The 57,671-nt window shown below is 73.6% G+C and carries 46 protein-coding genes and 1 riboswitch (1 of these 47 only partly in view); of the genes, 22 read left to right on the forward strand and 24 right to left on the reverse strand.

What is annotated here, in order from left to right:
* The 5 genes from AB0F58_RS09895 to AB0F58_RS09915 all read right to left on the reverse strand — a co-directional run.
* Window positions 1–204, reverse strand: partial view of an HAD-IIA family hydrolase gene (locus AB0F58_RS09895; RefSeq protein ID WP_357140621.1) — the 5' portion only. 846 nt of this gene lie to the left of the window's left edge; the window shows 204 of its 1,050 coding nt (coding positions 1–204); its start codon is at window positions 202–204; the stop codon falls past the left edge of the window.
* The gene (locus AB0F58_RS09900; protein ID WP_357140623.1) at window positions 201–1,154 is read right to left on the reverse strand and encodes an isocyanide synthase family protein; all 954 of its coding nucleotides are present in this window, start codon (window positions 1,152–1,154) and stop codon (window positions 201–203) included. The genes AB0F58_RS09895 and AB0F58_RS09900 overlap by 4 nt, the downstream gene beginning before the upstream one ends.
* A gap of 150 nt (window positions 1,155–1,304) precedes the next feature.
* Window positions 1,305–2,531 (reverse strand): cytochrome P450, encoded by a 1,227-nt coding sequence (locus AB0F58_RS09905; protein ID WP_357140625.1) that lies wholly within the window; start codon window positions 2,529–2,531, stop codon window positions 1,305–1,307.
* A gap of 1,620 nt (window positions 2,532–4,151) precedes the next feature.
* Window positions 4,152–4,802, reverse strand: coding sequence for a sulfotransferase family protein (locus AB0F58_RS09910; protein ID WP_357140628.1), 651 nt, complete (start codon window positions 4,800–4,802; stop codon window positions 4,152–4,154).
* Between the two features lie 40 nt (window positions 4,803–4,842).
* On the reverse strand, window positions 4,843–6,291 hold the full coding sequence (locus tag AB0F58_RS09915) for an MFS transporter (protein ID WP_357140632.1): 1,449 nt from the start codon (window positions 6,289–6,291) through the stop codon (window positions 4,843–4,845).
* Window positions 6,292–6,625: 334 nt separating this feature from the next.
* Between AB0F58_RS09915 and AB0F58_RS09920 the strand changes: the two genes are divergently transcribed.
* The 12 genes from AB0F58_RS09920 to AB0F58_RS09975 all read left to right on the forward strand — a co-directional run bounded on the left by AB0F58_RS09920 (window position 6,626) and on the right by AB0F58_RS09975 (window position 18,826).
* On the forward strand, window positions 6,626–7,594 hold the full coding sequence (locus tag AB0F58_RS09920) for an ABC transporter substrate-binding protein (protein ID WP_357140634.1): 969 nt from the start codon (window positions 6,626–6,628) through the stop codon (window positions 7,592–7,594).
* The gene (locus AB0F58_RS09925; protein ID WP_357140637.1) at window positions 7,591–8,682 is read left to right on the forward strand and encodes an iron ABC transporter permease; all 1,092 of its coding nucleotides are present in this window, start codon (window positions 7,591–7,593) and stop codon (window positions 8,680–8,682) included. The genes AB0F58_RS09920 and AB0F58_RS09925 overlap by 4 nt, the downstream gene beginning before the upstream one ends.
* On the forward strand, window positions 8,682–9,515 hold the full coding sequence (locus AB0F58_RS09930) for an ABC transporter ATP-binding protein (protein WP_357140640.1): 834 nt from the start codon (window positions 8,682–8,684) through the stop codon (window positions 9,513–9,515). Before AB0F58_RS09925 ends, AB0F58_RS09930 begins: the two co-directional genes overlap by 1 nt.
* Before the next feature lie 391 nt (window positions 9,516–9,906).
* Window positions 9,907–11,088, forward strand: coding sequence for a cytochrome P450 (locus tag AB0F58_RS09935; RefSeq protein ID WP_357140643.1), 1,182 nt, complete (start codon window positions 9,907–9,909; stop codon window positions 11,086–11,088).
* 11 nt (window positions 11,089–11,099) lie between these two features.
* Window positions 11,100–11,330, forward strand: coding sequence for a ferredoxin (locus AB0F58_RS09940; RefSeq protein WP_357140646.1), 231 nt, complete (start codon window positions 11,100–11,102; stop codon window positions 11,328–11,330).
* Between the two features lie 268 nt (window positions 11,331–11,598).
* Window positions 11,599–11,805, forward strand: coding sequence for a hypothetical protein (locus AB0F58_RS09945; protein ID WP_357140649.1), 207 nt, complete (start codon window positions 11,599–11,601; stop codon window positions 11,803–11,805).
* Entirely contained in the window at window positions 11,802–14,087 is a 2,286-nt protein-coding gene (locus AB0F58_RS09950) for a heavy metal translocating P-type ATPase (protein ID WP_357140652.1), read from the forward strand. Before AB0F58_RS09945 ends, AB0F58_RS09950 begins: the two co-directional genes overlap by 4 nt.
* Before the next feature lie 89 nt (window positions 14,088–14,176).
* Complete coding sequence (locus tag AB0F58_RS09955) at window positions 14,177–15,106, forward strand: LLM class F420-dependent oxidoreductase (protein WP_357140655.1); 930 nt, start codon at window positions 14,177–14,179, stop codon at window positions 15,104–15,106.
* Between the two features lie 184 nt (window positions 15,107–15,290).
* Window positions 15,291–16,559, forward strand: coding sequence for an FAD-binding protein (locus AB0F58_RS09960; RefSeq protein WP_357140658.1), 1,269 nt, complete (start codon window positions 15,291–15,293; stop codon window positions 16,557–16,559).
* A 51-nt stretch (window positions 16,560–16,610) separates the two neighbouring features.
* Window positions 16,611–17,141 carry a BTAD domain-containing putative transcriptional regulator gene (locus AB0F58_RS09965; RefSeq protein ID WP_357140661.1) on the forward strand — a complete coding sequence of 177 codons (531 nt, stop codon included), beginning with the start codon at window positions 16,611–16,613 and terminating at the stop codon, window positions 17,139–17,141.
* 32 nt (window positions 17,142–17,173) lie between these two features.
* Window positions 17,174–17,908 carry a tetratricopeptide repeat protein gene (locus tag AB0F58_RS09970; protein WP_357140664.1) on the forward strand — a complete coding sequence of 245 codons (735 nt, stop codon included), beginning with the start codon at window positions 17,174–17,176 and terminating at the stop codon, window positions 17,906–17,908.
* A 276-nt stretch (window positions 17,909–18,184) separates the two neighbouring features.
* On the forward strand, window positions 18,185–18,826 hold the full coding sequence (locus AB0F58_RS09975) for a DUF2306 domain-containing protein (protein WP_357140667.1): 642 nt from the start codon (window positions 18,185–18,187) through the stop codon (window positions 18,824–18,826).
* An 82-nt stretch (window positions 18,827–18,908) separates the two neighbouring features.
* Here AB0F58_RS09975 and AB0F58_RS09980 read toward each other — a convergent pair whose 3' ends face one another.
* From AB0F58_RS09980 to AB0F58_RS09990, 3 genes are all read right to left on the reverse strand, one after another.
* Window positions 18,909–20,048, reverse strand: a complete 1,140-nt coding sequence (locus AB0F58_RS09980) for a site-2 protease family protein (RefSeq protein WP_357140670.1) — start codon at window positions 20,046–20,048, stop codon at window positions 18,909–18,911.
* A 70-nt stretch (window positions 20,049–20,118) separates the two neighbouring features.
* Window positions 20,119–20,814 carry a proteasome protein gene (locus tag AB0F58_RS09985; RefSeq protein ID WP_357140672.1) on the reverse strand — a complete coding sequence of 232 codons (696 nt, stop codon included), beginning with the start codon at window positions 20,812–20,814 and terminating at the stop codon, window positions 20,119–20,121.
* A gap of 177 nt (window positions 20,815–20,991) precedes the next feature.
* Complete coding sequence (locus tag AB0F58_RS09990; protein WP_357140675.1) at window positions 20,992–22,440, reverse strand: alpha-amylase family glycosyl hydrolase; 1,449 nt, start codon at window positions 22,438–22,440, stop codon at window positions 20,992–20,994.
* 440 nt (window positions 22,441–22,880) lie between these two features.
* On the opposite strand from AB0F58_RS09990, the gene AB0F58_RS09995 reads away from it, so the two are divergent.
* Window positions 22,881–25,970, forward strand: coding sequence for a hypothetical protein (locus AB0F58_RS09995; RefSeq protein WP_357140677.1), 3,090 nt, complete (start codon window positions 22,881–22,883; stop codon window positions 25,968–25,970).
* A 190-nt stretch (window positions 25,971–26,160) separates the two neighbouring features.
* Here the strand turns inward: AB0F58_RS09995 and serS are convergent, their stop codons facing one another.
* The 5 genes from serS to AB0F58_RS10020 form a co-directional block, all read right to left on the reverse strand.
* Window positions 26,161–27,450, reverse strand: a complete 1,290-nt coding sequence (serS, locus tag AB0F58_RS10000) for a serine--tRNA ligase (protein ID WP_357140679.1) — start codon at window positions 27,448–27,450, stop codon at window positions 26,161–26,163.
* A 201-nt stretch (window positions 27,451–27,651) separates the two neighbouring features.
* Entirely contained in the window at window positions 27,652–28,716 is a 1,065-nt protein-coding gene (locus tag AB0F58_RS10005; protein WP_357141794.1) for a MerR family transcriptional regulator, read from the reverse strand.
* Window positions 28,717–28,763: 47 nt separating this feature from the next.
* Entirely contained in the window at window positions 28,764–30,008 is a 1,245-nt protein-coding gene (locus AB0F58_RS10010; protein ID WP_357140681.1) for a saccharopine dehydrogenase NADP-binding domain-containing protein, read from the reverse strand.
* A 100-nt stretch (window positions 30,009–30,108) separates the two neighbouring features.
* The gene (locus AB0F58_RS10015; protein WP_357140683.1) at window positions 30,109–31,251 is read right to left on the reverse strand and encodes an alcohol dehydrogenase catalytic domain-containing protein; all 1,143 of its coding nucleotides are present in this window, start codon (window positions 31,249–31,251) and stop codon (window positions 30,109–30,111) included.
* Complete coding sequence (locus tag AB0F58_RS10020; protein WP_357140686.1) at window positions 31,248–31,535, reverse strand: hypothetical protein; 288 nt, start codon at window positions 31,533–31,535, stop codon at window positions 31,248–31,250. Before AB0F58_RS10020 ends, AB0F58_RS10015 begins: the two co-directional genes overlap by 4 nt.
* 218 nt (window positions 31,536–31,753) lie before the next feature.
* Between AB0F58_RS10020 and AB0F58_RS10025 the strand changes: the two genes are divergently transcribed.
* Window positions 31,754–34,387: a LuxR C-terminal-related transcriptional regulator gene (locus tag AB0F58_RS10025; protein WP_357140688.1), complete on the forward strand. Its 2,634-nt coding sequence runs from the start codon at window positions 31,754–31,756 to the stop codon at window positions 34,385–34,387.
* A gap of 42 nt (window positions 34,388–34,429) precedes the next feature.
* Here AB0F58_RS10025 and AB0F58_RS10030 read toward each other — a convergent pair whose 3' ends face one another.
* Window positions 34,430–34,981, reverse strand: coding sequence for a DsbA family protein (locus AB0F58_RS10030; RefSeq protein ID WP_357140690.1), 552 nt, complete (start codon window positions 34,979–34,981; stop codon window positions 34,430–34,432).
* 109 nt (window positions 34,982–35,090) lie between these two features.
* A complete protein-coding gene (locus AB0F58_RS10035) occupies window positions 35,091–35,780 on the reverse strand; it encodes a BON domain-containing protein (RefSeq protein ID WP_357140693.1) in 690 nt (229 codons plus the stop codon).
* Between the two features lie 278 nt (window positions 35,781–36,058).
* Here AB0F58_RS10035 and AB0F58_RS10040 point away from each other — a divergent pair, with 278 nt between their 5' ends.
* The 3 genes from AB0F58_RS10040 to AB0F58_RS10050 all read left to right on the forward strand — a co-directional run bounded on the left by AB0F58_RS10040 (window position 36,059) and on the right by AB0F58_RS10050 (window position 41,613).
* Window positions 36,059–37,873 (forward strand): hypothetical protein, encoded by a 1,815-nt coding sequence (locus AB0F58_RS10040; protein WP_357140696.1) that lies wholly within the window; start codon window positions 36,059–36,061, stop codon window positions 37,871–37,873.
* A gap of 220 nt (window positions 37,874–38,093) precedes the next feature.
* The gene (locus AB0F58_RS10045) at window positions 38,094–40,841 is read left to right on the forward strand and encodes a cellulose binding domain-containing protein (protein ID WP_357140699.1); all 2,748 of its coding nucleotides are present in this window, start codon (window positions 38,094–38,096) and stop codon (window positions 40,839–40,841) included.
* A gap of 133 nt (window positions 40,842–40,974) precedes the next feature.
* A complete protein-coding gene (locus AB0F58_RS10050) occupies window positions 40,975–41,613 on the forward strand; it encodes a maleylpyruvate isomerase N-terminal domain-containing protein (protein WP_357140702.1) in 639 nt (212 codons plus the stop codon).
* A gap of 69 nt (window positions 41,614–41,682) precedes the next feature.
* Here the strand turns inward: AB0F58_RS10050 and AB0F58_RS10055 are convergent, their stop codons facing one another.
* Together AB0F58_RS10055 and AB0F58_RS10060 are read right to left on the reverse strand one after the other, a co-directional pair.
* Entirely contained in the window at window positions 41,683–42,090 is a 408-nt protein-coding gene (locus AB0F58_RS10055; RefSeq protein ID WP_357140705.1) for a hypothetical protein, read from the reverse strand.
* Between the two features lie 221 nt (window positions 42,091–42,311).
* Entirely contained in the window at window positions 42,312–42,455 is a 144-nt protein-coding gene (locus AB0F58_RS10060; RefSeq protein WP_157748954.1) for a hypothetical protein, read from the reverse strand.
* Between the two features lie 333 nt (window positions 42,456–42,788).
* Here AB0F58_RS10060 and AB0F58_RS10065 point away from each other — a divergent pair, with 333 nt between their 5' ends.
* Window positions 42,789–43,160: an STAS domain-containing protein gene (locus AB0F58_RS10065; RefSeq protein WP_357140710.1), complete on the forward strand. Its 372-nt coding sequence runs from the start codon at window positions 42,789–42,791 to the stop codon at window positions 43,158–43,160.
* Between the two features lie 18 nt (window positions 43,161–43,178).
* On the opposite strand, the gene AB0F58_RS10070 is transcribed toward AB0F58_RS10065, so the two are convergent.
* The 7 genes from AB0F58_RS10070 to AB0F58_RS10100 form a co-directional block, all read right to left on the reverse strand.
* Window positions 43,179–44,018 carry a 5'/3'-nucleotidase SurE gene (locus AB0F58_RS10070; protein WP_357140713.1) on the reverse strand — a complete coding sequence of 280 codons (840 nt, stop codon included), beginning with the start codon at window positions 44,016–44,018 and terminating at the stop codon, window positions 43,179–43,181.
* Complete coding sequence (locus AB0F58_RS10075; RefSeq protein WP_357140716.1) at window positions 44,015–45,001, reverse strand: PfkB family carbohydrate kinase; 987 nt, start codon at window positions 44,999–45,001, stop codon at window positions 44,015–44,017. Before AB0F58_RS10075 ends, AB0F58_RS10070 begins: the two co-directional genes overlap by 4 nt.
* Before the next feature lie 151 nt (window positions 45,002–45,152).
* Window positions 45,153–46,226 carry a hypothetical protein gene (locus AB0F58_RS10080; protein ID WP_357140719.1) on the reverse strand — a complete coding sequence of 358 codons (1,074 nt, stop codon included), beginning with the start codon at window positions 46,224–46,226 and terminating at the stop codon, window positions 45,153–45,155.
* 4 nt (window positions 46,227–46,230) lie between these two features.
* Window positions 46,231–46,361: riboswitch (cyclic di-AMP (ydaO/yuaA leader) on the reverse strand.
* 153 nt (window positions 46,362–46,514) lie between these two features.
* The gene (locus AB0F58_RS10085; RefSeq protein WP_357140721.1) at window positions 46,515–47,429 is read right to left on the reverse strand and encodes a cation diffusion facilitator family transporter; all 915 of its coding nucleotides are present in this window, start codon (window positions 47,427–47,429) and stop codon (window positions 46,515–46,517) included.
* Between the two features lie 141 nt (window positions 47,430–47,570).
* A complete protein-coding gene (locus tag AB0F58_RS10090) occupies window positions 47,571–49,688 on the reverse strand; it encodes an AAA family ATPase (RefSeq protein ID WP_357140724.1) in 2,118 nt (705 codons plus the stop codon).
* Between the two features lie 218 nt (window positions 49,689–49,906).
* Window positions 49,907–50,830 (reverse strand): alpha/beta hydrolase, encoded by a 924-nt coding sequence (locus AB0F58_RS10095; protein ID WP_357140727.1) that lies wholly within the window; start codon window positions 50,828–50,830, stop codon window positions 49,907–49,909.
* Between the two features lie 213 nt (window positions 50,831–51,043).
* Window positions 51,044–51,373: a hypothetical protein gene (locus AB0F58_RS10100; protein WP_357140730.1), complete on the reverse strand. Its 330-nt coding sequence runs from the start codon at window positions 51,371–51,373 to the stop codon at window positions 51,044–51,046.
* Window positions 51,374–51,825: 452 nt separating this feature from the next.
* Here AB0F58_RS10100 and AB0F58_RS10105 point away from each other — a divergent pair, with 452 nt between their 5' ends.
* The 4 genes from AB0F58_RS10105 (at window position 51,826) to AB0F58_RS10120 (ending at window position 57,586) form a co-directional block, all read left to right on the forward strand.
* A complete protein-coding gene (locus tag AB0F58_RS10105; RefSeq protein WP_357140732.1) occupies window positions 51,826–52,317 on the forward strand; it encodes a DUF3145 domain-containing protein in 492 nt (163 codons plus the stop codon).
* 165 nt (window positions 52,318–52,482) lie between these two features.
* Entirely contained in the window at window positions 52,483–54,210 is a 1,728-nt protein-coding gene (locus tag AB0F58_RS10110; protein ID WP_357140735.1) for a glycoside hydrolase family 3 N-terminal domain-containing protein, read from the forward strand.
* Between the two features lie 5 nt (window positions 54,211–54,215).
* The gene (locus AB0F58_RS10115; RefSeq protein ID WP_357140737.1) at window positions 54,216–55,322 is read left to right on the forward strand and encodes a glycosyltransferase family 2 protein; all 1,107 of its coding nucleotides are present in this window, start codon (window positions 54,216–54,218) and stop codon (window positions 55,320–55,322) included.
* Complete coding sequence (locus tag AB0F58_RS10120; protein WP_357140741.1) at window positions 55,319–57,586, forward strand: hypothetical protein; 2,268 nt, start codon at window positions 55,319–55,321, stop codon at window positions 57,584–57,586. The genes AB0F58_RS10115 and AB0F58_RS10120 overlap by 4 nt, the downstream gene beginning before the upstream one ends.
* Window positions 57,587–57,671 lie beyond the last annotated feature (85 nt).

Below are 57,671 nucleotides of genomic sequence, written 5' to 3' on the forward strand. Positions count from 1 at the left end.
CACCTCGGCGGGCGTCCGGGACGGGTTGTTGGTGACGAAGATCCGTTCCCGTCCGTGCCGAGCCAGGTCGGCGAGCGCCGGTGGGGCGTGGTCCACCGCGGCGGCACCGCGGTAGACCACGCCGTCCAGGTCGAACAGCATCGTCCGGTAGCGTTCGACCAGCGGGCGGTCGTCGCCCCACGGGCCCGGTTCCACAGTGGTCACTCGGAGGAGTCAACCACGTAGTGGCTCGGCCGTCCCTCCCGGTACACCAGTTTGCCGATCTTCTCGGCCTCGGCCCGGGGCATCAGCGCGAACCGGCCGTCGGTCTGCAGCATCGCCACCGAGTGCCAGGGGGTCAGCCACATGTCCCGGATCTCCAGCAGCCGGATGCCGAACTTCGCCGCCCCGCAGGGCTGCGGGTGGATGGAGAGCCGGACCGACACCGGGTAGTGGTCGGCGATCAGGTCGCCCCAGGCGCGACTGCGCTGGATCACGCCGTACGCCCGCTGCCGGCAGTCCCGCTGGAGCGCGGCCTTGCTGTCGTGCCACTCGCTCACGTCCTCGACCAGGAACCGGGTGATCCCCCGGTAGAGGCTCAGCGTCTTGTCGTCGGAGCGGACCTCGTCCCGCAGGCTCTCCAGCGACTGGGCGTACTGCTCGGTCAGCAACTTGCGCTTGCCGTCGTAGTCGTGGCCCGCGTAGACGTCCTGGAGGCTGAAGGCCTCGATGTGGGACAGTCCGTGCCGCTCGACCATCGCCTGGATCTCGTCGCCGTACTCGGTGATGTGGTCGTCCGGCACCCGGATCAGGTCGCCGAAGACGTGCCCGTCGGAGCAGAGCAGCATCCGCGCCCCGGGGGTGTGCACCTTGGCGACCTGGTCGCAGAGCTGGTTGAGGAACTGTAGGGAGAGCAGCTCGCCCATGTCCGGCAGGTGACCGAGGACCTTGCGCCGGTTCGGGGACTTGCAGGGGAAGGCCGGCAGGGTGAACAGGATGGGCTCCTGCCGGTCGACGAAGTGCCGGATGGCGCTGAGTTGCTCGGCGAAGCAGTCGGTGTGCTCGTGCTCGCCCGCCTCGGACCGGCGGTGCGGCAGGAGGAACCGCAGGATGACGTTCGAGATCAACTCGGCGCTGGTGTGGTCCTGCGGTACGGAACGGGTGGAGCTTGGCATGGTCTTCTCCCAGCTGACATCACGCTATGGAAGGGGAGGGTCCGAGCCCGCGGTCGTCGGTGACCGGGCGTGGATGGCCCGGTGGCTCGGAGGAGCGCGCGCTCGCGCACGGCCGACGGCGTCGGCCGCGTGGGATGGTTGGTGGACGGGTCAGGGAGTCGCGGTGAAGGTGACCGGTAGGCGCTCGACGCCCCGGCCGAGGACGGCCGGGATCCACCCCAACTCGTCGGGGTCCGCGGCGAGCTTCAGGTGCGGCAGGCGTCGGAGGATCGTCTCCAGCGCGATCTGGAGTTCGGTACGCGCCAGACCGGCGCCGGGGCAGAAGTGGATGCCGTGCCCGAAGGCGATGTGCGGGTTCGGCGAGCGGTCGAGGTCGAGTTCGTCCGCCCGGTCGAAGCGGGCCGGATCCCGGTTGGCGGCGGCGAGGGACACGATGACCGAGTCACCGGCGGGGATCCGGGTGCCGGACAGCTCGCTGTCCTCCGCGAAGAACCGCCAGGTGGTCAGCTCGAAGGCACTGTCGTATCGCATCAGCTCCTCGGCGGCGCGGGGCAGCAGTGCCGGGTCGGCGGCGAGTCGTTCCAGCGCCTCCGGGTGCGTCAGCAGGGCCACCATCGCGGTGTTGATCTGGTTGGTCATCGGCTCCTGCCCGGCGACCAGGAGTTGGAAGATCATTGACGAGAGTTCCTCGTCGCTCAGCCGGCCGTCGCCGTTCGCCTCGACCAGCTTGGAGAGCAGGTCGTCGCCGGGGTCGGCCCGCCGGTCCGCCTCCACCTCGGCGATGTAGGCCTGGAGGCCGTGCAGGAGGCCGATGTAGTGGGCGCGGTGCGGCGACCGGGGACCCACCGGCTGGACCACCCGGCACCACTCGCGCCGGAACCGGCGTGCCAGGTGCGGCGGCAGACCGATCACCGTGCTCAGCACCAGGAACGGGAACTTGGCGCTGAAGCTCTCGGCCAGGTCGCCGTGCCCCACCGGTGCCAGGTCGTCGAGGAGTTCCTCGGCCATGGCCTGGAACTGCGGCCGGAGCGCTTCGAGCCGTCGGGGTACGAGCGCCTCGGCGACGAGCCGCCGCATGAACGTGTGCTTCGGGGGATCCTGGTGCAGCAGGTGGACCTGGAGTTGCGAGTGCTGCGGCTCCGGCATGATCGCAGCCAACTCGCGCCAGGCGTCGTTGCCCAGGTCGTGGTTCTTGCCGAGCCGTGGGTCGGTCAGAGTACGCACCGCCGCGTCGTAGCCGGTGACGAGCCAGCCGGTCACCCCGCTCGGAAACTCGACGGGGTGGACCTCGCCTTTGTCGCGTAGCTCCTGGTAAGTGGTGTACGGGCAGCGCTTGAACTCCGGCCCGTAGAGCGGATAGGGCTTTTCTGAGGTCATCAGTGTCTCCAGGAAGGAACTGTCGGCGCGGACGACCGTCGTTCGGTGCGCCCGCGCAGCCGATGTCGCGGGCGGCGCCGACTGCGATCGGTCCGAATCGGCGAAATCGTTTCTCCGTGATGTCGACATGACGGAGCCTTGCGTGTCCCATGCCTGTCTTCTCGGTTCAGGACCGGGAAACGCCTGCTGGGCAGGCTGGTGCTACGGAGGTCGCGTCGACTGGCAGGACGGCGTTCGACCCCCGGCCGCCCTCGGCCGTCAAGCGCCCTGAACTGCGGCTCTGGCCTCGATCCGGGCGCCGCTGTGACGGGGCCGGAAGAGGTGTCGTCGCGTCGAACCGGTCGGACAGGCGATCCCGGCCGGGGCCGATAAATGGCCCACCCCTGCCGTCGCTCCGACCGCGTACCGTCCGTTCGGAGTGCTGCCCCCGTGCGGTGGACGTCGCCCTGACCGGAGGTCGTGGCTGTGCGAAGTCCGCCGCTTGACTTTGTGCATCCGCTCTCCTTTGGTATCGGCGCAAGTCGATAGCTGGGGTGGCTTGCACCGAACCGTTGATCCATCTGTCAGGCGAAGTCATCCCCCAAGGGAATGTAACGCTCCATCACCAGTAAATCACTCACTTAATGACCTTGAATGGGGTGACAGAATTTTCACATCAACGCCTAAATCGAATGTTCGTTCGGTAACGTTGCACGGAGGATGTCGCCCTTGATGGGATTTGCTGGCGTTTTCCGCCCGGTGTTGCCGCAGTTTTGGCCCGGGTCGCTCGCGGTCCCGCGTGGGGCGTCGGGGGGCGGCGTCTGTAGTGTCCGATGTTCCCATGGTTGAAGATGAGCCAGGGAACCTTTTGTAGGTCATCAACGACTGCCCGACATAAAATGAATTATGTCGATATAAGAAATATGTAGGCAGTGTCGGAAAGTCTCGCCATTATTCAGTCGGACATCGCGTGGGTGTCGCCGGGCGACGGCGGGTGACCGCTGTCGGGCCTTCGGCGTGGCGCGGGTCGGGGCGGACGTGCCGGTGCGGGCGGCCGGCGATCCGGTTCACCGTCGGTGTGGGGCTGGGCCGGTCATCGAGGGCCGGCGCAGCCGATCCGGTCCGGGGTGCGGTGTGCGGGCTACCGGGGCGCGTGGAGCGCGGGTCGAGCGATTCCGGCGCCGGTGGCGTCAGCCGCGCCGGCGGCCGGGGCCGGAGTCGGGGTTGCGGCCCGCGTGGTCACGCTGCTGGTGGTGCGGTCGCCGTTGGGGTCGGTCGGCACGGTCCGGCCGGGACGCTCGACGCGGACGGCCGCCGGAGAGACCTGCGAACCCGGTGGTGACGAACGGAAGGGGCGAGGCCCGTACGTCCGGCGTTGCCCGCCGAGACTCCGCGACGCCCGTCGGGCGAAGTCCGTGCTGTCGGGCGATCCGGACCGACGTGGACGGCCGGGGAGGACCTTCGACCCTCCACGTCGGTCCCGGTCACCGCCGGGGCAGTCGACCTGCGCCGGTGACCGGCGTCGACCTGGCGTGCCGCCGGTCGACGGAGCCGGTGCGACGGCCCCGCCGCCGGCCGCTGTTCGCCGGTGGTGCCGGGCGCGGGCGGATCCCGCCGGTTCCCGATCCTGCGGTCCGGCCGTCAGCGGACGGGGCCGCCCCGGTCGGCGGGTCGTTCGTTGAGGTGCGGGTACGGGCTGTCCGGCACCTCGACGCCGAGGAACCGGCAGATCGGATCCCAGCCCTCACCCACCCGGTACTCGAGAAGACGGTCGGCCGGCACCTCGCGGCGGACCGCCTCGTTGTGCCGCTCGTAGCAGGCGATGACGTGGTCGCGGTCGTCGACCCGGCCGTCGAAGCAGCGGGGCACGACGACCCGGTGCCCCACCAGGGTGGCGGTCTGGACGAGCTGCTCGGGTGGCTGGCCCGGGAACTGGGCCGCGACCGCCGCGCTCTGCTCTCCCCGCAGCAGCAGGCGCAGGATGGTCTTCTCCATCGAGTCGTACCAGGCGGCGGAGTCACGGGTGCTCAGGATGACCTTGGCGTTCGGGTACTCCCGGACCAGCTCACGCCAGAATGCGGTCCCCGGCCAGTCCACCGTCGCCCGGTACCCGTCCAGCGCGGTCCGCAGGGCGTTGACGTCGTTCTCCGCTGCGGCCAGCCAGTACTTGGCCTGGTCCGGCTGCTCGAAGAGCGTGGCGAAGTGGTAGCACGGGTCGAAGCCGAGCTGTACGAGAGCTGCCCGCAGGGAGAGAGTGCCAGTCCGGCCGAAGCCGACCCCGATCACGTCCATTGAGTTGCGTCCTTCCACGGTGGAGACAGATGCCGGTGGGTCAGTCCAGAGCCTTCTGGGGCATCACCTCGATCGGTTCGGCGCCGACGGGTGCCGCGGCGGGCCGGGGTCGGCGGACGGTCAGCAGCCCCGTGCCCAGGACGACGGCGGCGAGCGTGGCGATGGTCAGCGAGGTCGTCAGGGCGTTCCGCATGCCGGAGACCGAGAGGTCGGAAGCGGCCCACACGGCCGTCGCGACGGCCGGCCCGAGGGTGAAGCCGAGCATCCGCCCGGACTGGAGGGTGCCCGCGGCGGTCGCCGCGAGTGGACGCGGGGCGGCCCGCATCGCCATGGCCTGGACCGGCCCGCCGAACAGGGCGGTGCCGGCCCCGCCCACCGCCAGCCGCCAGGCGAGGTCCATCGGGGTCCAGTCACTGGAGAGCGGCTGGACCAGCAGCACCGAGGTCGCCACCAGCAGGGCCCCGACGAGCGCCACCGGACCGGGCGCCCAGCGGTCCGCCAGGGTGCCGCCGAGCGGCGCGAAGACCGCCATGGCCAGCGGGTAGGCCAGCACCGTCAGCCCGGCGACGGCCGCGCTGGTGCCGAGCACCTGGAGCAGGAAGTACGGCACGACGAAGGCCAGCATCGCGTAGCCCAGCGAACCGGTCACGATCGCCAGCGCCGCCAGCGAGATGTCCCGCGTGCGCAGCAGGTCCAGCACCGGCCGGTTGGTGCCGAGCCGGTGCCAGGCCAGCAGCGCCGGCACGGCGAGCAGCGCCAGCAGCAGCCAGGCCGGGCCCCGGTCGGGGGCCAGCGAGATGCCGCCCAGGAGGGCGCCGACGGCCACGGCGATCAGTCCGGCGGCCAGCAGCCACTCCCGGTCCGGCAGGCGGAACGCCTTGCCGGTGGCGGGGATCGTCCGCAGGCCGATCGGTAGTACCACGGCGCACACGGGCACGACCACCAGGAAGGCCGCCCGCCAGCCGATCGAGTCGAGCAGGAACCCGCCGAGCGACGGGCCGGTGATCGCGCCGAGCGGTCCCATGGTGGCGATGACGCTCATCGCCCGGCCCTGGGTGTCGGCGCGGACCGCGAGGGCCGCCAGGGCGGGCGCCATGGCGAAGATCAACGAGGCGAAGACGCCCTGGAGGACCCGGGCGGTGATCAGGGCCTCGATCCCCGGGGCCAGACCGGCGGCCAGGCTGGTGAGCCCGAAGCCGCCGACCGCGAAGGCGTACGCCGTCCTGCGGTCGATCTGGTCGAGCCAGCGTCCACAGGGCAGCACCAGGATCACCGCCGGCAGCAGGTAGCCGACCGCGACCCACTGGGTCACCCCCTGGGTGGTCCCCAACTCCCGCTGGATGACCGGCAGCGCCACGTGCACGACGTTGATCTCCAACATCACGAGGAAGGAGATCAGCCCTGCGGTGAGCACCACCGCCCAGCTGTTCCGCTGGCGCGGTCCGGCCGGCCCGTTCGGCGGAGGTGTGATCTCCCGGCTCTGCGTCACGTTCCAGCTCCATCCACACGGTCATCGGGGGGTGTGTGTCAGAAGGTAGTCGCTCCACTACCGGATTTGGTTCACCGGGACGGAGAGATTCTTGAATATCCCCACCACCAGCGGGTAAGCCGGTATGTCCGATCCTGATCGCCCGACTGTCGGGAACTTCCCGGGTACGGAGCGCGACTAACGGAACATGACTGAGATGTTGGCAGGGCGGCGGGCCGGCGGAGCTGCGCGGACAGCCCGTCCTTTCCATCACGCGGGACAGGCGCGTCGGTCCCGGCCATCCAGTGCCGACCGGCGGCCCAGGCTCCCGAGGACCGCCCCCTGGCTGGCCGTCATGATGAGCGGCGCGGTGGTGCTGGCCGGTTGCGGCGGCGCCAGCCCGGACGCCGACACCAAGGCGACCGCCACGGTGACCATCAAGGACTGTCAGGGCAGGGACCTGGCCGTGCCGGCGTCGCCCCGGCGGGTGGTCACGGTGGACGGCTACGCCGCGCAGGCGATGGCGAGGCTCGGACTGACCGACCGGATCGTGGGAACGGGTTACCCCGCCCCCTTCGGCGCCGACCAGCAGCCCTACCGCGGCGAGTTGGAGAAGCTGCCGGTGCTCGGGCGGACCGTGGCGACCACCGAGGTGGTGGCCGCCGCGACCCCGGAACTCGTGCTGACCGGTTTCTCGAGCTTCGGCCAGGCGCCCGGCAGCCCCAGCGACGCCGACCTGGAGACGATGAAGGCCAAGGGCCTCTCCGCCTGCCTGGGCGACGAGAAGAACGGCGGGCCGGCGAGCCTCTCCTCGACGTACGACTTCCTCACCCGGCTCGGCCGGGTGTTCCAGGTGGAGGAGCGGGCCGAGCAGGTGATCGGCGAACTGCGCGCCCGGGAGCAGGCCGTGGCCGCGAAACGGGGCTCGGACAAGCCGCGGGTGCTGATCCTCCAGGACAACCCGGTGGCCGGGCAGCCGCTGAAGACCTCGGGCACGGTGACGATCGCCCACGCCCTCATCGAGGCGGCGGGGGGTCAGAACGCCTTCACCGACGTGACGTCGATGCACGCGGACGTCTCACCGGAGGAGGTGCTCAAGCGGGATCCGCAGGTCATCTGGGTGATCAGTGACTATCCGTTCGCCAAGGTGAAGGGCGAGGAACTGCTGCGGCAGGTGAAGGCGAACCCGCTGCTGGCCAACACGAGCGCGGTCCGACAGGGGAGGGTCGTCGGCACGTCGCAGTTCCTGGTCTCCTTCCCCACACCACTGAACCTGGAGGGCCTGGAGCAGCTCGCGGCCGGGCTCTGGACGGAGCGGCCGTGACCGTCGCGGAGACCCGCGCCGTCCCCGGCACCGCGTCCGGGCGGCGGGTCAGCCGTCGCCCGGAACGCGTGCCGTACGCCGTGGTGCTCGGCGGACTGGTCGTGCTGCTGCTGGTGTCGCTGGTCGCGGCGACCGGGATCGGGCCGGTCCGGGTGCCCCCCGACGAGGTGGGCCGGATCCTCCTGCACCACCTCACCGGCGGTGGCGACAGCGCGTCGACGTCGGATCTGATCGTCTGGCGGATCCGGTTCCCCCGGGTGCTGCTCGGCGCGGTGGTCGGCGCGGGCCTCGCGCTCTCCGGTGCGGTGGTGCAGAGCGTGGTCCGCAACCCGATCGCCGACCCGTACCTCCTCGGGTTGTCCTCGGGCGCGTCGGTCGGCGCGGTGGTCGTGCTGACCACGGGGCTGGCCGTACTGGGTGCCCTGACGCTGCCCACGGCGGCCTTCCTCGGCGCGGCGGCCGCCATGGCCGTGGTGCTGTCCCTGGCGCGGCAGCACGGCCGGCTGCTGCCCCTGCGGCTGGTACTCGTGGGGGTGGCCTGCGCGCACCTGCTCGGCGGGGTGACCTCCTTCCTGCTGACCCGGTCGGAGAGCGCGGCGGTCCAGCAGCAGATCATCTTCTGGTTGCTCGGCGGCCTCTCCGGCGCGCGGTGGGAGTCGCTGGTCGTTCCCGCGGTGGTGGTGCTGGTGGGCACGGCGCTGCTGATACTGGTCAGCCGCCGGCTGAACGTCCTCGTGCTGGGCGAGGAGGCCTGCGCGGCGCTCGGGGTCTCCGCCACCGTCCTGCGGCGTCAGCTGCTGATCCTGGTCACGCTCCTGACCGGCACCGTGGTCGCCGTATCCGGCGGGATCGGGTTCGTCGGTCTGATCGTGCCGCACCTGGCCCGCATGCTGGTCGGGGCCGACCACCAGCGGATGCTGCCGGTGACCGTCACGCTGGGGGCGCTCTTCCTCATCTGGTCGGACGTCGCCGCCCGGATGCTGATCTCGCCGACGGAACTGCCGATCGGCATCCTCACCGCCTTCCTGGGCGTGCCGTTCTTCCTGCTGGTGATGCGGGCCCGGGGCCTGGCCGGAGAGGAGATGTGATGGACCTGTCCGTCGACGGGGTGTCGGTGACGCGGGGCGGCCGGCGGATCCTCAGCGAGGTGAGCCTCTCCACCCGGACGGGTGACTTCACCGCGCTCGTGGGGCCGAACGGCAGTGGCAAGAGTTCCCTGCTGCGCACGGTCTACCGGGCGTACCGGCCCGACGCCGGGACGGTGCTGGTCGGTGGCCGCGACGTCTGGAAGATGACCGCGGCGGAGGCGGCCCGGTGCACCGGCGTGCTGGCCCAGGAGCAGCACTCCGGATTCGAGTTCACCGTCTTCGAGACGGTCTGCCTGGGGCGCTCGCCGCACCTGGGCACGTTCGACCGCTTCCGCAGCGTCGACCGGCAGGTGGTGGAGCAGGCTCTCGAACAGACCGGGTTGGTGGACCTGGCGCACCGCCGGGTCGGGCAGTTGTCCGGCGGCGAACGGCAGCGGGTCCTGCTCGCCCGCGCCCTCGCGCAGGAGCCGCAACTGCTCGTGCTCGACGAGCCGACCAACCACCTCGACATCCGTCACCAACTGGAGTTGATGGAGCTGGTCCGGGGTCTCGGGGTGACCACCGTGGCGGCGCTGCACAGCCTCGATCTCGCGGCGACCTACGCGGACTCGGTCGTCGTGCTCCAGGAGGGGCGGGTGGTGGCGACCGGCGCGGCCGAGAACACCCTCACCCCCGAGGTCCTCCGTACCGTCTTCGGGGTCGAGGGCCGGATCGACACGGACGCGGACACCGGCCGGGCGCTGTTGAACACCCGCCCGCTGTGCGTCTGCCCCAGCCGGTCCTGTCACTGGAGCTGCAAGCCGGCCGACGCGGCCCGGGTGAGTCAGATGTAACGCCGCGATTAACCGGGTCGACGTCCGCGTTGTCGCGGACGTGTCGAGCATGCCCGCGAATCGTCGACAGAGGCAACCGAAACATCGGCACAATGGGTCAAAGTCGCTGCTAACGGCATTGCGACATATAGTTCACGATGATTGGACAGGTGTGTCGGCAATCTCGCTCTCAGGGCCGTTAACCTGGGATGGTCGTCGATGTTACTGGTATGTTGCTGCCGTACCTGGGGACGTGCGGATGCAGGTCGGACGGAGGCTCCGGCCCGCGACCTGGTCGACGCTGACCGGCCACCGGCAATCGCGTTCGTCCTCGTTCCCGCCGGGGTCGACGCGAGTCGATCACGCTGATTGCTGCTAGAGGGGTACGATGACGGCCGAAAACACCACGGAAGTGCCCACCTACCCTTTCGGGCCGGTTAACAAGCTCGATCTCCACCCCCGTTACGCGGAACTGCGCCGCACCGAACCGATCGCCCGGGTCCGCATGCCCTACGGGGGCGACGCGTGGTTGATCACGGGCTACACCGAGTTGAAGCAGTTCCTCGCCGACCGTCGATTCAGCTCGTTGCAGGCGACCGAGCCGGAAACCGCCCGGGTGACCCCGCTGCCCCTGCGCAAGGGGAACCTGCTCTCGATGGATCCGCCCGAGCACACCCGGATCAGGCGGGTCGTCGCGGGCGCGTTCACCAAGCGACGGATCGACGCTCTCGCACCGCGGATCAAGGAGGTGGTGCACGAACAGCTCGACGCGATGGCGAAGCACGGCGCCCCGGTCGACGCGGTCGAGTACCTCGCCGTTCCGGTGCCGGTGACCATGATCTGCGAACTGTTCGGCATCTCCTACGAGGACCGGGACCGGTTCCGGCAGTTCTCCGACATCTTCGTGGCCACCAGCGGCGCGCCGCCGGAGGAGATCGAGCGGTCGCGCAACGAGCTGGAGGCGTACCTGGGTGAACTCGCCGACCAGCGTCGGCGCGAGCCCAGGGAGGACCTGGTCACCACGCTGCTCGAGGCGTTCGAGCGGAAGGACCGGCTGAGCGAGACGGAGATGCTGCGCACCGGCATCGGCATCCTGATGGCGGGCCACGAGACGTCACTCAGCATGATCGCGAATGTGCTCTACCTGCTGTTGGCCCAACCGGAACTCTGGGCCCAACTGCGGGACGACCCGCGCCTGGTGCCCAGTGCCATCGAGGAGATGTTGCGGATCATTCCGCTCCGCTCCGTGGGCAGCTTCCCCCGGGTGGCGGTCGAGGACGTGGAGATCGCCGGGGTCACCATTCGGGCCGGCGAGACCGTGGTCTTCCAGCGGGCGTCGGCGGACCGGGACGAGCGGATCTTCGAGAACCCGGAGGAGATCGACCTGGCTCGCTCGAACAACCCGCACCTGGGATTCGGTCACGGTGCGCACCACTGTCTCGGCGCGTCGATCGCGAGACTGGAGATCCAACTCGTCCTGGAGGGACTCCTCGGGCGTTTCCCGGGGCTCCGGTTGGCGGTTCCCGCCGACGAGGTGCCGTGGAAGCCCGGCCTGATCGCGCGGTGCCCGTCGGCACTGCCCGTCGAGTGGTAGAGGGAGCGGCGATGACCGGTCGACGGTGGAAGGTGGAGGTCGATTCCTCGTGCATCGGCTCGGGGATGTGTCTGGCCACCGCGCCCAGCCACTTCCGGTTGGTGGACGGGTGGTCGGAGCCGGTGGAGGAGGTGGTTCCGGAGGGCGACGCGTTGGTCGTCGCGGCAGCGGAACTCTGCCCGGTCAGCGCGATCGGCGTACGCGACGCCGAAACCGGGGCCGAGCTGCGGATAATCGGTTAGGGACTAAACGGTAAATGGTCGGGGGAGCGGTGTCGTCGGGATCGGCTGGGATGTGGCAGGGCCGGTACGGCCCGGCCACCGGAGCCCGCTGGGCTGGAGTGAGGAACATGAATTTCTGTCCGGACCGGAGGGCGGCCGTCGCCGCGCCGCCCGGCGGCGGGCGGACCCCGCCCACGGACGCGGGCGCCGTCGGTGACGGGGGCGGCCCGCCGCACCCCGGCCGCCGGCCGGCGGCCGGTCCCGGCGGCTCTCCCGGAGAGGACCTGTCATGAACGCGATCTGGCGACTCGGCACCTACCTGTTCGTCCTGCTCGTGGTCTTCGCGGTGATGCTGATCATCGGCCGGCTCATCGGTCCGATCGGCTCACCGGCGGAGAGCGGCGAGGGGCACGACATGATGATGTCGGCCGGGCAGGTCGACCGGGTGTCCGCCGCGCCGGCCGTGGCCGGACCGCCGGTGGGGGTGGCGCGATGAGCGTCGCCACGCCCCCCGAGGTGTCCCCGGCGACCAACCGGATCGACCTGGTGATCGGCGGTATGACCTGCGCGGCGTGCGCGAGTCGGATCGAGAAGAAGCTCAACCGGATGCCCGGGGTCCACGCCACGGTGAACTACGCGACCGAGAAGGCCAGCGTGGCGTTCCCCGACGAACTCACCCCGGCGGACCTCATCGCCACCGTGGTGAAGACCGGTTACACCGCCGAGGTCCCGCCTCCGCCGGAGGAGGTGGAACGCGGCGTCGCGCCGGCCGACCCGCTGGACGAACTGCGGAAGCGGCTGCTGGTGTCGATCGCGCTCTCCGTTCCGGTGATCGCGCTGGCCATGGTGCCCGCCTGGCAGTTCACCTACTGGCAGTGGCTGTCGCTGACCCTGGCCGCCCCCGTCGTGGTGTACGGCGGCTGGCCGATGCACCGCGCGGCCTTCGTCAACCTGCGCCACGGCGCGGCGAGCATGGACACCCTCGTCTCGCTGGGGACGCTGGCCGCGTTCGGCTGGTCGGTCTGGGCGCTCTTCCTGGGCGTCGCCGGCACCCCGGGTATGCGGCACGAGTTCTCGCTCAGCGTGTCGCAGACCGACGGGGCGGCCAGCATCTACCTGGAGGTCGCCGCCGGGGTCACCATGTTCATCCTCAGCGGCCGGTACTTCGAGGCGCGGGCGAAGCGCCGCGCCGGGGACGCGCTGCGCGCCCTGCTCCAGATGGGCGCGAAGGAGGCCTCCGTCCTCCAGAACGGGGTGGAGGTCCGGCTGCCCATCGACCGGGTGGTGGTGGGAAACCGGTTCGTGGTCCGTCCCGGTGAGAAGATCGCCACCGACGGGGTGGTCGAGGAGGGCAACGGCACCGTCGACGTGTCGATGCTCACCGGGGAGTCCGTGCCGGTCGAGGTCGCGCCGGGCGACGAGGTCGCCGGGGCGACGGTCAACCGCAGCGGGCGGCTGGTGGTACGCGCCACCCGGGTCGGTGCCGAGACGCAGCTCGCCCAGATGGCCAAGCTCGTCGAGGAGGCGCAGTCGGGCAAGGCGCCGGTGCAGCGACTGGCCGACCAGGTGGCCGGCGTGTTCGTACCGGTGGTGATCGGGCTCGCCGTCGGGACGCTGGGCTTCTGGCTCGGTACCGGGATGGGCTCGCCGTCCTTCGCCTTCGCGGTGGCCGTCCTGATCATCGCCTGCCCGTGCGCGCTGGGTCTGGCCACCCCGACCGCCCTGCTGGTCGGGACGAACCGGGGCGCCCAGCTGGGGGTGCTGATCAAGGGACCGCACATCCTGGAGAACAGCCGGCAGGTGGACACCGTCGTGCTGGACAAGACCGGCACCGTCACCACCGGCCGGATGAGCCTGTTGGAGGTGGTCGTCGGCGACGCCGACCGGGACGAGGTGCTGCGGGTCGCCGCATCGCTGGAGTCGGCGTCGGATCACCCGGTGGCCCGCGCGATCGTGGCCGGAGCCGGAGCCGGAGCCGGAGCCGGAGCCGGAGCCGGAGCCGGCGAGCGGTTGCTGCCGGTCACCGACTTCGCCGACCTGCCGGGGCTCGGGGTCCGGGGCACCGTCGCCGACCGGCCGACCCTCGTCGGGCGGTCCCGGCTGCTCACCGAGGCCGGACTGGAGATCCCGGCGGCGCTCGACCAGGCACGACAGGCGGCCGAGGCGGCCGGTCGCACCGCCGTACTGGTCGGCTGGGCGGGTGTGGTCCGGGGCGTCTTCGTGGTGGCCGACACGGTCCGGGAGACCAGCGCCCGGGCGGTCGCCGAGTTGAAGGCCCTCCGTCTGGTGCCGGTGCTGCTCACCGGGGACAACGAGAAGGTGGCTCGGGCGGTGGCCGCGGAGGTCGGCATCGACGACGTCATCGCCGACGTGCTGCCCGCCGAGAAGGTCCAGATCATCAAGGAGTTGCAGGCCGAGGGGCGGACGGTCGCCATGGTCGGTGACGGGGTCAACGACGCGGCGGCGCTGGCCCAGGCGGACCTGGGGATCGCGATGGGCAGCGGCACCGACGTGGCCATCGAGGCCTCGGACCTGACCCTGGTCCGGGAGGACCTGCTCGCGGTGGTGGACGCCCTGCACCTCTCCCGGGGCACCCTCCGGGTGATCAAGGGCAACCTCTTCTGGGCGTTCGCCTACAACCTCTGCGCCCTGCCACTGGCCATGGTGGGCATGCTCAATCCGATGATCGCCGGTGCGGCCATGGCGCTCTCCTCGGTTTTCGTGGTCTCCAACAGCCTGCGACTGCGGACGTTCCAACCGGCGAGGACGTCGTCGTGACACCGGTGGGCGGGCGCGGTCCCGGCGCCCGCCCACCGGGCCTCGTCCGTGCGCGCGCCGTACCGCGGCCGGTTCCCTATGCTCGGCTCATGGAACTGCGCGTCTTCACCGAACCCCAGCAGGGGGCCAGCTACGACCAGTTGCTCGCCGTGGCGCGCGCTGCGGAGGACGCCGGCTACGGCGCGTTCTTCCGCTCCGACCACTACCTGATGATGGGCGAGGCGAGCGGGGAGCCGGGGCCCACGGACGCCTGGACGACCCTCGCGGGACTGGCCCGGGAGACCAGCCGGATCCGGCTCGGCACGCTGATGACCGCCGCCACCTTCCGGCTGCCCGGTCCGCTCGCCATCACCGTGGCCCAGGTGGACGCGATGAGCGGTGGTCGGATCGAGTTCGGTGTCGGCACCGGCTGGTTCGAGGCGGAGCACCGGGCGTACGGCATCCCGTTCCCGCCGCTCGCCGAGCGCTTCGACCGGCTCGAGGAGCAGCTCGCCATCATCACCGGCCTGTGGCAGACCCCGGCGGGAAAGACCTTCGACTTCTCCGGCCGGCACTACACCCTCACCGACTCCCCGGCCCTGCCGAAGCCGGTGCAGTCGCCCCGGCCGCCCGTCCTGGTGGGCGGGATGGGCGCGAAGCGGACGCCCCGGCTCGCCGCCCGCTTCGCCGACGAGTTCAACCTGCCCTTCGTCGCGGTCGACGACACGGCCGCGCAGTTCGGCCGGGTCCGCGACGCCTGCGCGGCAATCGGCCGGGACCCGGCGGAGCTGTGCTGGTCCAACGCGCTGGTGCTGTGCTGCGGCCGGAACGACGCGGAGGTCCGGCGGCGGGCGGAGGCGATCGGCCGTGACCCGGACGAGCTGCGGGAGAACGGCCTCGCCGGCTCGCCCGCCGAGATCGTCGACAAGATCGGCCGGTACGCGGGCGTCGGCAGCCAGCGGATCTACCTCCAGCTGCTGGACCTGGCCGACCTCGACCACCTGGACCTGGTCGCCGCCGAGGTCATGCCGCAGGTCTGATTCGTCCCGGCAGACGGCGGCACCGCAGGCGACGGTTCCGCAGGTGACGGTCCCGACGTGGCACCCGGGCCGGCCGGGAGACGCCGCCGGCACCCGCGCCGGCACGCGCCGCCGGGGCCGCTGACGTGGGCGTGCCGCCGAGGGCCCGGTGACGCGGGCCCGCCGACGACCGAGGGGAGAGGTCATGGCAGACGACGGGCAGGCCGTACCGGAGGCCGGGGTGCCGACCCGGAACTGGGCCGGCAACGTCACCTGGTCGGCGGTCCGCCGGCACCGGCCCACCTCCGTCGACGAGCTGCGGGACCTGGTGGCGGCGAGCCGGCGGATCCGGGCGGTCGGCAGCCGGCACTCCTTCAACCGGCTCGCCGACACCACCGGCGACCTGGTCGCGGTGGACGGCCTGCCGTCCACCGTCGCGATCGACCGGGCCGCCGGCACCGCCACCGTGTCGGCCGGGCTCCGCTACGGCGAGGTCGCGGCACGTCTGCACGAGCAGGGGTACGCCCTGCCGAACCTCGCCTCCCTGCCACACATCTCCGTCGCCGGGGCGGTCGCCACCGCCACCCACGGCTCCGGTGAACGCAACGGCAACCTGGCCACCTCGGTCGTCGCCGTGGAGCTGGTCACCGCCGAGGGCGATCTGGTCCGGGTGGACGCCACCGACGGGCGCTTCCCCGGCATCGTGGTCGGCCTGGGGGCGTACGGGGTGGTCACCCGCCTCACCCTGGCCCTGGTGCCGACCTTCGAGGTCCGCCAGTACGTCCACCTGGGCCTGCCCCGCGAGGCGATGGACGAGGCGCTCGCCTCGGCGTACAGCGTGAGCCTCTTCACCACCTGGCGGGGCACCGGGTTCGACCAGGTGTGGCGCAAGCAGGTGGTCGACCAGCAGCCGCCACCGGTCCGGTGGCTCGGCGCGACGGCGGCCGACACGCCCCGGCACCCGGTGCCGGGCCTGCCCGGCGACACCTGCACCGGGCAGCTCGGGGTGCCCGGCCCCTGGCACGAGCGGCTACCGCACTTCCGGCCGGGCTTCACCCCGAGCAGCGGCGAGGAGTTGCAGTCGGAGTACCACCTGCCGAGGGAGACGGCGGCCGAGGCGCTGGCCGCGCTGGACGGCGTCCGCGACCGGATCGCCCCGGTGGTGCAGATCTGCGAGCTGCGGACGGTGGCCGCCGACCGGCTCTGGCTGAGCCCCCAGTACGAGCGGGACACCCTGTCGATCCACTTCACCTGGGTGGCCGATGCCGGGGCGGTCGCCCCGGTGGTGGCCGCCGTCGAGGAGCGGCTGGCCCCGTTCACGCCCCGTCCGCACTGGGGGAAGGTCTTCGGGATCGCCCCGGCGGCGGTGGCCGCCGCGTATCCCCGCCTCGCCGACGCGGTCGCCGCGACCGTCGCCGCCGACCCGACCGGGAAGTTCCGCAACGAGCTGCTGGACCGCTATCTCCCGCGCTGAGGCCGGGTGACGCCGCCGGAGCCCGGGACCGGGTACGTCAGAATCGGGGCCGTGTTCTTCGGCATCCTGGGTCCGGTCGAGGCGCGTACCGTGGACGGGATGCCCGTGCCCCTGGGCGGACGGCAGGTGCGGGCGCTGCTCGCCCTGCTCCTGCTCGACGCCGATCGGGTGGTCGGTACGGACCGGCTGATCGACGGCCTGTACGGCGACCGCCCGCCGGCCGGCGCGACGAACGCGTTGCAGTCCCAGGTCTCCCGGCTCCGCCGGGTGTTGCGCGTCGCCGGTGCCGCCCCGACCGTCGAGGCGCACCCGGCCGGGTACCGGCTCGGCGTCGACCCGGAGGACGTCGACGTGCACCGGGCCACCCGGCTCGCCCGGACGGGTCGGCAGCTGCGCGACGGCGGTGCTCCGGGCCGGGCGGTCGCCCTGCTCGGCGAGGCGCTCACGCTCTGGCGGGGCGAGCCGCTCGCCGACGTGGCCGCCGCGCCGTTCGCCGCCGCCCAGGTCGTACGCCTGACCGAGCTGCGGCTCGGCATCGGGGGATCGTCGACACGGCCGAGTCGGAGCTGCGGCAGGCGCTGACGGGGTTCCGGTCGGTCGGGGACCGGTGGGGCGTGTCGCAGGCGCTGGACGGGCTGGCGACCATCGCCGCCTGGCGCGGCGCGGACGACGAGTGCCTGGCCCTGCGCGACGAGGCCCTGGGCCTGGTCCGGCAACTCGACGCGTACGAGGAGGTGGCGGACCTGCACTGCCGGCGGGCCGAGCGGCTGCTGCGCACCGGTGACGCCGACGCCGCCCGCGTCGAGTACGCACACGCCGCCGACCTCGCCCGCCGTGGCGGCATGTCGGCGACGGCGGCCCAGGTCGCCTGGGGCCTCGGCGAGGTGGCCCGGTTGACCGGCGACCTGGCGGAGGCCCGCCGCCGGCAGGCGGATGCGCTCACCCGGATCTCGGAGGACTGGACGGGCGCCGAGGTCCGGGTCGCCGCGTTGACCGCGCTGGGCCGGGTGGCGCAGGCCGCCGGCGATCCCGACGAGGCCCGCCGCCGGCACCGGGAGGCGCTCGACGCGGCCCTGCGTCAGCACAACGGGCCGGACATCGCCGACGCGGCCGAGGGCCTGGCCGGGGCGGTGCTCGACGACGGTGCCCCCGAGCGGGCCGCCTGGCTGCTCGGTGTGGCCACCGCGGTACGTGGCCTGCCGGTCACCGCCAGCCGGGACGTGGCGTGGGCGGTGGACGGGGCGCGGGCGGCACTCGGCGAGGACGGCTACGCCGTCGCCTTCGCCCGGGGTGCCGCGCTCGGCCACAGCCGGGGCCGCTCCGCCCTGCGGGACCTGCTCCGCGGCTGATCCGGGCGGTCCGCCCGCCGACCATGGCGACCGATGCGGCTGACCGTCGGCGGCGGTGCCGGTCAGCGTCCGGTGCGGAGCCGGTCAGGAAGGCCGGTCACCCTCGGCGGCAGCGCACTGTCCCCTGTCGACGAGGAGCCCGCCGTGGCCGACACCGGTACGACCCAGACCGCCCCGCCCGCCGTCCCGACGCCGTCCGGACCGGACCCGGGCAGCCGTCGGCCGACCGCCGGGAGGGGTGGGGAGCCAACCCGCCGGTGGTGGCGTCGCCCCTGGATGGCACCGCTGGGGGTGGTGCTGGTGGTGTTCGTGGCGTTCTCCCTGCCGCCGTACCTGAGCCTCGACCCGGAGCAGTCGCGGATCACGCCGCCGGAGGGGGTGCCGCTCTACCACCCGCTGCTGGTCGCGCACGTCCTCTTCGCCTCGGTGGCCACGCTGGCCTGCTGGTTCCAGGTGTGGCCGTGGTTCCGGCGGCGCTTCCCGGCCGCCCACCGCCGGATCGGCCGGGTCTACGTCTTCGCCGGGGTGCTGCCGGCCGGGGTGATCGGCTTCTATCTCGGCGCGGTGACCCCGTTCGGGCCGGTGGCCCGGGTCAGCGGTGTGCTGCTGGCACCCCTCTGGCTGATCTGCACGATCGTCGGTTGGCGGCGGGCCCGGCAGCACCGGTTCGTCGACCACCGCCGGTGGATGATCCGCAGCTTCGCGCTGACCGTCTCGATCATCACGAACCGGATCTGGGGCGTGGTCTTCTTCCTGTTGCTGAGCCCGCAGCTGGAGACCACCTTCCACGGCGACGAGAAGCTGGTGAGCTGGGTCGTCGCCGGGGCGACCGCCTGGCTCGGGTGGACGCTGCCGCTGCTGGCCGCGCAGTGGTGGCTGGACCGCCACCCCGGCCGGCACGCCACCCGCGCCGGCTGAAGTCCCGCCGGCCCGGCCCGCCCGGCCGGTTCCACCCCACCCCGCCCGACCAGCCCAGACCCGCCCGGCCCGCCCCCACCCGTCACCGTTGGGCGGCGAGCTGCTGGCGCATGCTGCTGCGCTGCACCGCCCGGCTGATGTCGCTGGGGGAGACGATGCCGACCAGGTGGCCGTCGATCACCACGAGCGCCCGGCCGTCCGCGCACTCGCTGAGCCGGGGGAGCAGGTCGGTCAACTGTTCCTCCGGCCGGGCCAACACCAGCTCGTCGGCCCGGCAGGCCACCTCGGCGAGGGTGGTCGAGCCCCGCCGGTCGGCCGGGACGTGCCGGACCCGGTCCACGGTGACCAGGCCGATCGGCCGCCCGTCCTCGGTCAGGGGCAGGGCCGAGTGCCGGTACGCGAAGAGGTAGTGGTCGACGAAGTCGCCGACGGTCATCCCCGCCGAGGCGGTCTGCGGTTGCGGGGTCATCACGTCGGCGACCCGTACGCCGTGCAGCGCCGAGCCGAGCCGGGCCTGCCGTTCCTCCATGGTCGCGGCCCCGATCAGGAACCAGCCGATCAGCACCAGCCAGAGCCCGCCGATGCCGGCCCCGACCAGGAACTGCCAGAGGCCCAGTCCGATCAGCAGCACGCCCAGCACCCAGCCGGCGCGGGCAGCCACCACCGAGGCGCGGGTCCGGTCGCCGGTGGCCTTCCAGACGGCCGCGCGCAGCAGCCGCCCGCCGTCGAGCGGGGCGGCCGGCAGCACGTTGAAGATGGCGAGCAGGAGGTTGATCCCGGCCAGCCAGGAGAGCGCGCCCACCAGGAGCCCGCGCTGCCCGGCGAGGGCGAGCGTGACCGCGCCGCCGCCGAAGAGGACGCCGATGATCAGGCTGACCAGGGGTCCGACACCGGCGATACGCAGCTCCGCGCCCGGGGTCGGCGCTTCGCCCTTCAGCTCGGAGACGCCGCCGAAGAGCCAGAGGGTGATGCCCTCGACCTCCAGTCCGTTACGTTTGGCCACTACCGCGTGGGCGACCTCGTGGGCGAGCAGGCCGACGAAGAAGACCACCGCCGCGGCCAGGCCGGCGAGCACGTACGCCCAGACCGGCTCCCCGGGGTAGGCGCGGGGGAACTGCCGTGCGGCCAGCGCCCAGGCGATCAGCGCGAAGATGACCAGCACGCTCCAGTTGACGCCGACGGGCACGCCGGCCACCCGGCCGAGCCGGAAACTCGCCCTCATGGCACGCTTGATACCCCGTCGGGTGGCGACCATGCCGGTCGTCGTCGAACACCCACTCGGGGTCGGTCGCTCAGTCGAACAGCCGGTCGAGCGCTTCCTGCTCGAGGTCGCGCCAGCGCTGGGCGTCCTTCAGGGCCTTCGCGATCTCCTTGTCGTCGAGATGGTGGGCGCCCTCCTCGCGGATGCACGCGACGCTGAACGGCCGGCCGACCGACGGCGAGGTCCGCTCCAGCGCCTCCAGCACCCGCACGACACCCACCACGCCGTACTCGACGGGCCGCGTGATCATGCGGAAGTGGGACAGCAGCGCGCCGGCCTGCTGGGCCATGGGCGCGCCGGAGCCGATGGCGTGGAAGCCCACGTCCTCGTAGCGGCCGATGAGGCCGTTGGGGTTGATCTCGACGATCCACGGCCCGTCCTGGCGGTAACCCGCTGCGAGCAGGTACGCCGACACCCCGCCGCCGCTGCCCTCGCCGGGCACGTCCGGGATGTAGTTCTCGTAGTGCTTCTTCAGGATCGGCAGGACGCGTTCCTGTAGCTCGTCGCCGATGTCGGGCGCTTCGAGGATGGCGGTGGCCGAGTCCTGGAGGATGGGGCGCAGGTCGTTGAGCACCCCTCGTGCGCCGCTACCGCCCCAGGCGGCGCGCGAGCCCAGCGGGTGCAGCTTCTGGGCGGGAAAGCTCAGACCCCGGTCGCTCTCCGTGATCTGGGAGTCCGCGCCGATCACCACCCCGTCACGGCAGACGATGGCGAGTACGACGGTCATGGGGTCCTCCTCGGCACGGGGTACGGGGTAGGGCGCGAGGTACCCTGCACCCCGCCTGCCTACACCCGGGGGGTACGGGGTGTGGCATACGCCCTCCCCACCCCGTACCCCGCCGCGCGGTTGCCCGCTCACCTCCCGGTGCGGCCTCACCGTGCCGTTCGGGCGTGCCGGACGGTGCTACGCCAACCGGGCGCCGACGTGGAGGGCGATCGCGTCGTGGGCCGGGACGTTCCCGACGAACCAGCCGCCGGCGTCGACGGTGACCACCGGGCCGCTGCACGAGCCGTTGCTGAAGGTGCCGTGGACGACGTCGCAGTACCGGCCGGCCGGCAGACCGGTCTGGTAGGACCGGCCGTTGACCGCGAAGTCCTCGTCGTTGATGGTGACGAAGCCCTTGCCGGTCCGGCTGAACGCGATGTGCTGGTAGCCGTTGTCCCACCAGTTGGAGACTCCGGCGCCCTCGGTGGCGTTGCGGAAGCCGACCATGTTGGCGATGACCGGCCAGCGGTGCTCGCACTCCCAGCCGGAGTAGCAGGTGGTGTTCAGGGTCTTGTTGCTGCCGTCCGAGGGCGGACCGGCGTCGCGGTTGGTGAAGGTGTAGCTCGACATCACCGTCGGCGACCCGTACGGCCAGGCCAGCATGAAGGCGTTGGCCAGCGCGTAGCTGCCCCGGTCCTTGTACGTCAGCACGCCGCCGACGTCCCGCTGGGTGTCGTGGTTGTCGACGAAGACCGACGAGACGCCGCTGGGCAGGTGGCCCCAGCCCTCGCCGAAGTTCTTCAGGTACGCCAGCCGCTCGGAGCGGAACACCCGGGCCAGGTCCTTGCCGTAGCGGAACTCGTGCACGTCGCCGTTGCCGGTGTACTCGCCGGGTTGGATCGGCTCACCCGCCCCGTAGATGACCTCCTGCACGATGTACGCCGAGCGGGAGAGCTTGCCCCTGATCGCGGCGATGTCGGCGGCCGGCATGTGCTTGCTGGCGTCCATCCGGAAGCCGTCCACGCCGAGGGAGAGCAGGTCGTTGAGGTACCCGGCGATCCGCGTCCGGACGTAGTCCGACTCGGTCTTCAGGTCGGCCAGGTTGACCAGTTCGCAGTTCTGTACCTCGTACCGGTCGCCGTAGTTGGCGATGTCGTTGTTGCCGTTGCGCCCGCAGTAGTGGAAGTCCTGCGACTGGTAGATGCCCGGGTAGGTGTAGTGCTGGTACGACGAGCCGGCCCAGCCGGTGCCGCCGGCGTCCTGGCCGGACATGTGGTTGACGACCGCGTCCACGATCACCTTGACCCCGGCGGCGTGGCAGGTGTTCACCATGGACTGGAACTGCGCGCGGGTGCCCTTGCGCGACTCGATGCGGTAGCTGACCGGCTGGTACGCCAGCCACCACTGGTTGCCCCGCACGTGCTCCTGCGGGGGCGAGACCTGGACGTAGCCGTAGCCCTTGGGGCCGAGGGTGCTGGTGCACTCGCTGGCCACCGAGGGCCAGTTCCACTCGAAGAGATTGGCGATGACCTTCTTGGTGCCGGTGGGGGCGGCGGCGGCCGGGGGAGCCGCCACGGTGACCGGTGCGAGCAGGCCGGCGAGCAGGCCCACGGCCAGCAGCGCCGAGCGGCGTCGACGTCGAAGCATCCTGTACTCCTGACGGGGGTGCGGGGGACGGGGGACGCGCCAGGGAAACCTTGGTGCCGCCTTCTTGCAGCAGCACCTGAAACTTGCTGAAAGGTTACGAGCGTGTTGCAGCGCCTGTCAACGCATGCACATACATCACTGCTGGCCGAGATGGATGCAGGCGACCTGCAAGGACTGTCGGTCCCGCCGGGACGCACCGCACGGTGGGTCCGCACCCTCCACATGTCGTCGGGACCGCACGTCGGGACGTCCACCCCGTACGCCAGGGCTATGCTTTTTGGCGCGGCGGGCGGACAGGTATCCGGCTTCCGCGAGGCGGGCCGGGAGGCGGATTGCGTCAGCACGGGCGGCGGACACGCCGGACCACAGCGGATCCGGGCCGGATCTCCCCGTGGCGCGATCAGACGGCGGGACGCCGTCGGTGGCACCTCGTCCGAGTCATGTCCGTGGTGGTCCTCCTCGCCCTGACCGGGCTGTTGCTGTGGCAGGTGACTCCCGGTGTCGCGGCGTTCTTCCGCCGGCCGCTCGGCGAGCAGGACCAACAGGCGAGCGTGCTGAGCATGCTGATGACGTCCGTCGGGCTGCTGGTGAGCGTCGCGGGACTGGTCGTGTCGATCCGACAGACGCGCAGGGCCGGCGCGCCGCAGGGCTCCACGGCCCCCGAGGTGGCGGCCTCCGGGGCCGGCGGCCGGGAACAGCGGGACCGGGTAGCCCGGGACCGGCTCGAGGCACACCTGGGCCCCCAGGGCGGTCTCCGCCGTTTCGGGGAGGGGACGAGCCTGGCCCTGGCGCTCCGGGTCCACCAGGCGATCGAGTTGCCGCCGCACCCTGCGCCACCGGTCCGCGAGGCCGACGGTGGTCGCTCGTTCCGGAGGCCCCGGCGCGATCGTGCAGCCGACGCCGACGCCGACGCCGCCACCGGAACCGGCCGGGAGGCTCTGGACCCGGTCCTACCGACCTGGGTCGCGCGAGATCAGGAACCCCGGGTACGGAGCTTCCTCACGCAGGCGCGGCGATCGGGTGGCTTCCTGGTGGTGGTGGGCGACTCCTCGACGGGCAAGACCCGGTTGCTCTACGAGACCGCGCGGACGGTCCTGGACGGCTGGGCGGTCCTCGCGCCGGCCCTCGGCGACGGAGACCTGCTCAACCTGACCGCCACCGCAGGTTTCGAGCTTCCACCGCTGGTCGTCTGGCTCGACGAACTACACCGTTTCCTCGACGGCCCCCACCTCGCCCCCGGCTCCACCCCGATCACGGCCGAGACCGTCCGGTTGCTCCTCGACCGGCCCACACCGGTGGTGATCCTCGGGACCATGTGGCCGGAGCACGCCCAGGCCCTGCGCGCGATCGACACGGATCCGGTGACGCACCAGCAACACCCCCGGCATCCCCGGGCGCTGGACGTGCTGGACCACCGACTCTGTCGTACGGTGACCCTCGGTGGCTTCAGCCCCGGGGAACGTGCTGCCGCAGCCGCACTGGCCGCCGCCGACCCCCGGCTCGCCGTAGCGGTGGCCGACCGCCACTTCACCGTGACCGAGGTGCTCGCCGGTGCTCCCGAGATCATGCGCCGCTACGAACAGGGCACCCCGGGCCAGCAGGCCATCCTGTACGCCGCAGTCGATGCCCGCCGCCTCGGGGTCCAGGCGCCACTGACCATCGAGCTTCTCGCCGCCGCCGCCCGGGGCCATCCCGGTACCGTCTCGCCGGACGACGACTGGGCTACCGACGCGATCCGCGAACTGAGCCGCCGTACCGGTCCCACCGACCGGTCCACCGCCCCGCTCCTGACGATTCCCGACCCGGCCCGTCGCAGCGTGGTCGGCTACGACGTCGCCGACTACCTGCTCCAGCGCCTCACCGAGAGCCGACGCGACCAGCGGATCCCCGCAGTGACCTGGGACGCGCTCCTCGAACACGTCACCGACCCGGACGACGCCGCACGTCTCGCCCGGAGCGCCCGCAGCCGCCTGCTCCACCGCTACGCGATCCCGCTACTCCAGCGCGCGGCAGCCGCCGGCAGAGACTCCTCGGCGGACCACCTCGCCGACCTGCTCGCCACCCCGGAGCACCTGGAGTTCCTGCGGGACCAGGCCGACTCCGGCGACGACGGGGCCCGGTGGCGGTTGGTCGAGGTGTTGGCCGCCCGGGGCGACCTCGAGGGATTGCGCGCGTTGGCGGAGGCCGGTGACCGGGTGGCCCGATGGCGGTTGGCCGAGATGCTGGCGGCACGGGGTGACCTGGAGGGCCTACGGTTCCGGGCGGACGCCGGGGACTCCCGGGCCGCCGCCGAACTGTCCAGGGCACTGGTCGGACGGGGCGACCTGGAGGGTTTACGGTCCCGGGCGGACGCCGGTGACGACCGGGCGGTCGCGGAGTTGGTCACGGTGTTGGTCGCGCGGGGTGACCTGGAGGACCTGCGTGTTCGCGCCGGGTCGGGTGACCGCGAGGTGCGGTGGCGGGTGGCCGAACTGCTGGTCAGGCGGGGCGACGTGGAGAGCCTGCGGGTGTCCGCGGAGGCCGGTGACCGCGAGGCCCAGACGCGGTTGGCCGAGGTGCTGGTGGCGCGGGGTGACCTGGACGGGCTACGCACCCGTGCCGACGCCGGTGACGGGGCGGCCCGGGGGCGGTTGGCCGAGGTGCTGGTCAGGCGGGGTGACCTGGAGGGTCTGCGGTCCCGGGCGGACGCCGGTGACGATCGGGCCGCGACGGAGTTGGTCAGGGTGCTGGTGGCGCGAGGCGATCGGGACGGTTTGCGGACCCGGGCCGAGTCGGGTGACTACAACGCCCGGTGGTGGCTGGCCCAGGTGCTGACGGCCCGGGACGACCCCGACGGCCCCGCGCGTGCCGACGGGACCGCTGGGGAGGCGGTCAGGGCGTTGGTCGCGCGGGGTGACCTGGCCGAGTTGCGGTCCCGGGCGGACGCCGGTGACGACCGGGCCGGTAGGGAGTTGGTCAGGGCGTTGGTCGCGCGGGGTGACCTGGACGGCTTGCGGGCCCGCGCCGAGTCGGGTGACGACGATGCCCGGTGGGAGTTGGTCGAGGTGCTGGCGGCGCGCGACGACCTTGACGGCCTGGGTGCCCTCGCCGACGCCGGTGACCGGACGGCCCGGACACAGCTGGTCGAGCTGCTGGTCGCGCGGGGCGATCGGGAGGGTCTGCGGTCCCGGGCGGACGCCGGTGACGATCGGGCCGCCGTCGAGCTGACCAGGGTGCTGGTCGCCCGGGGCGACCTGGGCGAGTTGCGCGCCCGTGCCGACTCGGGTGACGACCGGGCCGCTACCGAGCTGGCCAGGGCGCTGGGCGCGCGGGGCGACCTCGACGAGCTGCGGACCCGTGCCGACGCCGGCGACGACGTGGCCCGATGGGTGTTGGTCAACATGTTGATCGCCCGTGGTGACGCCGACGAGCTGCGCTCCTGGGTCGACCGGGGCGACCACGGGGCGGCCCGGCACCTCGCGGACGTCCTCGAGCAGCGCGGCGACGTGCACGGGGCCCAGCAGGTGAGACAGTTCGGACTGACCCCCTGACCCGGCACGCGGGACGACGATCCGCGCTGGGTGGCGCCCATCCGCTGCCCCACCGGGAGGCGTGCTCCCGCACGTCGGCTGTGCCACGGACCGCGATGGCACGCCAGGACCCGAGTCGCGGGCACCGCCTGGGCCGCCACGAGCGGTCACCCTGCACCCGACCGGGTGCAGGGTGACCGCTCGGCAAGGATCAGCGGCCGGGCGGGACCAGGCGGTCGGTGCCGAGCCGGTCGCGGAGCACCTCGGGCACCAGCACCGAGCCGTCGGGCTGCTGGAACTGCTCCAGGATCGCCGGGAAGAGCCGGCTGGTGGCCAGCGCCGACCCGTTCAGCGTGTGCACGAAGCGGGTCTGCTTGCCGCCCGGCTCCTTGTACCGGATGGCCGCCCGGCGAGCCTGGTAGTCGCCGGCCCAGGAGACCGACGAGACCTCCTTGTACTTGCCGGTGCTCGGCATCCACACCTCAATGTCGAGGGTCTTCTTCATGGACGCGCTGGCGTCCCCGGCGGAGAGCAGGGTGCGCTGGTAGTGCAGGCCCAACCCCTCCACCAGGCTCTCCGCGTGGGCGAGCATCTCCTCCAGCGCCGCGTCCGCCTGCTCGGGCAGGGTGAACTGGAAGATCTCCACCTTGTTGAACTGGTGGCCCCGGACGGTGCCGCGCTCGTCCGAGTGCGAGCCGGCCGACTCCCGCCGGTAGCAGGGGGTGTAGGCGAACGCCTTCAGCGGCAGCTTCGCCGGGTCGAGGATCTCGTCCTGGTACGCGCCGAGGATCGCCGTCTCCGACGTCGGCAGCAGGAACTGCCCGCGCGCGGTGGACTCCCGGTCGAGGTGGTAGACGTCGTCGTGGAACTTGGGGAACTGCCCGGCGGCGTACCCGGCGCTGTGCAGCAGCAGGTGCGGCGGTAGGAGGAACTCGTACCCGGCGGCGATGTGCCGGTCGACGAACCAGTTGAGCAGCGCCCACTCCAGTCGCGCCCCCCACCCGGTGTACATCCAGAAGCCGGAGCCACCGAGCTTGACGCCGCGCTCGTGGTCGACCAGGCCGAGGGCGCGGGACAGCTCCACGTGGTCGCGGACCTTCTCGATCGCCGGCGGCTCGCCGAAGACCTTGACCACCCGGTTGGCCTCCTTGCCACCGGGGAGCACGTCGTCGGCGGGCAGGTTCGGCAGCTCGCTCATGCTGGCGCGCAGCCGGGACTGCACCTCGTCCAGCTCGGCCTCCAGCTCGGCGAGCTGCTTGCGGCCCGCCTCGGGGGCGGAGACCTCGGGCTCGGTGCCGGCGCGCTTGGCCGCCGCGTACGCCCGCGCCTCCGCCTTGCGGCGCTGCCGCTCGGCGTCGATGGCACTGATCAGGGCGCGTCGGTCCTGGTCGAGCTGCCCGATCTCGTCAAGGGCCCGCGTGACCTCGGCGGGATCGAGCCGCTTGGCGAGCGCGGACGCGACCGCCTCCCGATCCTTCCGGATCAACTCCATGTCGAGCATGCTGCTCCGTACGCTCCGTCCGGGGCCGTCGGGTGGGACCACCAGATGGTACCGTCGCGCCCCCGCCGGCCGGGCGCCCCCCGCGCGCCCGGCCGCCTGGCGGTCCGCCCTCCCTGGATCGGCGATATCGGGGCATCACTCGGACAGGAAGCCCCGACATCGCCGGAACCGCGCCCGGGAGGGGGACGGCGCCGGGAGGCGTCAGAGCTTGATCGGCATCAGCAGCGAGTAGGTCGAGTCGTCGTCGGGGCGGCGCACGGCCAGCGGGGTGATCGGCCCGTCCAGCTCCAGCACGAGCTGCCCCCCGCCCGCCGCCTCCAGGGCGTCGAGCAGGAACTCCCGGTTCACCCCGACCCGCAGGTCGTCCCCGGTCGGGGCCTGGTCACCGTCGACCACGTCCAGGCCGCCCCGGTCGTCCACGCTGAGCACCGTGACCTCGTACCGCGTCCCGTCGTGCTCGCGCACGACGGTGGGCGCACCGCCCAGGGTGGCCCGCAGCGCCGGCACGTCCACCGTCGCCCGGCGGGCCGGCGCGGCGGCGACCGGGTTGCGCAGCAGCCGCCGGTGGTCGGGGTAGTCCACGTCGACGGCGGAACCGGTGACCTGTTCGCCGCCGACCGCGACGGTGATCCCTTCGGCGTCCACGGTCAGGGACGCGTCCCCGGCCGGGTCGGCGGCGAGCAGCGCGCGCACCCGGTCGGCGACGTCCACCGGGACCGGCACCCGCAGCGGCGGGCCGGTGACGGCGGCGGGCGCACCGGCCACCGCCAGCCGGAACCGGTCGGTGGCGACCAGGGTCAGGGTGTCCGGGCCCACGTCCACCAGGACGGTGGCGAGCTGCGGCAGCTCCGGGTCGCTGCCCACGGCGAAACGGACCGCGTCGAACGCGGCGGCCAGGGCGGTGGCGGGCAGGGTGAGTCGGGTGGTCATGACGATCTCCTCGTGATCGAGCAGGGCACGGATCCGGGAGAGTTCACGGCGGGCGTCGACGAGCCCGTCCTCGAGCCGGTGCAGGTGCGCGTCGAGCAGCCCGTGCACCACCGCCGGTTCGGCGGCGGCGACGGCGGCGGTGATGCCGGCCAGCGGCATCCCCACCCGGCGCAGCCCGGCGACCAGTCGCGCCGCGCGCACCTGGTCGCCGGTGTACCAGCGGTACCCGGTGTGCGCATCCACCCAGGCCGGGGTCAGTACCCGGGCCCGGTCGTAGAAGCGCAGCGCGCTCACCGTCAGGCCACTGGCCCGGGCCAGCTCGCCGATGCTGAGCAGTTCCCTCTCCACGAGCACCGATGCTGGTCCCTCGACCTGGTCGAGGGTCAACCCGTCCCGCCGGTCGGCCCGTTGCCGGCCGGTGCGCCGCCGGTCGGCCCGTTGCCGGTCGGCGTGCCGGCGTCGATCACCCTGACGGTGATGCCGGCCCGGACCAGGCGCTCCAGCAGCGCGTCCCCCATCGCGGTCACCGGGGTCACCTGGCCGGCGGTGGCCGGCAGGTCGTCCAGCGCCAGGCAGAGTGCCGACTCGGCGAGCATCTTGGCGGTCTCGTCGTACCCGGGGTCCCCGCCGGCCACCTCGGTGACCACCCGCCGCCCGCCGCCGGTGCCCACGAACCGCACCCGGAACCACGACGTCGCCCGCTGTTCGGGCGTCGGCCCCTGTCCGGAGGCGAGCCGGCCGTGCAGCCAGCGCCGGGTCGGCGGCACCTTCACCAGTCCGGCCACCGCCCCGAGACCGACCGCGCCGGCCAGCACCGTCGGCAGCCGCTTCACCGCCGCGAAGTGCCGGTAGGTGAAGTCCGGGCCGTACTCCGGCCGGGCCGCCGCCGAGCGGCGGACCACCTGCGGGTCGATGGTGGGCAGCGGTACCGCCCAGAAGCCCAGGTCCGCCCGGCGACCGATGCGCCCCGGTACGGCCCGCACCCGGCGTCCCGCCGGCCGGGGCTCGGCGGCCCGGCGCTGGCGCGCCGTGCGGCTCATCTGCGTCGACCGCTCGAACGCGGTCAACGCCGAGTGGTACGTCCCGGCGGAGAACCGCCCACCGGCCCGGACGAACCCGTCGACGGCGACCGGCCCGTCCGTGGGCAGGTGCTTGAGGGTGAACCAGACCCCCAGGTCGTACGGGATCGAGTCGAAGCCGCAGGTGTGCACCAGCCGGGCCCCGGTCCGTTCGGCCTCGGCGTGGTACCGCAGGTACATCAGGTCGACGAACTCCGGCTCACCGGTGATGTCCAGGTAGTCGGTGCCGGACCGGGCACAGGCGGCGACCAGCGGCTCCCCGTACCGCAGGTAGGGGCCGACGGTGCTGACCACCACCCGGCTGCTCTCCGCCACCGCGCGCAGCGACTCCGGATCGGTCACGTCGGCGGTCAGCAGCGGCAGCCCGGCCAGCTCCGGGTCGACGGCGGCGAGGCGGTCGCGCACCCCGGCGAGCTTGTCCGGGTTGCGCCCGGCCAGCGCCCAACGGAGCCCGGCCGGGGCGGTGCGGGCCAGGTAGGCGGCGGTCAGCGCCCCGGTGAAGCCGGTCGCGCCGAACAGGACGAGGTCGTACGGGCGGGATGCGGACACGATGCCGAGTCTCCCACCCGTGGGGGGTGTCTGCGGTGCTGGCGGCCGGCAACCGGCTCAGCCGGCGACGGGAACGGCTCAGCCGGCGGCGGTAACCGGCTCAGCCGGGGGAGAAGAGGACGCGGACGCAGCCGTCCGTCCGGTTTCGGAACAGGGCGTACCCCTCCGGTCCCCGGTCCAGCGGGAGCCGGTGGGTGGCCAGGTGCTCGGTGCGCAGTTCGCCGCGGGCCATCTGCTCCAGCAGGGTCGGGATGTGCCGGGGGCCGTGCGGACGCGCCCCGCGTACGGTCAGCTCCTTGCGTACCACCGCACCGGCCGGGAAGGTGTCCACGAAGTCGGTGACGTCACCCAGCACGACCACGGTCCCGCCCTTGCGGCAGGCGTGCACCGCCTCCCGCAGTGCCAACGGGGTGCGGGGGGCACGGCGCAGCCGATCGGCCAGCGACCGGGAGCCGCCCACCGCGCCGGCCGCCTCGACGCACACGTCCGGGCCCCGGCCACCACTGCGTTCGCGCAACTCGGCGGTGACGTCGGCGTGCCGGTAGTGCACCGTCTCCGCGCCGGTGTGCCGTTCGACCATGCGCAGCCGCTCGTCGTGCCGGTCGACCACGACGACCCGTGCCGCGCCCCGCAGCACCGCCGCCCGGGCGACCAGCTGCCCGACCGCGCCCGCGCCCCAGACCGCGACGACGTCCCCCGGACGCACCCCGCCGACGTCCACCGCCGTCCAGCCGGTCGGTGCGGCGTCCGAGGCGAACACGGCCCGCTCGTCGGGTACGCCGTCCGGCACGGTGAACGCGCCGACGTCGGCGTACGGCACCCGCACGTACTCGGCGTGACTGCCGGCGAAGCCGCCACCGGCCGACGGGTGGCCGTAGCAGCCGGCGGGCGCCTGCCCCCAGGCCAGTTCCGCGGCGACCGGGTCGACGCTGCCGTTGTCGCAGCAGGAGTGCTGGCCCTGCCGGCAGTACCGGCAGCGGCCGCAGGCCACCACGGAGGCGACCACCACCCGGTCGCCGACCCGGTGCCGCCGTACCCGGGGACCCACCGCCACCACCTCGCCGAGGAACTCGTGCCCGAGTACGTCCCCGGGGCCCAGGACGCCGCCGTCGATCAGGTGCAGGTCGGTTCCGCACGTGGCGCTGCACCGGACCCGCACGATGGCGTCGTGCCCGTTGCGCAGCTCCGGATCGGGCACCTCGGCGACGGCCAGCCGGTCACCCTGCCAGCACAGCGCCCTCATCCGGGCGCCGCCCGTTCGGTGCGGGGCCGGTCCGGCCGTAGCGGTTCCCCAATCTCGGCGCGCTGCCGTACCTCCCGCAGCGCGGCCCGGAGCACCTGGTCCGGGTCGTCGCCGACCAGGTGTGCGGCCAGCCCCGCGAAACGGCCGTCGGGGGCGCGGACGGCCAGTTCGGTCCCCCGGTCACCCGGGGCCGTGCGCAACCGCACCTGCACCCCGTCGCCGAGCCGGGCCAGCGGCTCCGGCAGCCGTCCGCCGGGCAGCACCTCCTCGACCGGACGGTCCACCGTGACCACCTGCCACCGCCCGACCGGCACCGGCCGCCTCGCGCGTACCACGGATCGTCACCCGCCTTCCGTCGTCGCCGTCTCCCGGCCGGCGACGTACCGCCGGACTCCCCGCAGTCTGCCGACCGGGCGGGTGAAGCCGGTTCCCCCCGAAGGGGTGAACGGCGTGAGGCCGGGTAACCGCCGGCCGCGACCGGGGAGCACGGGGAGGCCGACAGATGCCGGAGCAGTCGAGCGGGGCGGGTCCGACCGTGCCGCTGCTGGCGTCCCGGTTGACCGCGCCCCCGCTGCCGGAGCCGGTGGTGCACCGCCCCCGGCTGCTGCGCCGGCTGGACGCGGGTACCGACGGGCCGGTCACCCTGGTCCGGGCACCTGCGGGCTGGGGCAAGAGCACCCTGCTCGCCGCCTGGGCCCGGACGGCCGGGTCGACGCCGACCTGGCTCTGCGTCGAGCCGGGCGACACCGCGGCGCGGCTCTGGTCGTACCTGGCCGCCGCGCTGGGTGTCACGGACCTGCCGGCCGACCGGTCCGACCACCTGGAACTGCTCGCCGCCGCCCTCGCCGGACGGGACCGCCCGGTCGTGCTCGTCCTGGACGACCTGCACCGGGTGACCGAACCGGCGGCCCTGGCCGGGCTGGAGTTCCTGCTCCGCCACGCCGGGCAGCTGCGCCTGCTGGTCGCGGCGCGAACCGATCCGGCGCTGCCGCTGCACCGGTGGCGGCTGCGCGGCGAGCTGACCGAGATCGACGCCGACGAGCTGGCGTTCACCACCGACGAGGTCACCGAGCTGCTGACCACGCACGGGGTGGTGGTGCCCCCCGCCTCGGTGCCGACGCTCCGCGAGCGCACCGGAGGCTGGCCGGCGGGACTGTGTTTCGCCGCGTTGGCCGCCCGGACCGCCGCCGACCCGGCCGCCGCGGTCACCGGGTTCGGTGGGGAACAGCCGGACGTCGCCGGGTACCTGCGGGACGAGGTCCTCGCCGGGTTGCCCGGCGCCGACGTCGACCTGCTGCGACGGCTCGCGGTGACCGGCACGGTCTGCGACGACCTGGCCGCCGCGCTGACCGGGCCGGCCGGCGGGGACGGGCGGCTCGCCGACCTCGTCCGGTCCACCGGGTTCCTGCACCCCGACGGCCTACGCTCCGGCTGGTACCGCTGCCAACCGCTGCTGGCCGACCTGCTCCGCGCCGACCTGGCCAAGCGGCCCGACGGAGAGCTGCGCGAGCTGCACTCCCGGGCCGCGGACTGGTACGCCGGGCAGGGCCGGTCGGCCGACGCGCTGCGGCACGCGCTCGCCGCCGGCGACTGGGAGCGCGCCGCCGACCTGGTGGTCGTCGGCTGGCCGGAGCTGGTCCCGTACGACCCGGAGCCGGCCGGAGCACCACCGCCCGCCCCACCGGTCGGCCGGGTCGACCGGGACCCGGAACTGGCCCTGGCCCTCGCTCTCGACCACGCCCGGTCCGCCGACCCCTCCGCCGCCGCCCACCACCTGCGCGTCGCGGTCGCCGCCGCCCGCGACCTGCCCGCGCCGCGCCGGGACCGACTCCGGTGGCTGGTCGCCGCGTTGGAGATCGCGCTGGCCCGGCTGGCCGGGGACCCGGCCGGGGTACGCGCCGCCGCCAGCCGGCTGCGCGGGCTGGTCGGCTCGTCGACCGGCCCCGGCGACGACCCCCGCTCGGGCGTCGGTGACCGGGCCGACGGACACCTGGTCGCCGGCACCGCCGACGCGCTCGCCGACCTGGCCGAGGGCGACCTGCCCGGCGCCGGGACCGCCTTCGACCGGCTGTCCGCCGAGGCCCGGCAGGCGGGCCGGACCCGCACCGAGCTGCTCTGCCGCAGCCGGTCCGCCCTGGCCGCGGCGTGGCACGGCCGGCTCCGCGAGGCCGAGCAGGACGCCCGGGAGACGCTCGGGGGCCCGGTGACCCCGGCTGACCGTGGTCACGCGTACCTGGCCCTGGCGGTCGTGGCGCTGGGCCGGGACCGGCCCGGCGAGGCCGAGGCGGACCTGGCGCGCGCCGACGGCCCCGGCCACGACCCCACGGTGGCCGCCGTCGCCGCGTTCTGCCGGGCGCAGCTCGGGCGCGACCCGGTCGCCGCCCAGCATGCGCTGGCCGGAGCCCGCCACCGGCTGACCGACCGCCCCCGTGCCCAGGCGCTGGCCGACCGGCTGCTCGCCGCCGAGGCCGACCACTGCGCGGTACGCGGCGACCCGGCCACCGCCCGGGAACTGCTGGACGCCGCCGCCGGTCCGGCACCGGCCAACCCGGAGTTGGCCGTGGCGCGCGCCCGGGTCGAGCTGTACGCCGGTGATCCGGCGGCGGCCGGCCGCGTGCTGCCTCCGTGGGACACCCCGGCCGCCGACCGGTGGCCGGTGTCGGTACGCCTCGACGCCGGCCTGCTCGACGCCCTGCTCGCCCGACGGGCCGGCGACACCCGCCGCGCCGGCCGGGTGCTGGAACGGGTGCTGGAGCTGGCCGCGGTGGACGGGCATCGGCGGGTGTTCACGGACGCCGTGCCCGGGGTGCGGGACCTGCTCGCCGCGCACCTGGACTCCGGCACCGCGCACTGGGCCTTCGTCACGGACCTGCTCCGGCTCGGCGATCCGACCGGCGCCGACGAGGCGGCGCGGTGCGGTGGCGAGCCCGGCCGGGGACTGGACGAGCCGCTGACCGAACGGGAGCTGACCATCCTGCGGTACCTACAGAGCATCCTGTCCAACGTGGAGATCGCCAGCGAGCTGTCCCTGTCGGTGAACACCGTCAAGACGCACGTCCGCAACATCTACCGGAAGCTGGACGCCACCCGACGCCGCGAGGCGGTCCGCCGCGCCCGCGAACTGCACCTGATCTGAGCACCGGGTGTGGCCGGCACGCACCCGGCACCCGGGCGGGCGTCAGTCGTCGGTGGCCTGGTCGACGGCGGTGAGCAGGTCCGCCACGGCGTACCCGTCCTCGTGGCAGACGCCGTTGACGAAGAGGGTCGGCACGCCGCTCACCCCGCTGTGGATGCCCCCGACGAAGTCCCGCCGCACCCGGTCGGCGTGCGTCCGCTGGTCCACCTCGACGCTCACCTCGTCGGGGGAGATCCCCAGCTGCTCGACGCCGACCGTCAGGTGCACCGGGTCGAGCTGGTCCTGGTGTTCGTACAACCAGTCGTGCATCTCCCAGAACCGGCCGCGCCGCCCGGCCGCCTCGGCGACCTGGGCCGCGCTGTCCGCGTACGGGTGGACGTTGGTGATCGGGAAGTGCCGGTAGACCAGTCGGACCAGGTCGCCCCGCTGGCGCAGCACGTCCCGCAGGTTCCGGTAGGCCGCGCCGCAGTGTCGGCACTGGAAGTCGGCGTACTCGACGAGGGTCACCGGCGCGTCCACCGGGCCCCGTGCGTGGTCGGCGTCGGTCACCGGCACCCGCAGGCGGGCCATGGTGACCTGGAGCGACGTGGTCATCGCGCCGCTCACCTCCTCCCCGTCGGCCCGGCCCGGCGGTCCGCGCCGGTCGGCACGGCCCAGGGCCGGTCACGGGTTCCAGCCTGCGGGCGCTACGGGTGAGCCCGGTTCACCCCGCCGGGGTGGTCCGGACCAGGAGGCGGTTGTGCACCTCGGTCACGCCCGGGGCGGACCAGGCGATCCGTTCCGCCTCCGCCCGCTGCGCCGTGGACCGGACCACCCCGTCCAGGACGACGGTGTCGTCGTACACGTCGACCGAGACCCGGACGGTGTCGGCGGCGACGCCCCGCTCCAGCGCGCGGAGGATGCCGGCGGCGACCTCCGGGCCCGGGGGAGTGGTCCGGGGTCGCACGGCGATGCCGTTGCTGACCCCGCGCACGCCGGTCAGGCGTCCCACCGCCCGGTCGGCGGCCCGCCGCTGGTACTCCCAATCGACCCGGCCCCGCAGGGTCACCCAGCCGTCGGCGACGGTCACCTCCACCGCCTCCACCGCCACGAACGCGTCCCACTCCAGGGCACGGGCGGCGGCGAGGGCGATCTCCTCGTCGGTGCGCCGGGCGGAGCCGGCCAGCCGGACGGTGAGGTCGTTCGCGACCGCCCGGACGCGGGGGACGCGGTGGGCGGCCCGCTCGGCGGCCCACTTCTTGGCGTAGCCGTCCACCCACCCGGTGAGGGTCACCACGCCCTCGGTCACGGTCACTCCGATCTCGTGCGGCTGGACCCGGGGCTCCCAGGTCAGCTCGTCCAGCACGTCGGCCTGGATGTCGTGGTCGGTACGGGTGATCGTCGCGCTGCCCATCGGAGGGCTCCTCTCCGCCGGTGGTGTCCTCGTCCGCCGGCCGGGACGTCGCTGGTGTCCCGGCCCCTAGGCCCGGGGCGTCGCCGAGGCCCCGATCCGCCGGCCGTGGCGATGCTGGTGTCCTGGCCCGCCGGGCGCGATGCTGCCCGTGGGGAGGGTGAGCCGCCCTCACCCGGACCGGAGGAGCGGTGTCGGGCGGATGGGACGGGCGTGACAGCCGGGCCGTGGTACGGCACGATCTGGATCGATCGAGTCACAGTCGGCGACGAGGGCGGGCGATGAGCACCGAACGGGAGACGGCCCCCACCCCGGCCCACCTCCGGGACCGGGTCGGGTGGGCGCTGTGGCGGTTGGCCCGGCACGAGTGGACCCTCGTGGTACTCGGCTCGTTGCTGCTGGCGGCGATGCTGACCTGGCCGACCCTGCGGGACCTCGCGGGGACGATCCCGCAGGACACCGGGGACCCGACGCTCCAGGCCTGGCAGGTCGCCTGGGGCGGGCACGCCCTGCTGACCGACCCGACCAGCCTGTGGCACTCGAACACCTTCCACCCCGAGCCGTACACCTACGCCTACTCCGACACCCTGCTCGGGTACGCCCCGTTCGGCATGGTGGGGGACGGCCCGGTGGCCGCGGTGGTCCGGTACAACCTCCTCTACGTGCTGGTGCACGCCCTGGCGTTCGTGGGGGCCTACGCGTTGGCCCGGCAGTTGGGGGCGGGGCGGGCCGGGTCGGCGGTGGCCGGGGCGGCCTTCGCGTACGCCCCGTGGAAGCTCGCCCAGGCGGGGCACCTGCACGTGCTCTCGGTGGGCGGGATCGCACTGTCGCTGGCCATGCTGGCCCGGGGGCACGGCTGGTCGCTGCGGCACGGTTACCGGCCGGACCGGGCCCGTCCCGGCTGGGCGGCGGCCGGCTGGGTGGTCGCCGCCTGGCAGGTCAGCCTGGGCTTCGGCATCGGCCTGCCGTTCGCGTACGTGCTGGCGCTGGTCTGCCTGACCGCCGCGGCCGGTTACGGCTGGGCCTGGTGGCGACGGGGCCGGCCGCCCTTCCCGCGTGGCCTGCTCCTGGCCGACCTGGCCGGCGGGGTGTTCTTCGCCGGGGTGGCCCTGCTGATGGCCGCCCCCTACTTCGAGGTGGTCGAACGTCATCCGGAGGGCCGGCGCACGGTCGCGCACATCGAGATGTTCTCCCCGCCGCTGCGTGGCTTCCTGACCGCGCCGCCGGAGAACTGGCTCTGGGGGGAGCGGCACGCCGCCGCCCGGGAGACGCTCGGCTTCCCCAACGAGATGACCCTGCTGCCCGGGGTGGTGCTGCTCGGGCTGGCCTTCTCCGGGCTCCTCCTGTCCACCTGGCGGCTGCGGCACCGGCTGCTGCTCCTGGCCGGGGTCCTGGTCAGCGTGGCGCTGGCCGCCGGCACCACGTTCCTCGGCGACGGGGACCCGGGCTACGCCACCCTGGTCGAGCACGCGCCGGGCTGGGACGGCATCCGGACCCCCGGCCGGCTGGTGCTCTGGACCACCCTGCTGCTCGGCATCCTGGCCGCCGGCGCACTCACCCGCGTACCGGCCGACCGCGCCGCACCACCGGCACCGGCACCGGCGGAGCCGACCGGGCAGGACGTACCGGAGGCGGCCCCGGCCGCCCGTACCGACCGCTTCGCCCGCTGGGGGCGGCTGGTGCTGGTGGTACCGCTGGCGCTGGTGCTGCTGGAGGGGGTTAACCGGACCCCGCACGTGCCGGTGCCGGAACAGCCGGCGGCGCTGCGTGGGGTGGACGGACCACTCCTGGTGCTGCCCAGCGACGGCATCCGGGAACTGCACGTGATGCTCTGGTCCACCGACGGCTTTCCCCGGACGGTCAACGGGCTGGCCTCGTTCACTCCGGTCAGCCAGGCCGAGATCCGCGCGGCCAGCCTCAGCTTCCCCGACGCGGGTTCGGTGGCCTACCTGCGACAGCGGGGGATCCGGACGGTGGTGGTGCTCCCCGGGTACGCGACGGGTACCCCGTGGGAGGGCGTGGCCGAGCGGCCGGTGGACGGACTGGACATCCGGCGGGAGCAGGTCGGCGACGGGTTCGTGTACCACCTGGACTGATCGGACCCGCTCCGGAGTGGGCAGACTTAGTTGGGAGCGTTTCCAAATCGGGGTTCGACCGGTTAGGGTGAGGTCCTTCCACGGTCGCGGGAGCCAGCGCGCGGGTGGGGGAGTCGGGCAGCTCCCCGGATCAGTCGTCCGCCCGGCGGCGGCCGTCAGGCCGGCGTGCCGGGTGCCCCGGAGCCCTGCCCGGGGTCGCTCCCCCCGAGAGGAACCGCTGATGCGGAGAAGTGTCGCCGGCGTGGCCGCGTCCGTGCTGGCAGCCGCGGCGGCCGTGCTGGCCGTCCAGGTCACCGTCGCCCCCTCCGGTTCGGCCGCCGCCGCGGCGGCCGAACCCTACTCCTGGAAGAACGTCCGGATCGACGGTGGCGGCTTCGTCCCCGGCATCGTCTTCAACCCGACCGAGAAGAACCTGATCTACGCCCGCACCGACATCGGCGGGGCGTACCGCTGGGAGCAGTCCAGCCAGTCCTGGACACCGCTGCTCGACTGGGTCGGCACCGACAACTGGGGCTGGAACGGCGTGGTCAGCCTCGCCACCGACCCGGTGCAGACCAACCGGGTCTACGCGGCGGTCGGCATGTACACCAACGACTGGGACCCGAACAACGGCGCGATCCTGCGCTCGACCGACAAGGGCGCCACCTGGCAGGCGACCGAACTGCCGTTCAAGAACGGCGGCAACATGCCCGGCCGGGGCATGGGGGAGCGGCTCGCCGTCGACCCCAACCGGAACAGCATCGTGTACTACGGGGCCGAGGGCGGCAACGGCCTGTGGCGCAGCACCGACCACGGCGTCACCTGGGCGAAGGTCGCCAACTTCCCGAACGTCGGCAACTACGTCGCCGACCCGAACGACTCCAGCGGCTACCAGAGCCAGAACCAGGGCCTGACCTGGGTCAGCTTCGACAAGAGCACCGGTACGGCCGGCTCCGCGACCCAGACCATCTACGTCGGGGTGGCGGACAAGCAGAACCCGGTCTACCGGAGCACCAACGGGGGGACCAACTGGGAGCGGATTCCCGGTCAGCCGACCGGGTACCTCGCCCACAAGGGGGTGGTGGACCACGTCGGCGGTCACCTCTACCTCGCCACCAGCGACACCGGCGGTCCGTACGACGGGGCCAAGGGTGACGTCTGGAAGTTCACCCGGGCCACCGGCGCGTGGACGCAGATCAGCCCGATCCCGTCGAGCAGCACCGACGCGTACTTCGGCTACTCCGGGCTGACCATCGACCGGCAGCAGCCGAACACCCTCATGGTGGCGACGCAGATCTCCTGGTGGCCGGACGCGATCTTCTGGCGGAGCACCGACGGCGGCGCGACGTGGAGCCGGATCTGGGAGTTCACCAGCTACCCCAACCGCAGCAAGAAGTACACCATGGACATCAGCACGGTGCCGTGGCTGGACTTCGGGGTGAACCCGAACCCGCCGGAGGAGACCCCCAAGCTGGGCTGGATGAACGAGTCGGTGGAGATCGACCCGCACGACTCGAACCGGTTCCTGTACGGCACCGGCGCGACCATCTACGGCAGCACCGACCTGACCAAGTGGGACACCGGCGGCACGTTCACCATCCGGCCCGTGGTCAAGGGGCTCGAGGAGACCGCCGTCCTCGACCTGGTCAGCCCGCCGAGCGGCGCGCCGCTGGTCAGCGCCCTGGGCGACATCGGCGGCTTCCGGCACACCGACCTGACCGCCGTGCCGGGCAAGATGTTCACCCAGCCGGTCTTCACCAGCACCACCAGCCTCGACTTCGCCGAGAGCAAGCCGGCGGTCATGGTGCGGGCCGGCAACTTCGCCGACGCCGACCGCCCCAACGACAGCCACGTCGCGTTCTCCACCGACGGCGGCGCGAACTGGTTCCAGGGCAGCGAGCCGGGCGGGGTCAACAACGGCGGCACGGTCGCCGCGGCGGCCGACGGCAGCCGCTTCGTCTGGGCCCCGGGCGACGCCGGCCAGCAGGTCGTCCACTCGGTCGGCTTCGGGACCTCGTGGACCGCGTCGACCGGCATCCCGGCCAACGCGACCGTCGAGTCCGACCGGGTCAACCCGAACAAGTTCTACGGCTTCAGCGGCGGCAAGTTCTACGTCAGCACCAACGGTGGGGTCAGCTTCACCGCCACCGCCGCGACCGGGCTGCCCGCCACCGGCAACGTCAAGTTCAAGGCCCTGCCCGGCAAGGAGGGCGAACTCTGGCTCGCCGGTGCGGGCGGCCTGTGGCGCTCCACCAACTCCGGAGCCAGCTTCACGAAGTCGGCCGGCGTCAGCACCTCCGGTAACGTCGGCTTCGGCAAGGCGGCCCCCGGGCAGACCTACCCGGCGCTCTACCTGTTCGGCACGGTCGACGGCCAGCACGGCGTCTTCCGGTCCGACAACGTCGGCGCGACCTGGGTCCGGATCAACGACGACAAGCACCAGTACGGCAACGCGGGTGAGGCGCTCACCGGTGACCCGCGCGTCTACGGCCGGGTGTACCTGGGCACCAACGGCCGGGGCATCCTGGTCGCCGACCGGCTGGGCCCCGACCCGACCACCCCGCCGCCCGGCACCACCCCGCCCCCGACGACCCCGCCCCCGACCACGCCTCCGCCGACGACCCCGCCGCTCACCACGCCCCCGCCGACCACCCCGCCGCCCACCACGCCGCCGCCCACCGGGACGGGCTGCACGGCCACGTACAAGGTGACCGGCTCCTGGCAGGGCGGCTTCCAGGGCGAGGTGACCGTCCGCAACGCCGGCACCACCGCGATCGCCGGCTGGACGGTGGGCTGGACGTTCCCGAACGGCCAACAGATCAGTCAGCTCTGGGGCGGCCAGCACACCCAGAGCGGCGCGTCGGTCTCCGTCCGGGACCTCGGCTGGAACGGCGCGCTCGCCGCCGGTGCCAGCACCAACGTCGGCTTCCTCGCGAGCTGGACCGGAGCGAACGGGGTGCCCGCGGCGCTCACCTGCACCGCCCGCTGACCCGACGACCGGCCCGAGTCGGGCCACCCGGACGGAACGCGCTCCGGGTGGCCCGGCCGACGGCCGACGGCTCCACCAGGAGTCGGGCCGTCCGCCGTACGATCAGGCCCGCTGACGACTGAGGGGTGGGTCGATGAACCAGACCAGGACCGCGTACCTGACCGCAGCCCGCTCGGCGGTGGCCCTGCTCGCCGAACCGGTGGTGGCCCGGCGCTGGGCCGAGCCGAGCGCGCTCGACGGGCTCCGGGTGGGTGGCCTCGCGGCGCATCTCGGCGCACAGGTCCTCCGGGTGCCGACGGTGCTCGACCAGCCGGTCCCGTCGGAGGAGCCGATCGACCTGCTGACCCACTTCGGCCGGGTGCCGTGGGTCCACGCCGGGCCGGACGCGGAGGCCAACGTGGCCGTCCGGCGGATCGGGGCCAGCGCGGCGGAAGCCGGGCCGGCGCCGCTGCTGGCGCAGGTCTCGGCAGCGCTGGACGGGGTGGCCCCGGCGCTGGCCGACGCTCCGGCCGACCGGGTGGTGGCGGTGCCACCCGGCGGCTGGGCGCTGACCCTCGACGACTATCTGGTGACCCGGCTGGTGGAGATCGCCGTGCACTCCGACGACCTGGCGGTCAGCCTCGGAATCGACCCGCCCGAGCTGCCGGCCGAGGTGATCGACCCGGTGCTCGGCCTGCTCACCCGGCTCGCCGTCCGGCGGCACGGGCAACCGGCGGTGCTGCGGGCGCTGTCCCGGGCGGAGCGGGCCCCGGCCGACATCACCGCCATCTGACCGCGCCGCGAACAGCGCGAACCCCTGGTCACCACCGCGGTGGCCAGGGGTTCGACGGTTCGGGCCGGCTCAGGTGTCCAGGTTGGCCGGCGAGTTGGGGCGGTCGACGTCGACGAACTCGATGTCGTCCGCCTCCCGGTCGGCCCGGCCACCGACGGCACGTGCCGCCGATCCGGCCGCCCAGCCGATCGCCGCCCCGGCGAGGGCGGCGCCGATGAGCAGCGCCCAGGGCAGGGCGGGTCGGCGGCCGGCGAGCGCGTCGAAAGCGAGCACCGCCCGGCGGCGGGCCTGCTCGGCGGCGCCGCCGACCAGGTCGCCCGCGTCGTCGGCGAAGGTCAGACCGTTGCGTCGGGCGGACCGGGCGGTGTCGCGCACACTGTCGCCGGCCGATTCGACTGCGGACGTCAGGTGTCGCCACGCCTGGTCCGCGATCCGCTCGGGCTTGCTGCGGCGTTCCAGCAGGGTGGATCCGATCATCCTGATTACCTCCTCGGGGTACCGGCGGTCACAGCGGACCACGGCGTCGGGCCGGCGCGAAATGGCGCCCACCCGTCCGCCACGTCGCCCGTTCGGGTGAACGGCCCGGCCGGGCGGGATACCACGTGCCCCGTCCGGCGTCCGGGCAAACCAGGTCGGTGATGTCGATCACCGGCGGCGCGGACCGTCACCGGGCGTGATCGGCGGCCCGGTCGCCCGGGTCAGCGCAGCGTCACCACCGCGACGCCGCGGGCGAAGTCGTCGTCGTCATCGTCGTCGTCATCGCCCGCACCACCGAAGCCGCAGGCCAGCACGAGGGCGAGGAGGGCGCCCACGCCCGCCAGTCCGAGCAGTCTCTTGATCATCTATGGCTCCCTGGTCGATGTCGGTCGGTTCCGTGGGGCTGATGCTAGGCAGGCCGGTCAATGCCGGGGTCGGGTGGACCCTACCGGTCGGGCACGCCAGGACGGACGGATGTGCGCCGCCCCGACAAGCGCCCGCTAACCTTGGTCGTGGTGCGCGAAGATCCGCGACCGGGTTTCCCGGGGGGAAGGAGAACCGGAAATGGGCGACTTGTCGCTCCTGATCCGTGAATTGCTCATCCCCGGGGGTGGCGACCGAGGCTGTCGGAGGAATACTCTCGGTCGCGGCCCGCGTACTGATGAGGCGCCCGGAGACGGGCGAGTGGAGGTGCTCGCGTGAGCCTGTCGATCGTGAAGTCGGTCCTGTCCGGTGGCGTCATCGAGATCGCCCCGCGCGGCGAGATCGACGTCGACACCGCGTACGAGGTGCGCGAAGCCGTCGTCGAGGTGCTCGCCAAGGGGCGTCCGACGCGGATCGAACTGAACATGAGGCTGGTGACCTTCATCGACTCGGTCGGCATCAGCGCGATGGTCGCCGGCTTCCAGACCGCCGAGGTGAGCGGCGTCAAGTTGGTCGTCACCGAGCCCAGCCGGTTCGTCCACCGGCAGCTCTGGGTGACCGGGCTGCTCGGCCTCTTCGGCGCGCCGGAGCCGTACTTCGCCGGGGCCGCCGCCGCGCCCCAGCCCGAGGTGCTGCCCGGCGCCTGACCGCCCCGCGCGGCCGGGTCAGACCGGTCGCCAATCCTCACCGCTCAGTCCGGCCAGGTTCACGTCGGTCACCTCGGTGACCGCCCGGATCGCGGTCACGCAGGCGTACCCCTCGGCGAGCCAGAACAGGTCGGTGCCCGGCTGCACCGCCTGCCCCGGTTCCTCGAGGGAGGTACGGACGAACCCGTGCCCCGCCTCGGCGACCGTCATCTGCACCTGACCGAACGTGGCCAGGGACGCCCGGCGTACCCCCCGGAGCCGCTCGTACGGCAGGTCCGGGGAGTTGACGTTGAGCACGCTCTCCACCGGGCCGGCGGTCAGCCGGGGCAGCAGGTCCAGGGCCACCTGGGCGGCCGTGGACCAGTGCCGTTCGGTGTCGCGTACCCGGGCGGCCGGGTGCACCGCCGCGCCGCCGCTGCCGGCGGTGGCGTCGGCGGTCGAGAGCACGTCCAGCGAGACCGCCATCGCCCGGCACCCGTTGGCGGCGGCGGTGAACGCCGCGCCGACCGTGCCCGAGTGCAGCACCGCCCGGCCGGCGTTCGCGCCCCGGTTGATCCCGGACAGCACCAGCGACGGCGGCGGGCCGAACGCGCCGTGCACGGCGATCAGGACGATGAAACCGGGGGAGCCGCCGACCCCGTACACCGGCACGTCCGGCAGTTCGGGCAACGGGTGGTCGCGGACCACCACGTGTCCCTCGCGCTCCAACGCGGTCATCGAGGCGCTGGTGCCGCTCGCCTCCTCCAGCGGGGCCGCCACCACCACGTCCAGCCCACGCTCGACCGCCGCCTGGGCGAGCCGGGCCAGTCCCGGCGCGGCGACGCCGTCGTCGTTGGTGACCAGTACCCGCAGGCTCATCGTCCGGCCGCCCGGTCGGCCAGCTCCTCCGGGGTGGTCCGTTCCTGCGGGCGGTTGCCCGCCGGAACCAGCCGCACCCGTTCCACCAAACCGGCGATCGAGTCGAGACGCCCGGTGCCCAGGCCGTGCCGGGTGACGTTCAACGCCCCGGCCGCCGCGCCGGTACGGATCGCGGTGCGGATGTCGCCGCCGCCAGCGAGGACGGCGGCCACCCCGGCGGTCATCGAGTCGCCCGCGCCACGGGGGTCGGCCGCCTCCAGCCGGGGCATGACGACCTCCAGGACCTCCCCGTCGACCAGGGCGAACGCCGGCTGGTCCGCCCGGCTCACCACCACCGTCTCGGCCCCGGCGGCGTGCAGGTCGTACAGGGCGCGGGTCAGCTCGTCCTCGTCCGCCGAGCGGGCCCGGCCGTCGCGGAGCAGTTCCTCGTGACTGACCTTCAGGAAGAACAGCCCGCCGGCGAGCACCGCGTCGAGGTGCTCGCCGGAGAGGTCGGCGACCACCCGGCCGCCGTTCGCGGCGAGGTCGGCGGCGAACCGCCGGTAGAGGTCGGGCGGGACGATCGACGGCTCACCGGGGCCGCTGAGCACGCTGACCGGGGCGCGCAGTCCCTCGCCGAGCGCCAGGTTGTACAGCTCGTCCAGCTCGTGCCGGGTCAGCGGGCGACCGGGGACGTCGGCGACCTCGTGCCGGGCCCCGTTCCGCCGGTCGTGCACGTACCCACCGCTGGCGGTGTCCCGCAGCACCCGCTTGAGCCGTACCCCCTCGGTGACCAGCAGGGGTTCCAGTACCTGGCCGATCTCGCCGCCGAGGCTGGCGCAGAGCACCACGGGCACCCCGAGCGACATGATCATGCGGGCCTGCCAGACCCCCTGGCCGCCCGGGTGCAGGTGCAGCTCGGTCTCGGCGCTCGGTTGGTCAACGGTGACCGTCAGCACGGGTGCCGGCGCGAAGACCATCACGTACCCGTCGGGGCCGTCCATGGGTGTCCGCCTCTCCTCCGCTCGCCGGAGGGTTCCCCTCCCGGCGCCGCTCATGCGACCCCTTCCGGGGGGTTCGGTGGAGGCTTCCGTCCGGCCGACGACGGCCGACGGCCCGTCACCCCGGACGGGGTGACGGGCCGCGCGGGGTGGCTCAGTAGACCGACAGGTGGACGTGGTTGGTGTGGTCGCTGGACGGGTCGCCGTTGGCCCCGCTGTACGACTTCCACCCGCTGCTGGGCAGCCAGATCTGCCGGTACCAGATGACGTAGAGCACGCCGAGCCGGCTGGCGTTGTTCTTGAAGTACGCCGCCAGGTTGTCGCCGTACGTCCGGTCACCGCCGGTGGCGTCGCCGCCGAAGCCGGTCTTCTGGGCGGCGAAGTCGCAGGCCCGGCCCTTGGGGTGTTCACCGGACCCGCCGGAGCGGTAGCAGGAGACGTAGCGGGTGAAGCCGGCGGCCTTGGCCTGGTTGAGCGCGTGCAGCGTGCGCGGGGTGATGCAGCCGTTGGCGGGCGTCGGGTCGTTGACGCTGCACGACTCGGACGGCCAGGAGCCGTCGGAGTTGCGTGGCGCCGGCTTCGCCGTGGTCGACCGGGACGAGTCGCTGCCCCCGCTGGGGCGGGTGGCCGCCGTCTTGCGGTTGGAGACCACCAGCGCCTGCTCGGCCTGCTGCTTGCGCTTCTCCATCACCGCGACCTGCTTGCGCTGCTCGGCGATCTCCCGGTTCAGCGCCGTCCGGGCCCGGTTGGCCTGCTCGCGGGTGGCCAGCAGGCCGCGCAGTTCGCGGTCCTCGTTGGCGGCGACCGCGTCCAGTGCGGCGACCCGGTCCATGAAGTGTTCCGGCGAGCCGCTGGTCAACAGTGCCGAGGCCGGCCCGAGTCGGCCGGTCCGGTACGCGAGCCCGGCGATCACGCCGACCTTCTCGTCGCGGACCGCCAGTTCCTTCTCGGTGGCGGCGAGTTGTTGGTTGATCTTCTGCTGGCGGGCGACCGACTTCGCGAGCGCGTCCTTCGCGTCGAGCCACCCCTTGCTGGCCGCCTCGAGTTGGGCGCGCAGTGCGGGGGTGCCTCCCTCGGGGTCGTCGCCGGGAGCTCGGGCCGTCAGCGGGGGCGCCGCCGCGGCGGGTGCCACCGTGACCGGGCCGGCCGCGACGCCGAGGGCGAGTGTCGCGGCGATCAGTGCCGCCATCCGGGCGGCGGTACGTCGTACGGGTGCCACTACTGGCATGCACATGTCCTTCCGTCAGCCGCCGACCGGGTTAGCTGACGGGTTCGGGACGGAAGATCCCTACCGCTCACGCGGATGCACCCCAAGGACGTGGTTCCCCGGCTCGCCGTCACGGCGATTAGGCGGCGGTCCCCGCAGGCGCCGGAGGGCGCCGCCCGGCGGTGACCGGGTCCGAGACTACCGAAGCCGGTGTCCCAGGGGCAGCGGCGGCCACACCACTCTCACCAGATGACACCGGTATATCCGACATAGGCGGACAATACACTCCCAGATTTAAGTCTGTCCTAATTACCACTCGACCCGGCCGCAGACGCCCGGCGACTCGCCGGGTTCGACCTGGAGGGTGGCGTGGTCGATGTGGAAGTCCTCGTGCAGCGCGGTCCGCGCGGCGGCGAGCACGCTGCCGACCTCGGCCGCCGGATCCGTGGTCAGGTGGGCCGAGGCGACCTCCATCCCGGAGGTGAGCGTCCAGAGGTGCAGGTCGTGCACCTCGACCACGCCCGGCACCGCGCTCAGCCGGTCGCGTACCGCGTCGACCTGGAGGTGCTCCGGCGCGGCCTGGACCAGGATGCGCAGCGCCGCCCGCCCCAACCGCCAGGTACGCGGCAGGATGAAGACCCCGATCGCCACCGCGACCAGCGGGTCGGCCCACCACCAGTCGGTGAGCACGATGACCACCGCGGCGGCGATCACGCCGACCGAGCCGAGCAGGTCGGCCACCACCTCCAGGTACGCCCCGCGCAGGTTGATGCTCTCCTTCGCGCCCTCGCGCAGCAGCGCGAAGGCGGCCAGGTTCGCCAGCAGCCCGAGCACCGCCACCACCAGCATCGGGCCGGTGGTCACCTCGGGCGGGTCGTCGAACCGGCGCACCGCCTCGACGAGCACGTAGACCGCGACCCCGGAGAGGAGGACGGCGTTGGCCAGGGCGGCGAGCACCTCCAGCCGGTAGAGGCCGAAGGTGCGCTGCGGATCCCGGCCGGCCCGCCGGGCGGCGGTGATCGCGGCCAGCGCCATGCCGATGCCGAGCACGTCGGTGAACATGTGGCCGGCGTCAGAGAGCAGGGCCAACGAGCCGGTGCCGAGGGCGGTCACCGCCTCGACCACCATCAGGGTGGCGAGCAGGCCGAACGCGGCCCAGAGCCGGCCGGTGTGCCGTTGCGCGGCGTGTGCGATCCCGCCGTGGTGGTCATGACCTGCGCCCACGCCCCCACCCTCCGTTCCCCGTCCGGTCCGGACCCAATGTATGTTCACATCGCTATGTGTGCAAGTGACTGTGGGTCGCGCGTCCACGACGGAAGCGGCCGGCCGCCTCGTCGGGCGGCCGGCCGGGCGAGAACGGGTGGGTCAGTCGACCGGGTCGATGGTGGTGAGCCGCTGAGTGGCCCGGGAGAGCGCCACGTAGAGCGTCCGCACGCCGGAACCCGGATCGGCCCGGATCTCGCCCGGGGCGACCAGCGCCACGCCGTCGTACTCCATGCCCTTGGCCTGGAGGCTGGTCACCACCTGGAGGCGCGGCGAGTCCAGGTCGGCCAGCCAACCGGCCACCTCGTCCCGGCGGGGCACCGGCGTGATCACGCCCACCGTCCCGGCCACCTCGGCCAGCAGCGCGGCGACCGCCTCGACCGTCCGGGCCGCCAGCTGCGTCGCCGGCACGGTCAGCGCCACCGGGTGCACGCCGGTGGAGCGGACCGCCGTCGGCAGCGGCAGGTCCGGGTGGACCGTGCGGATCTCGGCCGCCGCCACCGCGAAGATCTCCGCCGAGTTGCGGTAGTTCGTGGTCAGCGTGAACTCGTGCCGCCGGCGCCGACCGACGGCCTGGTCGCGGGCCCGGGACAGCTCCACCGGGTCGCCGGTCCAGGCGGTCTGCGCCGGGTCACCGACCACCGTCCAGGACGCCAGCCGACCCCGTCGGCCGAGCATCCGCCACTGCATCGGTGACACGTCCTGCGCCTCGTCGACCACCACGTGCGCGTAGTCGCGGTAGTCGGCCGGGCGTTCCCGGGCCGCCGCGCGCTGGGCGCGCTGCCGCTCGCCGAAGGTGCTCAGCTCACGGACCCCACCGGCGAGCTGGAACGGGTCGCGCCGGCGCCGGGCGGGCTTCATCGGCTGACCGAGCAGCGCGTCCAGCTCGTCCAGGAGCGCGATGTCGGCGATGGTCAGCCCGTCGCGGTCCAGCGTCCGCCAGGCGGCCGTCAACGCGCGGATCTCCGCGCCGGAGAGGAGCCCCCCGGCGTACGCGCGCAGTCGCTCCGGACGGGCCAGCCAGCCGAGCACGTGCCGCGGGTGCAGGCGCGGCCACCACGCCTTGAGGAACTCGCGGAACTCCGCCCGGTCGGCCAGTTCGTCCTCGAAGGCCCGCTGCCCGGGTAGGCCGGACAGCCCGATCCGGCGGGCCTGCGCCCAGAGCGCGGCGAAGATCCCGTCGAAGCCGGCCCGGCGCACCTCGTTGCGGCGGGCGCCCCGGGGCAGCGCCCGGGTGCGGATGGTGTCCAGCTCGGAGCGGGTCAGCCGGAGCAACTGCCCCCGGTAGAGCAGGCGCAGCTCGTCCGGACCGTCCGGGACGGCGTCGTGCGCCGCGCGTTCCAGCACCCGCCGCATCCGCAGCGAACCCTTGACCGCCGCCACGTCCGGCGGGTCGGTGCGGGTGGCGGTCATGCCGGGAAAGAGGGAGCCGAGCGAGTGCAGGGTGGCCGTCTCCTCGCCGAGGGACGGCAGCACCGAGGCGATGTACTCGACGAAGACCGTCGACGGGCCGACCACCAGGATCCCGCCCCCGGCGTACCGGCTGCGGTCGGAGTAGAGCAGGTACGCCGCCCGGTGCAGGGCCACCGCGGTCTTGCCGGTGCCCGGTCCGCCGGAGACGATGGTCACGCCCGAGCCGGGGGAGCGGATCGCCTCGTCCTGCTCCCGCTGGATGGTCGCCACGATGTCCCGCATGCCCCGCCCGGTGGCCCGGGAGAGGGTGGCCAGCAGCGCGCCGTCGCCGACCACCGGCATCTCCGGCGGGGCCGCCGCCGGGTCGAGCAGGTCGTCCTCGATCCGGGTGACCCGCTCGGCCGAGGACCCGATGGTGCGCCGCCGCACCACGCCCAGCGGCTGCGCCGGGGTGGCCTGGTAGAACGCCGCCGCGGCGGGGGCCCGCCAGTCCACCACCAGGGTTTCGGCGTTCTCGCCACGCACCCCGAGCCGTCCCACGTGCAGCACCGACCGGTCCCGCAGGTCGAGCCGGCCGAAGACCAGCCCCTCGTGCTCGGCGTCGAGCAGGTGCCGGCGCTGGGCGGCGTGGAAGACCATCGCGTCCCGCTCGACCAGCGCGCCGAAGTTGCCCACCTGGGCCAGGTGGTAGCCGTCCCGCTCGGCGCGGGCGGCCGACCGCCGCAGCTCGGCCAGCCGGGCGTACACCCGGTCGAGATGCCGCTGCTCGGCGGCCATCTCCTGCTCGAGGGTGCTCTGGTCGGTCACGCACGGGCTCCTGTGCTGTCGGTGGCGGACGGCGCGGACCCGCGCCAACCTGACCCGGCCGAGGGTACGGGCAGCGGCTCGACCGGCGGTCGGGCCATCCCGGTTCCGACGTGATTACTCCCGTTATATCGTTTTCCCTACCCGGTGGGCCGAGGCAGCCGGCGCGCGGGCGTACGGCACGCCGACCAGGCCGCCACCGGCCAACGCCGCAGAGCCGGTCAGGCCGCCGACTCCTCGGTCGCCACCGTGGCCAGCGCCTGCCGGAGCACCGCGACGACCGCCGCGTTGACCTCCTCCGGGCGCTCCATCATCAGCATGTGGCCGGCGCCGGGGCAGACGGTCAGCTCGGTGGTCGGCAGCACCTGCGCGATCGACTCCGCACACGGCGGCGGGGTGAGCCGGTCCCGGTCGCCGACCAGCGCCGCCGCCGGCACGTCCCCCAGTTCGGCCAGGGTGTCCAGACGGTGCTGCGCGCCGATCGAGGCCCGGAAGCCGCCGATCGAGCGGAGTGAGGCGTGCGCCACCGCCGAGGTGACCAGCCGGATGTCGGTCGGGTCGCACCGGTCGCCGAAGAGCAGCCAGCGCAGCGACGGCCGCAGCGCGCGCAGCAGGGCGCGCGGTGGCCGCCACGCGCCGCACCGGGCGAGCACCCCGGCCCCGGTGGTCTCGGCCAGCCGGATCAGCCGGGCGATCCGTGGCGAGAGCCCGTACGCGGTGTGGGTGTGCCCCTCGGCGGTGGTGGCCACGAAGACCAGCCCGGCCGTCCGGGCGGCGAAGTGCGCGGGGTGGCGGTGCGCGTACTCCATGATGGTCATGCCGCCCATCGAGTGCCCGACCAGCACCACCGGCCCGGTCGGCGCGACCTCGTCCAGCACGGCCGCCAGGTCGTCGCCGAGCTGCGCCAGGGTCGCCGTGCGCAGGGCCATGCAGCTCGACCGGCCGTGTCCCCGGGCGTCGTAGCTGACCGCCCGCACCCGGTCGCCGAGCTGCCGTCCGATTCCGGCGAGCTGCCGGTGCCAGCTGCGTCCGTCCAGCGTCCAGCCGTGCAGCAGGACCACGGTGACCTCGGCGTCGGCCGGGCCGGTCGTCTCACCGTGCAGCCGGACGCCGTCCGGCAGCCGCACCTCGAATCCCTCCGGCATCGCCACCCCATCCTCCAGCCGGACCGCTCCGCGCGGGGGTACCCGGCGGTAACCAACGGCTACCCGCCATGGCACCACGCGAATCGTCCGACGGAAAGAATCGCCGTCCCGGGTTCGCGCCCCGTGAGAAATCTACCGATGCGAATGTCGCTCACGACAGAGCCGCCCGCCGGACAGTCCGGCGGGCGGCTCGTGGTGTCGCTACGGGGCGGCTCAGGCCTCGAAGACGCCGGCCTCGACCAGGCGCTTCTCGGTCGCGTCCCAGCCGTCGCCCGGGTGGGTGGTGTTCAGGTTGTTGATCTCCGCCCGGATCTTGGCGGCGTGGCCGGCGGCGGCCAGCACCCGGATCTCCTCGACGAAGGCGTCGGAGTCGGTGCGCAGGTGCGCGGTCTTGCCGTTGGTCAGGTTCCGCACGTAGGCGTGCTTGCCGCCGTTGAGCGGGATGAGGTACTTGAACTCGCCCAGCACGCTGAGGGCGCCACCCTGGCCAGCCTGGCCGGCCCGGACTGACGCGCGCGCGGTCTTAGAGGTGTTGCTCGCCACGGAGGTACTCCTTGCAAGACGTACGGGAGGACGGAACGTCCGGGGGCGGTGCGGACGGCCCCCGGGAGGAGGCGAGCCCGCGGTCACCTGCGGCGACGAAGCCGCGAGGCGATGCACGGCGGCACAGACCGCCGAGTGAACTGTACACGACCTCGCCACCCGGTCCGGTCGGTGTGCCGGGCCGAGCGGGCTGGTCGCGGCCCTCGTGTCGCGGTGCCGCCGCCCGGCGGGACGAACGCGACCGGCCCGCCACCGAACCCGGCGGCCGGGCCGTGGAGGCGCCCGCCGCCCTTCACGCAAGGTGACGAAGGATACTCGCAACGCTATTCCGGTGGCGAATTTTCCGATTCCCTGGCGCACCATCCGCCACACCAGTCATCATGTGTGTCCTGGTACCACTTGGTGATCGAGGTCGTAGGGGAAGACGCACCTCGCTCTCCGGGAGGTCCACCGTGCCTACGCGTGGCGTCGTATACGTCCACTCGACCCCGCTCGCCGTGTGCCCACACGTCGAGTGGGCGATCGCGCGCGTCCTCGTCGCGCCGGTCAACCTCCAGTGGACGGCCCAACCCGTCGATCCCGGCGCCCGCCGGGCCGAGTGCGGATGGACCGGTCGTCCCGGTACGGGCGCCGAACTGGCCGCTGCCCTCCGGCAGTGGCCCATGATCCGTTACGAGGTCACCGAGGAGCCCAGCCCCGGAGCCGACGGTGAACGCTTCATGTACGTCCCCGGCCGGGGACTGTTCCGGGCCACCGTCGGCGCGGCCGGGGACATCCAGCTCGGCGAGGACCGGCTGCGCAGCATCATGCTCGCCGCCCGGGGCCCGGAGGCGCTCGCCCACGCCCTCGACAAGGCTCTCGGCACCGCCTGGGACGCCGAGCTGGAGCCGTACCGCTACGCCGGTGACGGCGCCCCGGTGACCCGGCTCACCCGGGTCGGCTGACCCGGCCGCACCGTCGCCCTCCCACCCGTGTCCGCCCGGTTTCCGGGGCGAGGTCGTCCCCCGGCCCGGTGACCGGGGCCGACTCCCGGCCCGCCCGCAGGCGCGGGTGCGGTAGGTACGGGGGGAGTGGAGCGGATTTGGTGGGTGCGGAGGGAGTTTGATGGGATGGGGCGTGTGTCGAGTCTCCTCCGGCGTGCCGGCGTCGCGTCCGTCCTGCTGGCCGTCCTGACCGCCGCCGGGTGCACCGGCTCGACGGACCAGCCCACCACCCCGACGACCTCGGCCGCCCCGACCCCGTCGGCCGCTGCGACGCCGGCCGCCGATCCCGCCGCCCGGGCCGCCGCGCTGGTGGCCACGCTCGGTGACGAGGACCTGGTCGGCCAGGTGCTCATGCCGTACGCCTACGGCAGCTCGGCCACGGACGTCTCGGCCGGCTCGGCCCAGGGCAACAAGGCCCTGGCCGGGGTCGCCACCCCGGCCGAGATGATCGCGAAGTACCGGCTCGGCGGGCTGATCCTGGTCGGCTTCTCCGCCGACGACCCGACCTCGGGCAACCAGGAGACCACCAACGTCGACAACCCGAAGCAGGTCCACGGGCTGACCACCGGACTGCGCGCCGCCGCCGGGAAGCTCCCCGCCGGTACGGCCCCCTTCCTGATCGGCACCGACCAGGAGTACGGCGTGGTCACCCGGATCACCGACGGGGTGACCCAGCTGCCCAGCGCGCTGGCCGCCGGGGCGGCCGACGACCCGGCGCTGACCGAGGCCGCCTGGCGGGCCGCTGGCACCGAACTCGCCGCCATGGGGATCAACCTCGACTTCGCCCCGGTCGCCGACGTGCTCGCCACCCGCAGCACGGTGATCGGCTCCCGCTCCTTCGGCGCCGACCCGAAGCGGGTCGCCACCCAGGTCGGCGGGGCGGTCCGGGGACTCCAGGGCGCGGGCGTGGCGGCCACCCTCAAGCACTTCCCCGGGCACGGGCACAGCTCCGCCGACTCGCACGCCGAGCTGCCGGTGCTCACCCAGTCCCGCACGGTCCTCGACAGCGGGGCGCTGCCCCCGTTCACCGCCGGCATCGACGCGGGCGCGTGGGCGGTCATGTCCGCCCACCTCGACGTCCGGGCCGTCGACCCGGGCACCCCGGGCACCTTCTCCCGCAAGCTCCTCACCGACGTGCTCCGCGGGCAGCTCGGGTTCCAGGGCGTGCTGATCACCGACGGCATGAACATGGCCCCCGCGAAGCGCTACCCGCCGGGCGAGGCGGCGGTGCGGGCGCTCAACGCCGGCAACGACCTGATCCTCATGCCGCCGAACGTGACCCAGGCCTACGACGGGCTGCTCGCCGCGCTGCGGGACGGCTCGCTGCCGCGTCCCCGGCTGGTCGAGGCGGTCACCCGGGTGCTGACGCTGAAGTTCCGGCTGGCCGACCACCCCACCCCGGACATGTCCACCCTGGCCGACGACGTCCACGACCGGGCGGCGAAGGACCTGGCCACCGCCGCGGTGACCGTGCTGCGCGGCTCGTGCACCGCCGCGAAGGTCACCGGACCGGTCACCGTCACCGCCTCCGGCGGGCGCGAGCGGACCCGCGCCGCGCTGACCGAGGCGCTGACCGCCGCCGGGGTGCGGGTCGTGCCCAGCGGCGGCACCGTGGTGCACCTGGTCGGCTACGGCGACGGCGCTTCCGACCTGCGCGCCGGTGCCGCCGTGACGGTCGCCATGGACACCCCGTACGTGCTGGCGAAGGCGACCTCGCCGACGCTGCTGGCCACCTGGTCGTCGAGCCGTGCCTCGATGGCCGGACTCGCCGCCGTGCTGGCCGGCAAGGCCCGTCCGACCGGGCGTACGCCGGTGCCGGTGACCGGGCTGCGTGCCCCGTCCTGCCCCCGCTGACCTGCGTGCGCGTCGTCGCACCGCTCGGCCCGGCGACCCGGATCCGGCTGGTAGCGTTCGCCTCGAGCACCGGTGGAGCGGGTGAACAGGGGGCGAGTGCGGTGACGCGACCGGAGCCCGTCCTCTCCGTGGTGGTGCCGATGTACAACGAGGAGAGCGTGCTGCCCGCGCTGGCCCGCCGGCTCCGCGTCGTCCTCGACGACCTCGCCGAGGCGTACGAGGTGGTGGCGGTCGACGACGGCAGCGACGACGGCACCCCCGCCGCCCTGACCGCCCTGCGTGCCGGCTGGCCGGAACTGCGGGTGGTGCGGTTGCGACGTAACAGCGGCCACCAGCCCGCCCTGGTCGCCGGGGTGCTGCGGGCCCGGGGCCGGTACGTGGTCAGCATCGACGCCGATCTCCAGGATCCGCCCGAGACGATCGTCGAGATGCTCCGCGCCGCCCGCGCCGACGGCCTCGACGTGGTCTACGGCGTCCGCGCCGACCGGAGCACCGACAGCCCGTTCAAGCGGTGGACCGCCGCCGGCTACTACCGGCTGATGCGTCGCCTGGTCGGCAAGCAGGTGCCCGCGCAGGCCGGCGACTTCCGACTGCTCAGCCGGGCGGTGGTGGAGGCGCTGCGCGAGCTGCCCGAGCCCGCCCCGGTGCTCCGGCTGGTGGTGCCGTGGCTCGGCTTCCCCAGCGGGGAGGTCGCCTACCACCGGCACCGACGCGCCGCCGGACAGACCAAGTACCCGCTGTCCCGGATGGCCGGGCTGGCCGCGCAGAGCGTCACCAGCTTCTCCGCCGCGCCGCTGCGCTTCGCCACCTGGCTCGGGCTGGCCGGGGTGGTGGTCTGCGGGCTGCTGGTGGTGCTCACCGTCGTCGCCTGGTCGGTCGGGGCCACCGTGGACGGCTGGCCCTCCCTCTACGTGGCGATCCTCTTCCTCGGCGCGGTGCAACTGCTCTGCCTGGGTCTGCTCGGCGAGTACGTCGGCCGGATCTACACCGTCGTGCAGGGCCGCCCGGCGTACGTGGTGGCCGACGACACCGCGACCGACCGGGAGACCGCCGACCCGGCCGCGCCTCGGGAGGTCGGCGGCCCCACCGTGCTGGCCGACAGCCTGCGGTGACCGCGCTCGCCACCGGAACCCCACCGGGCGTCGCGCCGACCCGTCGCCCGGTCGCCCTCCGCGTCGTCCCACCGCTGGTCGGGTACGCCGTCGTCGCGGCCGTCCTGCTCGCCACCGGCACGCCCGTGGTCGACGTGGTCCGGTTCACCGGGTACGCGCTGCTCGGCGTGCTCCTGCCCGGCACGCTGGTCTACCGGGCGCTGCGTCCCCGCCCGCACACCCTGGTCGAGGACCTCGCGGTCGGCGCGGCGGTCGGTCTGGTGCTGGAGCTGGCCGGTTGGGCGGTGTTCACCGCCCTCGGCGCGCCGCACCTGCTGTGGCTCTGGCCGCTGGCGGTGGTGGCGCCGTTCGTGGCGGTGCCCCGGCTGCGCCGGCACTGGCGGCCCACCGGTCACACCCCCGTCCCGGCCGGCTGGGCGTGGTCGCTGACCGCCGTCGTCGTCGGCTTCACCGGATACCTCGCCGAGTCGTTCCTCCGCCCCAACCCGGTGCTGCCCACCGGCGAGGGCCAGGCCCAGTACATCGACCTGGCGTTCCAGCTCTCGCTGGCCGGGGCGGCCACCCACCAGATGCCCCCCGAGGTGCCGCAGGTCGCCGGGGAACCGCTGCACTACCACTGGTTCGGCTTCGCCCACCTGGCGGCGGCCAGCCTGGTCAGCGGGGTCGACCTGCCGACCGTCTTCTTCCGGCTGGCCGTGCCGGCGCTCTGCGCGCTGGCCGCCGTCCTGGTCGCGGTGGTCGGCTGGCGGGTCAGCGGCCGGGCGTACGTGGGCGTCGGCGCGGCGGCGCTGATGTTCACCGTCGGCGAGTTCGGCTACGAGAACGGCATCCGCCAGCTCTTCGGCACCCAGGCCACCTTCATCGTCTGGGGCAGCCCGTCGATGACGTACTCCTGGGTGCTGCTGCTGCCGTTGCTCGCCGCGCTCGCCGAGCTCGTCGGCCGGGCCCGGGGCAGTACGGTGCCACCGCTGGGGCGGGGCGCGTGGGTGCTCGCCGCGCTGTTCCTGGCCGCGTCCACCGGGGCCAAGGCCAGCTCCGTGCCGGTGGCGCTGGCCGCGCTCGGCTTCACCGCCCTGGTGCTGCTGGTGACGCGCCGTCGGGTGCCCCGGGCGGTGCTCGGCGCGGCCGGGCTGACGCTGGCCGCGCAGCTCTTCGCCACCGCCGTGCTGTTCCGCTTCGTCAGCCACGGGGTCACCGTCGACCTCTTCTCCGGCCTGCGTCCGTACGTGCCGGCGGGCACCTCGGCCACCGCGCTGTTCTGGGTCGCCGTCACGGTGGCGTTCCTGCTCAACCTCCAGCTCCGGCTGGCCGGGGTGCTGGCCCTGGTGGGGGTGCGCCGGGGTCGGCTGGAGCCGGTGCAGCTCCTCCTGCTCGGCGGGGCCCTCGCCGGCCCGGCGATCTACCTTCTGGTCGGGCATCCGGGCAGCAGCAACCAGTACTTCGTCCGGGCGGGTTTCGCGTTCGGGGTGATCCTCTCCGCCTGGGGGTACGCCGAGGTGCTGGACCGGGCCCGGCTGTCGTCCCGTGGACGGGTGGTGCTCGCCGCCGGGGCGGCCGGCCTGGCGCTGCTGCTCACCGTGATCCAGCTCCGGCACCCGGCGACCGCCGAGGCCGCCGCGGCGTACGGGCCGGTGCTGCCGCTGCTGCGCTGGGCGGTCGCGTTGGCCGTGGTGGCGACCGTGCTGGGGCTGCTCTGGCCGGCGCTGGTCGGCGGCTGGCCGGCACTGGCCGGACGGGGTTCGGCGGTGCTGCTGACCGGCGCCCTGGTGGCCGGTGCCCCGGGGCTGGTGCTGGACGCCGCCGCCGCCCGGCGTTTCCCCAACGGTGGGGCGTACGCGGTGGTGCCGATGCCGGCGTCCCGGGTGGAGGCCGCCCGGTGGGTGCACCGGCACAGCTCCCCCGACGACGTGCTCGCCACCAACGTGCACTGCCGGGTGGTGACCGACGGCTGGTGCGACGCCCGGTCGTTCTGGCTCAGCGGGTATGCCGAGCGCGCGGTGCTGGTGGAGGGGTGGTCCTTCGCCCCCCGGATGGTCGGCCGGCCCGGTGGCGCCTACGCCCCGTTCTGGGATCCGGAGCGGCTGCACGCCAACGACGCGGCGTTCACCGCGCCCACCGCCGCCGGGCTGACCGGACTGCGCGACCGGTACGGCGTCCGTTGGCTGGTGCTGGACCGCTCGGTCACGCCGGAGCCGCCGGCCCTGGCCGACCTCGCCGACGAGCGCTTCCGCAACGACCGGATGACCGTCTACCGCCTCCGCTGAGCCGTCGTCCCGTCGCTGACCCGTCCGCCCCCGCTCCGGTGCTGGCAGGGGGCCTGTCCGTCGACATACGCGAGGAGGGGTCCCC

This window comes from Micromonospora sp. NPDC023956 (assembly GCF_040639195.1).
Taxonomy (GTDB): Bacteria; Actinomycetota; Actinomycetes; order Mycobacteriales; family Micromonosporaceae; genus Micromonospora.

Coding starts and splice junctions, on each gene's coding strand:
- AB0F58_RS09900 (WP_357140623.1), bottom strand. CDS start 1,154: ATGCCAAGCTCCACCCGTTCCGTACCGCAGGACCACACCAGCGCCGAG.
- AB0F58_RS09905 (WP_357140625.1), bottom strand. CDS start 2,531: ATGACCTCAGAAAAGCCCTATCCGCTCTACGGGCCGGAGTTCAAGCGC.
- AB0F58_RS09910 (WP_357140628.1), bottom strand. CDS start 4,802: ATGGACGTGATCGGGGTCGGCTTCGGCCGGACTGGCACTCTCTCCCTG.
- AB0F58_RS09920 (WP_357140634.1), top strand. CDS start 6,626: ATGATGAGCGGCGCGGTGGTGCTGGCCGGTTGCGGCGGCGCCAGCCCG.
- AB0F58_RS09930 (WP_357140640.1), top strand. CDS start 8,682: ATGGACCTGTCCGTCGACGGGGTGTCGGTGACGCGGGGCGGCCGGCGG.
- AB0F58_RS09940 (WP_357140646.1), top strand. CDS start 11,100: ATGACCGGTCGACGGTGGAAGGTGGAGGTCGATTCCTCGTGCATCGGC.
- AB0F58_RS09945 (WP_357140649.1), top strand. CDS start 11,599: ATGAACGCGATCTGGCGACTCGGCACCTACCTGTTCGTCCTGCTCGTG.
- AB0F58_RS09950 (WP_357140652.1), top strand. CDS start 11,802: ATGAGCGTCGCCACGCCCCCCGAGGTGTCCCCGGCGACCAACCGGATC.
- AB0F58_RS09955 (WP_357140655.1), top strand. CDS start 14,177: ATGGAACTGCGCGTCTTCACCGAACCCCAGCAGGGGGCCAGCTACGAC.
- AB0F58_RS09960 (WP_357140658.1), top strand. CDS start 15,291: ATGGCAGACGACGGGCAGGCCGTACCGGAGGCCGGGGTGCCGACCCGG.
- AB0F58_RS09975 (WP_357140667.1), top strand. CDS start 18,185: ATGGCACCGCTGGGGGTGGTGCTGGTGGTGTTCGTGGCGTTCTCCCTG.
- AB0F58_RS09980 (WP_357140670.1), bottom strand. CDS start 20,048: ATGAGGGCGAGTTTCCGGCTCGGCCGGGTGGCCGGCGTGCCCGTCGGC.
- AB0F58_RS09985 (WP_357140672.1), bottom strand. CDS start 20,814: ATGACCGTCGTACTCGCCATCGTCTGCCGTGACGGGGTGGTGATCGGC.
- AB0F58_RS09990 (WP_357140675.1), bottom strand. CDS start 22,440: ATGCTTCGACGTCGACGCCGCTCGGCGCTGCTGGCCGTGGGCCTGCTC.
- AB0F58_RS09995 (WP_357140677.1), top strand. CDS start 22,881: ATGTCCGTGGTGGTCCTCCTCGCCCTGACCGGGCTGTTGCTGTGGCAG.
- serS (WP_357140679.1), bottom strand. CDS start 27,450: ATGCTCGACATGGAGTTGATCCGGAAGGATCGGGAGGCGGTCGCGTCC.
- AB0F58_RS10015 (WP_357140683.1), bottom strand. CDS start 31,251: ATGAGGGCGCTGTGCTGGCAGGGTGACCGGCTGGCCGTCGCCGAGGTG.
- AB0F58_RS10025 (WP_357140688.1), top strand. CDS start 31,754: ATGCCGGAGCAGTCGAGCGGGGCGGGTCCGACCGTGCCGCTGCTGGCG.
- AB0F58_RS10030 (WP_357140690.1), bottom strand. CDS start 34,981: ATGACCACGTCGCTCCAGGTCACCATGGCCCGCCTGCGGGTGCCGGTG.
- AB0F58_RS10035 (WP_357140693.1), bottom strand. CDS start 35,780: ATGGGCAGCGCGACGATCACCCGTACCGACCACGACATCCAGGCCGAC.
- AB0F58_RS10040 (WP_357140696.1), top strand. CDS start 36,059: ATGAGCACCGAACGGGAGACGGCCCCCACCCCGGCCCACCTCCGGGAC.
- AB0F58_RS10045 (WP_357140699.1), top strand. CDS start 38,094: ATGCGGAGAAGTGTCGCCGGCGTGGCCGCGTCCGTGCTGGCAGCCGCG.
- AB0F58_RS10050 (WP_357140702.1), top strand. CDS start 40,975: ATGAACCAGACCAGGACCGCGTACCTGACCGCAGCCCGCTCGGCGGTG.
- AB0F58_RS10055 (WP_357140705.1), bottom strand. CDS start 42,090: ATGATCGGATCCACCCTGCTGGAACGCCGCAGCAAGCCCGAGCGGATC.
- AB0F58_RS10060 (WP_157748954.1), bottom strand. CDS start 42,455: ATGATCAAGAGACTGCTCGGACTGGCGGGCGTGGGCGCCCTCCTCGCC.
- AB0F58_RS10070 (WP_357140713.1), bottom strand. CDS start 44,018: ATGAGCCTGCGGGTACTGGTCACCAACGACGACGGCGTCGCCGCGCCG.
- AB0F58_RS10075 (WP_357140716.1), bottom strand. CDS start 45,001: ATGGACGGCCCCGACGGGTACGTGATGGTCTTCGCGCCGGCACCCGTG.
- AB0F58_RS10080 (WP_357140719.1), bottom strand. CDS start 46,226: ATGCCAGTAGTGGCACCCGTACGACGTACCGCCGCCCGGATGGCGGCA.
- AB0F58_RS10095 (WP_357140727.1), bottom strand. CDS start 50,830: ATGCCGGAGGGATTCGAGGTGCGGCTGCCGGACGGCGTCCGGCTGCAC.
- AB0F58_RS10110 (WP_357140735.1), top strand. CDS start 52,483: ATGGGGCGTGTGTCGAGTCTCCTCCGGCGTGCCGGCGTCGCGTCCGTC.